Source organism: Undibacterium sp. YM2, from assembly GCF_009937975.1.
In the GTDB taxonomy this organism is placed as follows: Bacteria; Pseudomonadota; Gammaproteobacteria; order Burkholderiales; family Burkholderiaceae_D; genus Undibacterium.
On sequence record NZ_AP018441.1, the window covers coordinates 979,550 to 1,037,220 of the forward strand.

54 protein-coding genes and 1 pseudogene (1 of these 55 cut by a window edge) are annotated in these 57,671 nt (G+C 51.2%); 26 read left to right on the top strand and 29 right to left on the bottom strand.

The annotated features are described in order from the left end of the window. Positions 1-180: 180 nt before the first annotated feature. The 3 genes and pseudogenes from ugpA to UNDYM_RS04515 all read left to right on the top strand — a co-directional run bounded on the left by ugpA (position 181) and on the right by UNDYM_RS04515 (position 3,005). Positions 181-1,061: pseudogene (gene ugpA, locus UNDYM_RS04505) on the top strand (sn-glycerol-3-phosphate ABC transporter permease UgpA). A 2-nt stretch (positions 1,062-1,063) separates the two neighbouring features. Continuing rightward, positions 1,064-1,915 carry a sn-glycerol-3-phosphate ABC transporter permease UgpE gene (gene ugpE, locus UNDYM_RS04510; RefSeq protein ID WP_162039960.1) on the top strand — a complete coding sequence of 284 codons (852 nt, stop codon included), beginning with the start codon at positions 1,064-1,066 and terminating at the stop codon, positions 1,913-1,915. 13 nt (positions 1,916-1,928) lie between these two features. Then, a complete protein-coding gene (locus tag UNDYM_RS04515; protein WP_162039961.1) occupies positions 1,929-3,005 on the top strand; it encodes a sn-glycerol-3-phosphate import ATP-binding protein UgpC in 1,077 nt (358 codons plus the stop codon). A gap of 45 nt (positions 3,006-3,050) precedes the next feature. On the opposite strand, the gene UNDYM_RS04520 is transcribed toward UNDYM_RS04515, so the two are convergent. Further along, positions 3,051-3,269, bottom strand: a complete 219-nt coding sequence (locus tag UNDYM_RS04520; protein ID WP_162039962.1) for a hypothetical protein — start codon at positions 3,267-3,269, stop codon at positions 3,051-3,053. Between the two features lie 241 nt (positions 3,270-3,510). On the opposite strand from UNDYM_RS04520, the gene UNDYM_RS04525 reads away from it, so the two are divergent. Next, entirely contained in the window at positions 3,511-4,308 is a 798-nt protein-coding gene (locus UNDYM_RS04525; protein WP_162039963.1) for a helix-turn-helix transcriptional regulator, read from the top strand. Here the strand turns inward: UNDYM_RS04525 and UNDYM_RS04530 are convergent. The 8 genes from UNDYM_RS04530 to recG all read right to left on the bottom strand — a co-directional run bounded on the left by UNDYM_RS04530 (position 4,281) and on the right by recG (position 12,643). Then, entirely contained in the window at positions 4,281-5,930 is a 1,650-nt protein-coding gene (locus UNDYM_RS04530) for a patatin-like phospholipase family protein (protein ID WP_162039964.1), read from the bottom strand. The two genes, UNDYM_RS04525 and UNDYM_RS04530, sit on opposite strands and share 28 nt — an antisense overlap. Beyond that, on the bottom strand, positions 5,930-6,535 hold the full coding sequence (locus tag UNDYM_RS31015; RefSeq protein WP_162039965.1) for a patatin-like phospholipase family protein: 606 nt from the start codon (positions 6,533-6,535) through the stop codon (positions 5,930-5,932). Before UNDYM_RS31015 ends, UNDYM_RS04530 begins: the two co-directional genes overlap by 1 nt. Before the next feature lie 179 nt (positions 6,536-6,714). Beyond that, a complete protein-coding gene (gene rimJ, locus UNDYM_RS04540; RefSeq protein ID WP_162039966.1) occupies positions 6,715-7,260 on the bottom strand; it encodes a ribosomal protein S5-alanine N-acetyltransferase in 546 nt (181 codons plus the stop codon). A 16-nt stretch (positions 7,261-7,276) separates the two neighbouring features. Next, positions 7,277-8,221: a hydrogen peroxide-inducible genes activator gene (locus UNDYM_RS04545; protein ID WP_162039967.1), complete on the bottom strand. Its 945-nt coding sequence runs from the start codon at positions 8,219-8,221 to the stop codon at positions 7,277-7,279. Between the two features lie 305 nt (positions 8,222-8,526). Continuing rightward, positions 8,527-9,438 carry an SDR family NAD(P)-dependent oxidoreductase gene (locus tag UNDYM_RS04550; RefSeq protein ID WP_162039968.1) on the bottom strand — a complete coding sequence of 304 codons (912 nt, stop codon included), beginning with the start codon at positions 9,436-9,438 and terminating at the stop codon, positions 8,527-8,529. Between the two features lie 65 nt (positions 9,439-9,503). After that, positions 9,504-9,992, bottom strand: coding sequence for a GNAT family N-acetyltransferase (locus UNDYM_RS04555; RefSeq protein ID WP_162039969.1), 489 nt, complete (start codon positions 9,990-9,992; stop codon positions 9,504-9,506). Positions 9,993-9,998: 6 nt separating this feature from the next. Then, positions 9,999-10,481, bottom strand: a complete 483-nt coding sequence (locus tag UNDYM_RS04560; protein WP_162039970.1) for an N-acetyltransferase — start codon at positions 10,479-10,481, stop codon at positions 9,999-10,001. Between the two features lie 5 nt (positions 10,482-10,486). After that, entirely contained in the window at positions 10,487-12,643 is a 2,157-nt protein-coding gene (recG, locus tag UNDYM_RS04565) for an ATP-dependent DNA helicase RecG (protein WP_370529438.1), read from the bottom strand. A 195-nt stretch (positions 12,644-12,838) separates the two neighbouring features. Here recG and queA point away from each other — a divergent pair, with 195 nt between their 5' ends. From queA to UNDYM_RS04610, 9 genes are all read left to right on the top strand, one after another. Further along, positions 12,839-13,888 carry a tRNA preQ1(34) S-adenosylmethionine ribosyltransferase-isomerase QueA gene (gene queA / locus UNDYM_RS04570; protein WP_162039971.1) on the top strand — a complete coding sequence of 350 codons (1,050 nt, stop codon included), beginning with the start codon at positions 12,839-12,841 and terminating at the stop codon, positions 13,886-13,888. After that, positions 13,881-15,014, top strand: a complete 1,134-nt coding sequence (gene tgt, locus UNDYM_RS04575) for a tRNA guanosine(34) transglycosylase Tgt (protein ID WP_162039972.1) — start codon at positions 13,881-13,883, stop codon at positions 15,012-15,014. Before queA ends, tgt begins: the two co-directional genes overlap by 8 nt. A gap of 130 nt (positions 15,015-15,144) precedes the next feature. After that, positions 15,145-16,668 carry an FAD-dependent oxidoreductase gene (locus tag UNDYM_RS04580; protein WP_162039973.1) on the top strand — a complete coding sequence of 508 codons (1,524 nt, stop codon included), beginning with the start codon at positions 15,145-15,147 and terminating at the stop codon, positions 16,666-16,668. Between the two features lie 209 nt (positions 16,669-16,877). Further along, positions 16,878-18,353, top strand: coding sequence for a YdgA family protein (locus UNDYM_RS04585; protein WP_162039974.1), 1,476 nt, complete (start codon positions 16,878-16,880; stop codon positions 18,351-18,353). Between the two features lie 275 nt (positions 18,354-18,628). Beyond that, on the top strand, positions 18,629-18,955 hold the full coding sequence (gene yajC / locus UNDYM_RS04590) for a preprotein translocase subunit YajC (RefSeq protein WP_162039975.1): 327 nt from the start codon (positions 18,629-18,631) through the stop codon (positions 18,953-18,955). A gap of 79 nt (positions 18,956-19,034) precedes the next feature. Then, positions 19,035-20,912: a protein translocase subunit SecD gene (gene secD / locus UNDYM_RS04595; RefSeq protein WP_162039976.1), complete on the top strand. Its 1,878-nt coding sequence runs from the start codon at positions 19,035-19,037 to the stop codon at positions 20,910-20,912. Positions 20,913-20,945: 33 nt separating this feature from the next. Then, a complete protein-coding gene (gene secF / locus UNDYM_RS04600; protein ID WP_162039977.1) occupies positions 20,946-21,968 on the top strand; it encodes a protein translocase subunit SecF in 1,023 nt (340 codons plus the stop codon). 230 nt (positions 21,969-22,198) lie between these two features. After that, positions 22,199-23,521 (top strand): efflux RND transporter periplasmic adaptor subunit, encoded by a 1,323-nt coding sequence (locus UNDYM_RS04605; RefSeq protein ID WP_162039978.1) that lies wholly within the window; start codon positions 22,199-22,201, stop codon positions 23,519-23,521. After that, positions 23,518-26,613 carry an efflux RND transporter permease subunit gene (locus UNDYM_RS04610; RefSeq protein WP_162039979.1) on the top strand — a complete coding sequence of 1,032 codons (3,096 nt, stop codon included), beginning with the start codon at positions 23,518-23,520 and terminating at the stop codon, positions 26,611-26,613. Before UNDYM_RS04605 ends, UNDYM_RS04610 begins: the two co-directional genes overlap by 4 nt. A gap of 73 nt (positions 26,614-26,686) precedes the next feature. Here the strand turns inward: UNDYM_RS04610 and UNDYM_RS04615 are convergent, their stop codons facing one another. The 4 genes from UNDYM_RS04615 to UNDYM_RS04630 form a co-directional block, all read right to left on the bottom strand. After that, positions 26,687-27,079 carry a MarR family winged helix-turn-helix transcriptional regulator gene (locus UNDYM_RS04615; protein ID WP_232063693.1) on the bottom strand — a complete coding sequence of 131 codons (393 nt, stop codon included), beginning with the start codon at positions 27,077-27,079 and terminating at the stop codon, positions 26,687-26,689. A 115-nt stretch (positions 27,080-27,194) separates the two neighbouring features. Beyond that, positions 27,195-27,761: a YceI family protein gene (locus UNDYM_RS04620; protein ID WP_162039981.1), complete on the bottom strand. Its 567-nt coding sequence runs from the start codon at positions 27,759-27,761 to the stop codon at positions 27,195-27,197. 68 nt (positions 27,762-27,829) lie between these two features. Then, complete coding sequence (locus UNDYM_RS04625; RefSeq protein ID WP_162039982.1) at positions 27,830-28,396, bottom strand: YceI family protein; 567 nt, start codon at positions 28,394-28,396, stop codon at positions 27,830-27,832. Between the two features lie 55 nt (positions 28,397-28,451). Then, complete coding sequence (locus tag UNDYM_RS04630) at positions 28,452-28,988, bottom strand: cytochrome b (protein WP_162039983.1); 537 nt, start codon at positions 28,986-28,988, stop codon at positions 28,452-28,454. A 253-nt stretch (positions 28,989-29,241) separates the two neighbouring features. Here UNDYM_RS04630 and UNDYM_RS04635 point away from each other — a divergent pair, with 253 nt between their 5' ends. Next, positions 29,242-30,447, top strand: a complete 1,206-nt coding sequence (locus tag UNDYM_RS04635) for a sterol desaturase family protein (protein WP_162039984.1) — start codon at positions 29,242-29,244, stop codon at positions 30,445-30,447. Between the two features lie 165 nt (positions 30,448-30,612). On the opposite strand, the gene purB is transcribed toward UNDYM_RS04635, so the two are convergent. Further along, complete coding sequence (purB, locus tag UNDYM_RS04640) at positions 30,613-31,980, bottom strand: adenylosuccinate lyase (protein WP_162039985.1); 1,368 nt, start codon at positions 31,978-31,980, stop codon at positions 30,613-30,615. A 263-nt stretch (positions 31,981-32,243) separates the two neighbouring features. Between purB and UNDYM_RS04645 the strand changes: the two genes are divergently transcribed. Continuing rightward, a complete protein-coding gene (locus UNDYM_RS04645) occupies positions 32,244-32,852 on the top strand; it encodes a glutathione S-transferase (RefSeq protein WP_162039986.1) in 609 nt (202 codons plus the stop codon). Positions 32,853-32,979: 127 nt separating this feature from the next. Here the strand turns inward: UNDYM_RS04645 and bfr are convergent, their stop codons facing one another. After that, a complete protein-coding gene (gene bfr / locus UNDYM_RS04650) occupies positions 32,980-33,456 on the bottom strand; it encodes a bacterioferritin (protein ID WP_162039987.1) in 477 nt (158 codons plus the stop codon). Positions 33,457-33,730: 274 nt separating this feature from the next. On the opposite strand from bfr, the gene UNDYM_RS04655 reads away from it, so the two are divergent. The 3 genes from UNDYM_RS04655 to UNDYM_RS04665 all read left to right on the top strand — a co-directional run bounded on the left by UNDYM_RS04655 (position 33,731) and on the right by UNDYM_RS04665 (position 36,236). Then, positions 33,731-34,054 (top strand): tetratricopeptide repeat protein, encoded by a 324-nt coding sequence (locus UNDYM_RS04655; protein WP_162039988.1) that lies wholly within the window; start codon positions 33,731-33,733, stop codon positions 34,052-34,054. Positions 34,055-34,250: 196 nt separating this feature from the next. Beyond that, positions 34,251-34,976, top strand: coding sequence for a hypothetical protein (locus UNDYM_RS04660; RefSeq protein WP_162039989.1), 726 nt, complete (start codon positions 34,251-34,253; stop codon positions 34,974-34,976). A gap of 12 nt (positions 34,977-34,988) precedes the next feature. Then, complete coding sequence (locus tag UNDYM_RS04665; RefSeq protein ID WP_162039990.1) at positions 34,989-36,236, top strand: hypothetical protein; 1,248 nt, start codon at positions 34,989-34,991, stop codon at positions 36,234-36,236. Positions 36,237-36,396: 160 nt separating this feature from the next. Here the strand turns inward: UNDYM_RS04665 and UNDYM_RS04670 are convergent, their stop codons facing one another. From UNDYM_RS04670 to asd, 7 genes are all read right to left on the bottom strand, one after another. After that, on the bottom strand, positions 36,397-36,804 hold the full coding sequence (locus UNDYM_RS04670) for a DUF2000 domain-containing protein (protein ID WP_162039991.1): 408 nt from the start codon (positions 36,802-36,804) through the stop codon (positions 36,397-36,399). A gap of 47 nt (positions 36,805-36,851) precedes the next feature. After that, complete coding sequence (locus tag UNDYM_RS04675; protein WP_162039992.1) at positions 36,852-37,697, bottom strand: AraC family transcriptional regulator; 846 nt, start codon at positions 37,695-37,697, stop codon at positions 36,852-36,854. Positions 37,698-37,883: 186 nt separating this feature from the next. Continuing rightward, positions 37,884-38,561: an energy transducer TonB gene (locus UNDYM_RS04680; RefSeq protein ID WP_162039993.1), complete on the bottom strand. Its 678-nt coding sequence runs from the start codon at positions 38,559-38,561 to the stop codon at positions 37,884-37,886. Positions 38,562-38,569: 8 nt separating this feature from the next. Next, positions 38,570-38,809, bottom strand: coding sequence for a bacterioferritin-associated ferredoxin (locus UNDYM_RS04685; RefSeq protein ID WP_162039994.1), 240 nt, complete (start codon positions 38,807-38,809; stop codon positions 38,570-38,572). A gap of 12 nt (positions 38,810-38,821) precedes the next feature. Further along, complete coding sequence (locus UNDYM_RS04690; RefSeq protein WP_162039995.1) at positions 38,822-39,154, bottom strand: hypothetical protein; 333 nt, start codon at positions 39,152-39,154, stop codon at positions 38,822-38,824. Between the two features lie 45 nt (positions 39,155-39,199). Then, positions 39,200-39,415, bottom strand: a complete 216-nt coding sequence (gene hemP / locus UNDYM_RS04695) for a hemin uptake protein HemP (protein ID WP_162039996.1) — start codon at positions 39,413-39,415, stop codon at positions 39,200-39,202. Between the two features lie 322 nt (positions 39,416-39,737). After that, positions 39,738-40,589: an archaetidylserine decarboxylase gene (asd, locus tag UNDYM_RS04700; RefSeq protein ID WP_162039997.1), complete on the bottom strand. Its 852-nt coding sequence runs from the start codon at positions 40,587-40,589 to the stop codon at positions 39,738-39,740. Between the two features lie 177 nt (positions 40,590-40,766). On the opposite strand from asd, the gene UNDYM_RS04705 reads away from it, so the two are divergent. From UNDYM_RS04705 to UNDYM_RS04720, 4 genes are all read left to right on the top strand, one after another. Next, entirely contained in the window at positions 40,767-42,071 is a 1,305-nt protein-coding gene (locus tag UNDYM_RS04705) for an HD-GYP domain-containing protein (RefSeq protein WP_255456529.1), read from the top strand. 5 nt (positions 42,072-42,076) lie between these two features. Further along, positions 42,077-43,999, top strand: a complete 1,923-nt coding sequence (locus tag UNDYM_RS04710; RefSeq protein WP_162039999.1) for a PAS domain-containing sensor histidine kinase — start codon at positions 42,077-42,079, stop codon at positions 43,997-43,999. 189 nt (positions 44,000-44,188) lie between these two features. After that, positions 44,189-44,737 (top strand): peroxiredoxin, encoded by a 549-nt coding sequence (locus UNDYM_RS04715; protein ID WP_162040000.1) that lies wholly within the window; start codon positions 44,189-44,191, stop codon positions 44,735-44,737. A gap of 77 nt (positions 44,738-44,814) precedes the next feature. Beyond that, positions 44,815-45,339, top strand: coding sequence for a carboxymuconolactone decarboxylase family protein (locus UNDYM_RS04720; RefSeq protein WP_162040001.1), 525 nt, complete (start codon positions 44,815-44,817; stop codon positions 45,337-45,339). Between the two features lie 149 nt (positions 45,340-45,488). Here the strand turns inward: UNDYM_RS04720 and UNDYM_RS04725 are convergent, their stop codons facing one another. The 6 genes from UNDYM_RS04725 to UNDYM_RS04750 form a co-directional block, all read right to left on the bottom strand. Continuing rightward, positions 45,489-45,833, bottom strand: coding sequence for a hypothetical protein (locus UNDYM_RS04725; RefSeq protein WP_162040002.1), 345 nt, complete (start codon positions 45,831-45,833; stop codon positions 45,489-45,491). Positions 45,834-45,885: 52 nt separating this feature from the next. After that, positions 45,886-46,677 carry a prohibitin family protein gene (locus tag UNDYM_RS04730; protein ID WP_162040003.1) on the bottom strand — a complete coding sequence of 264 codons (792 nt, stop codon included), beginning with the start codon at positions 46,675-46,677 and terminating at the stop codon, positions 45,886-45,888. Positions 46,678-46,793: 116 nt separating this feature from the next. Continuing rightward, the gene (locus UNDYM_RS04735) at positions 46,794-47,780 is read right to left on the bottom strand and encodes an isoaspartyl peptidase/L-asparaginase family protein (RefSeq protein WP_162044446.1); all 987 of its coding nucleotides are present in this window, start codon (positions 47,778-47,780) and stop codon (positions 46,794-46,796) included. A 1-nt stretch (position 47,781) separates the two neighbouring features. Further along, positions 47,782-48,729 carry a MurR/RpiR family transcriptional regulator gene (locus tag UNDYM_RS04740; RefSeq protein WP_162040004.1) on the bottom strand — a complete coding sequence of 316 codons (948 nt, stop codon included), beginning with the start codon at positions 48,727-48,729 and terminating at the stop codon, positions 47,782-47,784. A 348-nt stretch (positions 48,730-49,077) separates the two neighbouring features. Continuing rightward, complete coding sequence (gene mnmA / locus UNDYM_RS04745) at positions 49,078-50,175, bottom strand: tRNA 2-thiouridine(34) synthase MnmA (protein ID WP_162040005.1); 1,098 nt, start codon at positions 50,173-50,175, stop codon at positions 49,078-49,080. Continuing rightward, on the bottom strand, positions 50,172-50,663 hold the full coding sequence (locus tag UNDYM_RS04750) for an NUDIX hydrolase (RefSeq protein WP_162040006.1): 492 nt from the start codon (positions 50,661-50,663) through the stop codon (positions 50,172-50,174). The genes mnmA and UNDYM_RS04750 overlap by 4 nt, the downstream gene beginning before the upstream one ends. Before the next feature lie 464 nt (positions 50,664-51,127). Here UNDYM_RS04750 and UNDYM_RS04755 point away from each other — a divergent pair, with 464 nt between their 5' ends. The 4 genes from UNDYM_RS04755 to UNDYM_RS04770 all read left to right on the top strand — a co-directional run bounded on the left by UNDYM_RS04755 (position 51,128) and on the right by UNDYM_RS04770 (position 54,506). Further along, positions 51,128-52,243, top strand: a complete 1,116-nt coding sequence (locus tag UNDYM_RS04755) for a Re/Si-specific NAD(P)(+) transhydrogenase subunit alpha (RefSeq protein WP_162040007.1) — start codon at positions 51,128-51,130, stop codon at positions 52,241-52,243. Positions 52,244-52,294: 51 nt separating this feature from the next. Further along, complete coding sequence (gene panD / locus UNDYM_RS04760) at positions 52,295-52,660, top strand: aspartate 1-decarboxylase (RefSeq protein ID WP_110255112.1); 366 nt, start codon at positions 52,295-52,297, stop codon at positions 52,658-52,660. 89 nt (positions 52,661-52,749) lie between these two features. Beyond that, a complete protein-coding gene (locus UNDYM_RS04765) occupies positions 52,750-53,073 on the top strand; it encodes an NAD(P) transhydrogenase subunit alpha (RefSeq protein WP_162040008.1) in 324 nt (107 codons plus the stop codon). After that, positions 53,073-54,506 carry an NAD(P)(+) transhydrogenase (Re/Si-specific) subunit beta gene (locus tag UNDYM_RS04770; RefSeq protein WP_162040009.1) on the top strand — a complete coding sequence of 478 codons (1,434 nt, stop codon included), beginning with the start codon at positions 53,073-53,075 and terminating at the stop codon, positions 54,504-54,506. The genes UNDYM_RS04765 and UNDYM_RS04770 overlap by 1 nt, the downstream gene beginning before the upstream one ends. A 75-nt stretch (positions 54,507-54,581) precedes the next feature. On the opposite strand, the gene UNDYM_RS04775 is transcribed toward UNDYM_RS04770, so the two are convergent. Continuing rightward, positions 54,582-57,671: the 3' portion of an efflux RND transporter permease subunit gene (locus UNDYM_RS04775; RefSeq protein ID WP_162040010.1), read on the bottom strand. Its footprint extends 39 nt past the window's final position; 3,090 of the gene's 3,129 nt are visible here — the last part of the coding sequence; its start codon lies beyond the right edge, outside the window — the gene reads right to left on this strand; it ends in the stop codon at positions 54,582-54,584.

Below are 57,671 nucleotides of genomic sequence, written 5' to 3' on the forward strand. Positions count from 1 at the left end.
GCAAGAGCGGCTCGTTACGCAGGCATGTGGCATGCCACATGAAACCCCTGCTGCACCACAGAGAAAACCAGAAGAAAAGCAAAGCGAGCAAAGAAGCGCATTGTCTTTGTTTTTCCTCTGTGCTCCCTCTGTGCCTCTGTGGTGAGCTTTTCGGTTTTAAAGTTATTCAATGAGGTTTTTTTGGAAAAGCGTGCGCGGTTTCGTTCGGCCTGGTTGCCTTATCTGTTGCTCTTGCCGCAGCTATTGGTGACAGTGCTGTTTTTTTCTGGCCTGCAGTGCAGGCCCTGTATCAATCCGTCCTGTTGCAGGACGCCTTTGGCATATCTACCCAGTTTGTCTGGTTTGATAATTTCAAGACCCTGTTTGCTGATGAAACTTATCTGGCGGCATTCAAGACCACGGCACTGTTTTCCAGCCTGGTGGCTTTGCTGGGGCTGAGCCTGTCTTTGCTGATGGCGGTATTTGCTGACAGGGTAGTCCGTGGCAGCTCCATCTACAAGACCATGCTGATCTGGCCGTATGCAGTGTCGCCTGTGGTAGTGGGCGTGTTGTGGATGTTCTTGCTCAATCCTACGCTCGGTATCGTTGCCCATGCTCTGCGCCATGTTGGCATTGAATGGAATAATCTCTTGAATGGCCGCCACGCCATGATATTGATTGTCCTGGCTGCGGTCTGGAAGCAGATCAGCTATAACTTTTTATTCTTCCTCGCGGGTTTGCAATCCATACCCAAGTCGCTGATAGAAGCGGCAGCGATAGATGGTGCCGGGCCGTGGAAACGCTTCTTTACCATTGTTTTCCCGCTGTTGACGCCGACTACTTTTTTCTTGCTGGTGGTGAATATCGTCTATGCCTTCTTTGATACCTTCGCGATAGTCGAAGCAACAACCCAGGGCGGCCCTGGCAAGGATACCGAGATCCTGGTTTTCAAAGTTTTCAATGATGGTTTCAAGGGGGGCGATCTTGGCAGTGCCGCTGCGCAGTCCGTCATATTGATGACGATCGTCATTGTCCTGACTGTGCTGCAGTTCAAATACATAGAAAAGAAAGTGCAGTATTAAGCATGATAGAGCGTCGGCCTTTTCTGGGCATGTTCAGCCACTTTATCCTGATACTTGGTGTCAGCCTGGTGGCATTTCCCATCTATGTCGCTTTTGTTGCCGCTACCCAGACGGCAGAACAATCAGCAATGGCACCTATGTCCCTGATCCCGGGTGATCAGCTCTGGGTCAACCTGCAGGCAGTGCTGGGCAGTGGTACATCGGGTAACGTCGCTACCAACCCGGTAGGGCGCATGATGTGGGTCAGCCTGGTGTCTGCACTGATGATCGCGATCGGTAAGATTTCGATTTCCATGTTGTCTGCCTTTGCGCTGGTGTATTTTCGCTTTCCTGGCCGCACACTGTTTTTCTGGATGATTTTTGTGACTCTGATGCTGCCTGTCGAAGTGCGTATCAGCCCGACTTATAAAGTGGTATCTGACTTGTCCATGCTCAACAGCTACGCCGGGTTGACGGTGCCACTGATCGCCTCGGCGACTGCGACCTTTCTATTCAGGCAGTTTTTTTTGACAGTTCCAGATGAACTGGCAGAAGCCGCCCGCATAGACGGTGCAGGCCCCTTGCGCTTCTTCAAGGACATACTGTGGCCGCTGTCGCGCACCAATGTGATTGCCCTGTTTGTCATCATGTTCATCTATGGCTGGAACCAATACTTGTGGCCTTTGCTGGTCTCAACAGAGCAGAATATGTACCCGATAGGTGTGGGCATCAAGCGCATGATTGCTGGCGGTGATGCCGCAGTCGAATGGAATATGGTGATGGCGACCCTGCTGCTGGCGATGCTGCCACCTGGGCTGGTGGTGGTCGTCATGCAGAAGTGGTTTGTTAAGGGTTTAGTGGATTCAGAAAAATAAATAAAAATAACTTATGGCACAACTACATTTTAAAAACGTCACCAAAACTTACGGCAAGGGCGATAAGGCCGTTGCTGTCATCCATGGTATTTCCATGGATATCAATCATGGTGAATTCATTGTCATGGTGGGCCCTTCTGGCTGCGGTAAATCGACGCTGTTGCGCATGGTCGCAGGGCTGGAAGAAATTACTTCTGGCGATATCGTCATTGGCGACAGGGTGGTCAATAATCTGGAACCCAAGGACAGGGATATCGCCATGGTGTTCCAGAACTATGCGCTGTACCCGCACATGAGCGTGTATCAGAACATGGCCTATGGTTTGAAGATACGCGGCTTTTCCAAAGCCGATATTGAAACCAGTGTACAAAAAGCGGCGCAGATACTGGAGCTGGGGGCATTACTGGACAGGACTCCGCGCCAACTCTCTGGCGGCCAGCGCCAGCGCGTAGCCATGGGCCGCGCCATCGTCCGTGAACCGGCAGTTTTTTTATTTGATGAACCGTTGTCAAACCTGGATGCCAAACTGCGGGTGCAGATGCGCCTGGAAATCCAGCGCCTGCACAAGGCACTGGGCACCACCAGTCTGTATGTCACGCATGACCAGGTCGAGGCCATGACCCTGGGCCAGCGCATGATAGTCATGAATGGTGGCGTGGCCGAACAGATAGGTACGCCGGCAGAAGTGTATGCGACACCGGCCACGACTTTCGTCGCCAGTTTCATCGGTTCACCACCAATGAATCTCTTGCGTGGCAAACTGACTGAGAGCGGCAGGCAGATGCAGATAGGCCAGACGCTGGTGTCACTGCCGCTGGTACAGAGCGAAGCAGAGCGCGTCGCCAACCGTGAGCTGGTACTGGGTGTGCGTCCAGAACATTTGTTCGTAGGCATGCCTGGCCTGCCACTGGAAGTACAACTGGTAGAGTCGCTGGGGGCAGATTTGCTGGTGCATGGTCTTTGCGGTGGTGAACCCGTGGTCATACGTACGCCTGCGGGCACGGTAGTAGAGGCAGGTCAGCGTACGACAGCAGGTTTTGCTGCAGATGTCGTGCACTGGTTTGATCCTGTTACCACCAAACGCATTTGAGCGTTTGAAACAGGGAGCAAACCAATTTCAGGATCAGGCAGTCGATCAGACAATCAGCGCCGCTTTGCGCTTTTGCTGTTGTTTTAAAAAATCTGAACGTACACTGGCGCGGCTGGGTGCGCTATTGAGCCCATTGGCTTTGCTGATGGCTGGCGTTTGCTGTTCGCTTTTTTGCCCGCAAATATAACCCAGCCCAAACACCGCGAACGTTAGCAGCGTGGCTATTGCATACCTGCGTATGGTTTCACGTCTGCTGCTGTTCATACTGGCATCACTTCCTGTTTGCATTCCTGACCCCTTTGGACTGAAGCTTGAATATTTGCATGGGCAGCGAATTTCAATCTTGAGACGCTTGCTATTGAACTTCATGCCGCTTTTGCAGGTCGAAGTGTCGCAATAATTAAAAAAACGTACCAGAAAATTGCAGGAAGAATAGTTAATTAATCTGTTTGGTACTGAATTGCGGTACTATTTGCGAAATTTTACATTTAGTCAGGAAGCCTTCATGAGTTCTCCCGAATTGGTCTTGAAAGTCTTGCGCTCAGAATTGCGGGCCGCAGGCGTGACTTACAAAATGCTGGCAGACCGTATAGGCATGAGTGAGTCCAGCATGAAGCGCATGTTCGGACAAAAGGACATGAGCCTGTCGCGCCTGGCAGAAATCTGCAAGGCCTCAGGCATCGCCATGGAAGATGTCTTGCGCCAGGCCGCCGATGTCACGCCGCATGCCGATACCCTGAGCCTGACGCAAGAACAATCGTTGATGGCCGACCCCAAATTATTGCTGGTAGCGATTTGTTGCCTTGGGCATTGGACGCTGGAACAAATCATAGAAACCTATCATTTGTCAGAGGCTGAATGTGTCCTGCACCTGATCGCACTCGATAAACTTGAAGTCATAGAATTGCGGCCCCTTAACCGGTATCGCCTGAAAGTGTCGCCAGCTTTCCACTGGCGTCCTGACGGGCCAGTGCAACAGTATTTCCGCGATGTTGTCGTTGGTGATTATTTTGATGGCAGCTTTGCCGGACAGGGCGAGACCTTGCTCTTTGTACCAGCCCGTGTGTCATCGCATAGCGCGATGGAGATGGTGCAAAAGATACAGCAACTCGCTGCCGAGCTGGCACGTCTGCATCAGGACGACCGCCGCCTGAGACCAGAAGAGCGCGATGGCTTTACATTGCTGGTGGGCTTCCGTTCCTGGGAATTCTCTGCCTTTACGGCACTGCGCCGTCCTGAGACTGCAGCGCCAGTCAAAGGACTGACGCATCAGATTCACCAGATAGGCCCAAGGAAAAGATAAAGCGAAGAGCCATTGCCGCGCGTTGCCCCGGCACCAAAGAACAGCGGACCAAAACGCGTTTCAACAGAGACAAAGGCGCTGGCTGCCTGCTTGAGGGAACTAAGGCGTAGTGCCTGGTCATTGCCATAAGAATTGCCCGCTTCCAGCGAGAACCCTGTCCGTATCGCACCGCCTATGGTGGTTGGCAAAGAACCGATTTTACGCGCTATGACGAAGCGGCCAAAAGCTGTAGCGTCACCAGCAAGTGAGTTGTTCGCCGTGCCTGACAGACGCAAGAAACCGCCGAGCGGGTTAGGTGCACCACCACGCTCTGAACGGCTCCATTCTCCATATAAATGCCCGGCCCAATCCCCAAGCCGGAAGGCTGACAAAGCATCGATTTGCGATTGTGCCTGTGAACGCTCACCGGGATTTTGCGCAGGTGTTTGTTCCCAGGAGGAGGTGACCAGATAACCCCGGCTGGGGTTGGCCAGCGAATCCAGGGTATCCAGACGGAAGCGCAAGAAGCGCGTGGTGCTGTAATAGCGCAGGCTGTCCTGGTTGGCAACGGCGGGCAATAAAATATCGACTTTGCCAAAACCACGGCTGACCCCCGCTTCTATGGTGCCCCAGTTATCCAGTTGTCGTCCAAAAACCAGGGTGCCCTGGGTGCCACGCACGCCTACGCGCAAGGCCTTGCGCCCCTCTTGATACAAATCCAGGCTGCTGCCATTGTATTCAAGCGAAGGGGCCACATACCAGGGTGAGCCAGAAGCCAGAGGTTGCCAGAACTGCGAGCCCAACTCGCGCTGGCTGCCTATGCGGGCAAAGGTGCGTAATTCTGCACCATAACTATTGAGTGAGGATGCGATATGCAAGACGCTCAGGCCAAAGCGGTTTTCATCTGCAAAATCACTGGTCAGCTCAAGACCTACCCGCAAGCGGTTGCGGCTGGAATTGGACTCTGACGGCTTGATCAGCACATTGCGTTTACCATCTTCATCGCTGATGACGGTTTCTATATTATCGATATCACCGCGCCCATACAGCTTGCCCGATGCTTGCCTGATCTGTTCTTGTGACAAGACCTGACCCTCTTTCAAACCCGTTTGCGCGATCAAGGCCTGGGGGTTGATATAGCGCGGCCCCTCCACCTCTATCTTTGCGAGTGGCAGTTTATCGGCAGTATTTCTGGCAGTTTGCCCCGCGTTCGAGCGCTGGTATTCAAAGACGGCATATTGCTCATCCGGCACGCGCAAGGCACTTAGTTGTGCCGCCATTTTATTGGTGGCGATTTCACCTGCCTTGATGGTCTGTTGATACAGTCCAAAATCAAGAAAGCTGGTACCTGATAATTCCGGCGCGATCAGCACATCAGATTTGCGCAAGTCCTTGATAGAGCGCTGCACGTTTTGCTCAGTCAAAATCTGCAGCATCTGCTTGGTGACGTCGATGGCACTATTGAGTTCATGCTCCTTCGCCAGTGGCGTACCGACATTCACGGCAATGATGATGTCCGCACCCATGGCACGTGCCAGTTCTACGGGCAAATTGCTGACCAGTCCACCATCGACAACCAGCTTCTGTTTGATACGCACAGGCGCAAACACACCTGGCAGGGCCAGCGAGGCACGCATGGTCATCAGCAGGGGGTGTCATTCAATTCCACCATCTCGCCAGTCAGCAAATCAGAGGCAACCGACAAGAAAGGCAGGGCCAGCTGGTTGACTGGCTGGTCACGCATGCCTTCAGGCATCAGGCGTGTCAGGGCATTTTCCAGGGCGGCATTGCCGGCAGCTGCCGGTGGCAAAAATACGCCAGACTTGGTCACCGCAAATTCTATTCGCGAAGGCAGCATCAGGTCTTCTTCCTTGCGGCGGAAATCCAGGTCATAACGGGCGGGACGGTCGGCCAGCACGCTGTCCCAGTCAGTGTCCTTGACGATTTGCTCCAGTTCATCGGCTGAGCGCCCGGCAGCATAGGCACCACCAACGACGGCACCTATGCTGGTGCCAACCACCATATCCACAGGCACACGCATTTTGCGCAAGGCGCGCAATACGCCTATATGGGCAAAGCCACGCGCACCGCCACCGGACAGCACCAGGGCGACTTTGGGACGCGTCGTTTGTATATTGGCCGCAGGGCTGGCGTTTGGAACTTCGCCATTGACTTGCGCCTGGCTGTCAAATGTAAACAAGCTGGCTGCCAGGCAGGCAATGGCCAACAGGACTCGGGACAATGACATGAGCTGAAGCTTTCTGTAGAAATGTGGTGTGCGGGTCTGTTGTTACAGACCGCAATCACCAGCATGTTTCGCAAAAGACCGCAGTATATACGTATCGCCTTGTCCGATGATGGGCAGCTTGCTAATTCAGAGTTTCTGGTTTGATTGTTTGGCTTAATTGCCTAGCTTGGTTATCTCGTTCAGTTATCCTCATTAACCAGTGCGGTCAGGATATGGTCGCGCCAGACGCCGTTGATCTTGAGATAAGACTTGGCATAGCCTTCTTTTTCAAAGCCCAGACGCTCCAGCAAAGCGCCGCTACGCTGGTTTTCTGGTACATAGTTGGCCATGACGCGATGCAGCCCCTGCTCTTGGAACATATAGGCTATGCCAGCCCGTACGGCTTCCTGCATATAACCCTGGCCTTGCTGCTGTTCTGCAATGGCATAACCCATGTGGCAGGCATGAAAAGCGCCGCGGACAATATTGCTGAAATTGCAGATGCCTATCATGGTCTGGTCCTGGCACACCGCAAAATGCATGGCCAGTCCAGCGTCCATGAGACGGGAACTGGCCAGCAGTCTTTCTTCACATTTTTCCAGTGAGAAAAAATCTTCATCACGGGCCGGTTCCCATGGTGCCAGGTGGGCACGGTTGAGCAGCAAATATTGCTGCATCATCGAGGCATGTTCGGGCATCAATACCCGTAATTGCAGACGCGCAGTCGCGATTGCTTCTTTATTCATAGTGCGAGGGATAAGATTATTGAGTGCTTGCCGCTTCATCGAGCATGGTCACGCCAGGCAGGTCGCAAGCCAGCACAGCCTTGCGTATGGCTTCAATCGCCGCCTGACGGGTAAAACTCTTGCGCCAGGCAATCACGACGCGACGGTCTGGTGCTGGTGCAGTGAAAGGCAGGTAGCGCAGCATGCCATCTTTGGCATCCATGTCAGGTACCGACGCCATCGGCAATACCGTGATGCCTATGCCGGACGCCACCATGTGGCGTATGGTTTCCAGTGACGAACCTTCAAAGGTCCTGGCAATGCCGTCACCCGTTGTCGAGAAGCGCGACATCTCAGGGCAAACCTCCAGCACCTGATCGCGGAAGCAATGACCATTACCCAGCAAGAGCATGGTTTCTGACTTCAATTCTTCGGCTGACACTTCATCGCGGCCTGCCCAGGCATGGTCTTTTGGCATGGCAACCACAAAAGGTTCGTCATACAGCGGCTGTATCATCATGCCCTGATCAGGCAGGGGCAGGGCCATGATGGCAGCATCAAGCTCACCCTGGCGCAGTAGCTCCATGAGCTTCACAGTGAAATTCTCTTGCAGCACCAAAGGCATCTGCGGCACCTGCTGTATCATGGTTTTCACCAGGGTAGGCAGCAGGTAGGGGCCTATCGTATAAATGACGCCAAGGCGGAAAGGGCCAGCCAGCGGGTCTTTGTTTTGTTTGGCGATTTCCTTGATGGCAGCGGTTTGTTCCAGCACACGTTCAGCCTGGGCAACAATCTGTGCACCTAGCGGGGTGGTGGATACCTCGGTGCCGCCACGTTCAAAAATAGTGACGCCCAGTTCATCTTCGAGTTTTTTGATGGCGACAGACAGCGTAGGCTGGGCGACAAAACAGGCTTCTGCCGCATGGCCAAAATGTTTTTGCCGGGCTACGGCAACAATATATTTTAATTCTGTAAGTGTCATGACGTTAGTTTGGCACAGACTGAGAGCAGCGTCAGCAAGTGCTTTGTACAGGTAGCAAATTTTTTCCTGAATTTAACAATGACAGGGGGAGTATTTTTTAACAATCATACCGTATATACGATATCTGGCTGTTTTGGCGCATACTCTGCCAGAAACTAAATTGTGGATGTGATACTTGCTATTTTCAAAACGCTTGATCTGGCGCAGTATGTCCAGTTTCGCTTGTGCTAAGCGACCGGGGAGTGCGGGGAGTGGCTAGATGTGCCACTCCCTTTTAAATCTGCAGATTCTTCTATGTATTCAGCTCAGCCTTTAGACTGGCTCATGGCCTTGGTTAGCTCCAGGTGACCTTGTGCCGCACCGCTTTCTGGCACAGCCTCTCCATCACGCTGGCGCACTTCCGCCAGACGCGCAGCCAGTTGCTCAGGTGCATCATCCCCACGACCCACCCAGACACCCTGGGTCAGCGTGATATTCGCGGCTTCAAAACTGCCTGCACCTGCGCACAGGATGGCGCGGGAGGGGGCTTGCTCAGACGCCAGCACCAGCATCGCAGGTACCACATCTGATGGTTGCAACGCCGCCAGGAACTCTGCCGGGAACAGGCTTTCAGTCATGCGGGTTGCCGCCGTCGGTGCCAGGCTATTCACGCGGATATCATACTTGGCCCCTTCCAATGCCAGCGTCTGCATCAGCCCGACCAGGGCCAGCTTGGCAGCACCATAGTTGGATTGGCCAAAATTGCCATACAGGCCGGACGAAGAAGTCGTCATCACGATGCGGCCATATTTTTGTTCTGTCATGATGGCCCAGACTGCCTTGCAGCAATGCACCGCACCCATCAGATGCACATCCAGCACCAGTTTAAAGTCGGCGATATCCATCTTGGCAAAGCTCTTGTCGCGCAAGATACCGGCGTTATTGACCAGGATATCAATCCGCCCCCATTGCGCCATGGTCTCTGCCACCATGGCTTGTACAGCTTCAAAATCGGTGACCGATGCGCCATTGGCTATCGCCTCGCCACCAGCCGCCCGGATTTCTTCGACCACGGCCAGTGCTGCGGCAGAAGAGCCGCCGGAACCATCACGCGCACCACCCAGATCATTGACCACCACTTTGGCACCACGCGCAGCCAGTGCCAGCGCATGTTCACGTCCCAAACCACCACCTGCACCTGTTACGATGGCAACACGGCCTTTGAAGTCTATTGTCATTTCTTCTCCTGATTTAATTTTTGGATTTGCCTGGCTAGACACAGGCTGCTGAGTGTATTCCAGCTTCAGGAATTGATCAAAATCTTTTCCATGACATGCGAATCTAAATTAAAGATTGACTTCTTCTTTTCCAGAACTTTAAAGCCATTGCGCATATAAAAAGCCAGTCCACTCTTAGTGCTGTTCAGTCTTAATTTTTCCAAATGCAGGTTCTTTGCACGCTCTTCCATCGTTGTCAACATTGCCTTGCCAATGCCTGAATACAGCGCTTCTTTCAACACATAGCATAGGGAAATATATCCTTTGTTATCCATCATGGAAAAACCAAGAATTTGAGTGCCTGATGACGCGTCTGACTCTGCCACTAATGAATAAGAGTCCTCCGCATTGATCCATGCCACCAGATTTGGCACAGTTTTATTTTTAAGCCATTTTTCCAGAATCAAAGCGTCATTTTGGTGGTCTGAAATGCAACACTCGGTGATGGACAGGCGCAACACCTCGCACACTTGGCTGGCATCATGCTCATGCGCCTCACGAATGGAACTGTTCATGCAAATCTACTTCAACTTCTTTTGCATGATGATCGCACCGCCAAATTCCGGGTTCAGCTCATACGGCGCAAAGCCTTCTGCGCGATACATATTTTGCGCACGGGTATTGCCCTCCAATACTTCCAGCGTCATCTTGCAATAACCCAGTTGTTCAGAGAGGGCGGTCAGGTGCTGCATCATTTGATTGCCTATGCCCTTGCCGCGAAAATCAGGATGCACGGCAAAGTCGTGGATATTCAATAAGGACTTGCAGGCAAAGGTAGAAAAGCCTTCTATGCAAATCGCAAAACCGGCAGTCTGATCATTCACATAAGCGAGTATGGCGCGCACGGTATTGCGTTTTTTGAGTTCAGTGATGAGATTGGCTTGCGCATAATCAGACAGGGCTTCGCCGCCGCCCATGGGATCGAGCGCATACATATTGAGCATGCTGACCAGGTCCTTGGCATGCTGCGGATTATTGACATCAACATCGACGATATTCAACATAGTTTTTATACTCGTAAAAATTCTTCTTTATATCCCAGCCAGCGCTCCAGATGAGCCGCAACGGTGACCGGGTCATTTTTCAATAAATCATCGGCCAGGTTGCGTGCCTTATCGACCAGCCATTGATCGGTTTCCAGGTTGGCAAAGCGTAACATGGCTTCACCGGATTGGCGTGCACCGAGGAATTCACCGGGGCCGCGCAATTCCAGGTCCTTGCGGGCAATTTCAAAACCATCATTACTCTCGCGCATCGTGGCCAGCCTTTGTTTGGCAGTACCACCCAGGGGGCCTTGATACAGCAGCAGGCAGACACTGGCTGCGGCACCACGGCCTACGCGGCCACGTAGTTGGTGCAATTGCGACAGGCCAAACCGTTCAGCATGTTCGATTACCATCAGGCTGGCATTCGGTACATCGACACCAACTTCTATCACCGTGGTAGCCACTAGCACCTGGCTGTCATTACGAATAAATGCCTCCATCGTGGCCTGCTTTTCTGCTGGTTTCAGGCGGCCATGGACCAGGCCCACCTTCAATCCCGGCAAGGCTTCAGCAAGCATGGTGTGCGTGTCAGTTGCGGTTTGCAGTTGCAGGGTTTCTGATTCTTCTATCAACGGGCAAACCCAGTAGACTTGTTTGCCTTCCTGCCCTGCTGCCTGCACGCGGGCGATGACTTCATCGCGGCGGTTTTGGTCAATGACACGGGTGACGATAGGTGTGCGACCTGGTGGTAGTTCATCAATGATGGATACTTCCAGGTCAGCGTAGTAAGTCATCGCCAGTGTGCGCGGGATAGGCGTGGCCGACATCATCAGTTGATGTGGTACCTTGCCAGCTTCGGTCTTGTTGGCCAGGTTAAGGCGCTGGCTGACGCCAAAGCGGTGTTGTTCATCAACGATGACCAGGCCCAGTTTCTTGAATTGCACAGTGTCTTGTATCAGAGCGTGGGTACCTATCACCAGTTGCGCTTCGCCGGAGGTGATGAGGGCATTGGCAGCGTCTTTTTCTTTTTTCTTCAGGCCGCCGGTCAGCCAGGCTGTTTTTACACCCAGCGGTTCCAGCCAGGCAGCGATTTTCCTGAAATGCTGTTCGGCCAGAATTTCTGTCGGTGCCATCAGCGCTGCCTGAAAACCATTGTCTATGGCTTGTGCCGCCGCTAGTGCCGCAACAATGGTTTTGCCGCTGCCTACGTCGCCTTGCAACAGGCGTTGCATGGGGAAGGCTTCACGCAGATCATCGCGTATCTCGGCCAGCACTTTTTTTTGCGCCCTGGTCAGGGAAAATGGCAGGTTCAGCAGGAAAGCATTGCTGAGTTCACCGACCAGTGGCAGGGCATTTGCCCCTTTGCTGCGACGGGTGATTTGTGCACGCTTCAGCGACAATTGCTGGGCCAGCAGCTCATCGAATTTCATGCGTTCCCAGGCTGGATGTTCGCGTTCTATCAGGCTATGCTGATCGACATCTGGCGGTGGATTATGCAGTATGCGTATGCTGCTTTCAAAATCCTGCAAATGCAGGGCGGCCAGGCGTGCAGGCGACAGGGTGTCGCGCCAGTTGACGCGCGTCATGGCATTGGCAATGGCTTTGCGCAATAAGGCTTGTGGCACGCCTTCGCCGGAAGGGTAAACAGGCGTCAGCGCAGTCGGTAAAGGCGCGCCTTCATTGACGATCTTGTAATGTGGATGCACCATCTCTGCACCAAAGAAGCCATGGCGTAATTCGCCACGCGCCCGTACTCGCACGCCCACCGCCATTTGCTTGGTCTGGTTGCCATAAAAATTCAGGAAGCGTAGTACAACCTGGCCACTATCGTCGGCAATCGTCACGACCAGCTGGCGGCGCGGGCGATACTGTATATCGCAATCTGTGACCACGCCCTCAACCTGCACACTGCTGCCACCACGGAAAGAAGCATCGCGCATGCTGACGATTTCTGTTTCGTCTTCATAGCGCATGGGCAGGTGCAAGACAAAATCCATGTCCTTGCGCAAGCCCAGTTTGGCAAGTTTTTCACTTGCCTTGGCAGCGGTATTGGCCGGACTTTTGGCTTTCTTGACAGGCTTCTTGGTGCCGGACTCCGGCTGTGCATGGCCGCCAGCCATGGCTGCATCAGCTTGTGTATTCTTTAACTCTACGCTAGCACTTTGGTCTTCAGCGGCCATGAGGTGTAAAATGGTGGGTTTTGCTGTCAGCTTACTTTTTCAGGAAATTCACAAAACCTTGGGTTGCAGGCTGTTTGCCTGTGATCTTAACCGGGTTTGCTACGCTAGTGTGTATTCTACTGGTATTTTATACAGTGTAAAGTAGCTTTATGTCTGTTTTTCCTGTTTTACCCCCGTTTTTTGTAGAATTTTTGCATGCTTTACTCCCTAAGTGATTTTGATTTTGAACTGCCCGAAGCCCTGATCGCGCAAACACCTTTGCCCGACCGTACTGCTTCGCGCCTCTTGCATGTTGACGGCGATACGCTGGTAGACAGGCACTTTGCCGATATCATCAACCAGCTCAATGCCGGTGATTTGCTGGTCTTTAATGATACCCGTGTCTTGAAAGCCCGTTTCTTTGGCGTCAAGGAAAGCGGCGGCAAGATACAGATGCTGGTGGAGCGTGTATTGTCGAATAATGACAAGGAGCGCAGTGTGCTGGCACAGATGCGTGCGTCCAAGTCACCACTGCCAGGTAGCAAAATCCGCCTGGCAGACAGTTTTGATGTCGTCGTCGGTGAGCGTGTTGGTGAATTTTTCACCCTGTATTTCCCGTCAGATATCTTCACTTTACTGGAAACATTCGGTCGCCTGCCCTTGCCGCCATATATAGAACATGATGCCGACGACTTTGACGAGCAGCGTTACCAGACCGTGTATAACCGCGTGCCAGGTGCGGTTGCTGCACCAACGGCTGGCTTGCATTTTGACGAGGCGCTGTTGCAGCGTTGCCAGGACAAAGGCATAAAACTTGCCTATGTGACCCTGCATGTGGGCGCGGGCACCTTCCAGCCTGTGCGTACCGAAAATCTGGCAGATCACCAGATGCACAGCGAATGGTATACCGTGCCGGATGAGACCGTGACAGCCGTGCAGGCGACCAAAGCCGCTGGCGGCAAAGTGGTGGCGGTTGGTACCACCAGCATGCGTGCACTCGAGTCTGCTTCACAAACCGGGGCCTTGCTGGCAGGCAGCGATGACACCCGCTTGTTCATCACGCCGGGTTATGTATTCAAAACCGTGGACAGGCTTATCACCAATTTCCACTTACCAAAATCCACTTTGATGATGCTGGTATCGGCATTTGCCGGGTATGATCGCGTCCGCGGTGCTTATGCTCACGCTATCGCTCAACAATATCGTTTTTTCAGCTATGGCGATGCCATGCTGCTGACCAATTCCTCCGGGGAAGACCATGCTTGAATTTACACTCATTAAAAAAGATAAAACTACTGCCGCACGTCGTGGCCGTGTCAAAGTCAACCATGGTGAAATCGAAACGCCTATCTTCATGCCGGTGGGTACTTATGGCTCGGTCAAGGCCATGTCGCCGCTGGAATTGAAAGAGATAGATGCCCACATTATCCTGGGTAACACCTTCCACCTGTGGCTGCGTCCTGGCACGGAAGTACTGAATAAATTTGGTGGCCTGCATGGTTTCATGGGCTGGGATAAACCTATCCTGACTGACTCAGGCGGTTTCCAGGTATTTTCGCTGGGCGCAATGCGCAAGATCACAGAAGAGGGCGTCAAATTTTCTTCGCCTATCAGTGGTGAGCGTCTGTTTCTGTCGCCAGAAATTTCCATGCAAATCCAGCGTTCGCTGAACTCTGATATCGTCATGCAGTTCGATGAATGCACACCTTATGAAATTGATGGCAGGCCAGCGACGACAGAAGAAGCTGGCAAATCCATGCGCATGTCCTTGCGCTGGGCCAAGCGTTCTATCGATGAATTCAACCAGGGTGAAAACCCGAATGCCTTGTTCGGCATCGTCCAGGGCGGCATGTTTGAACACCTGCGCGACGAATCCCTGGCAGGCTTGAATGAACTGAATTTCCACGGTATTGCCATCGGCGGCCTGTCAGTGGGCGAGCCCAAGGAAGACATGATGCGCGTACTCGCGCACGTTGGCCCCAAGCTCCCAGAAAACAAGCCGCATTACCTGATGGGTGTAGGTACGCCGGAAGACCTGGTAGCAGGTGTCGCCAATGGCATAGACATGTTTGACTGCGTCATGCCTACCCGCAATGCGCGCAATGGCTGGATCTTCACCCGCTTTGGCGATATCAAGATCAAGAACGCGCGCTACAAGGAAGAAAAAGAACCACTGGATGCAACTTGCGAATGTTATGCCTGCAAGAATTTCTCGCGCGCTTACCTGCATCACTTGCACCGCACTGGTGAAATCCTGGGCGCACGTTTGAACACCATCCACAATCTGCATTACTACCTGGATTTGATGAAAAACATCCGTAAAGCATTGGACGATGAGCGCTTCCCCGAGTTTGTACAGCAATTCCACGCTGACCGTGCGCGCGGCGTTTGAGTCAGTGTTCGTGTCTTATTTAATACGGTAAATAATGACGGACTGATCAGTAATACGAATTATATTCAGGCCGCTTGCAGGCAAAATGACGCTCTCGTCCGAGTGGACAAATGAATACTAGAGGTCTGATATGAATTATCATCCCGTCATTATTGCCGGCGGCGGCATTTCTGGTCTGTATTGCGCCTGGCGTCTGGCCTTGTCCGGGCAAAAAGTCGTGGTGCTGGAAGCCTCATCTGACCGCTGGGGTGGCCGCATAGAGACTGAAGATCTCGATGGCTTTATCGCTGAATGGGGCCCCATGCGTTTCGAGCCCACCCTGCAACCGCGCTTCGATAAATTGTGCCGTGACCTGGGCGTCAAGCTGACCGAGTTCAGCGGCCCGGAAGGTGAAGAAGTCAACGCTCCCACCTATGATTTGCCTGCCGAGGAAATGGGTCTCAACTCCCTGCAATTGCTCAAGCGCGGCATCATGCTGATCTTGGGACAAGACCCGCAAGACCAGGCCTGGATAGATGCCCAGACTGAGGCTGACTACCAGCGCATGCGCAAACATGCACAACTCAATGGCCAGCCCTTGTGGAGCATGGGTTTCTGGAACGCCATGTCTGCCGAAGGTGCGCTCAGCCATCTGGCACTGACCAAGCTGCGCGACACTGGCACCTTCTATCACATGATCCCCGAAAACCTGAACGCGATAGAATGGATCATCTGGTGGCTGCGCGCCCTCAAAACCGTAGGCCAGCAACTGGCCAGCGTGGATGGCGGCACCGCAAAACTGACAGAAAGCCTGATGGCAAAATTGCGTGGCCTCAGCAATGTCACCCTGGCTGGCGGTCACATGCTGACCAGTTTCAAGCAAATCGCCATGGGCCAGCCCAGGCTGGAACTGGATGTGCATACCAAGAATGGCAATATACAGTTGCAGACCGACAGGCTGATTCTTGCTTTGCCGAGGATGCCGCTGGTGAAACTGGCGTCCTGCCTGCCTGAACATGTCTCTTCCCAGCTTGATGCGGTGAATGGCTTTCCGATGCTGAAACTGTTCTTCGTGACAGATTCACCCTGGTGGGATTATTCACAACGTCCGCAACAATATGCGAGTTGTCTGCCTACCCGGGAAATCCATTATTTCCGTCGCCCACAAGGCCAGGACAAGGATGGTCATGGCATGGTCTTGCTGTACATGGACCGCCCATCGACAGAATTCTGGAAACACTATGTCATGGAAACCGACAAACATGACCGCGCCGAGATAGACCAGAACGTCAAGATCGTCGATGCCTTCTCCCTGTTCGTTGCGCGTGATGTCAAACGCCTCGTCGATATCAAGCGCTCAGGCCTGAAACTGACTGACCAGGCCCAGCATATGTTTGAAGAAAAATCACTGGAAGATACCCGCGACTTTATCAAGAATTCCATCGTCACCTATGGCATACGCGACTGGGCGAGAGCTCCTTATGGCGCGGCCAATCATGGCTGGCAACCAGGTGTGCGTTCATGGAAGGTCATGGATGTGTTCAAGGCCTTTGACTTTGGCAGCGGTGCCAAGAATATCCACATTGTTGGTGAGGCATATTCCGATTACCAGGGCTTTGTTGAGGGAGCTTTGAATACCTCGGAACTGGCTTTGGCGACTATACGTTCCAACTAACGCAGAAAAAACCAGCAGGCAAGGCAGCAAGCGCAAGTTTGCTGCCTTTTTCTTTTTATCATGCATTTTGAATGAGAGAAATATTGCTACATACCAAAGTATTGAAGTCAAATGCAAGAATGACAATCCAGGGGAAGCTTGTTACACTTTGCGCAGGTCATAATGACCCTGGCCATCTGGCAAGCAAGTTGTTCACACGGAGGAAGTTTGTGAGTAAAAGTACGAAACTGATTGCAGTAGTCGCGGTTCTGGCAGTGGCATATCCTGCTGCCGCCTGGTACACCGGAAAAAGTGTAGAAGCCAAGCTGACAGAATCCAGCCTGAATCAGGCTAAATCTTCTCCCTATGTCAAAATCATCAAGCAAGATTATCAGCGCGGTATCTTTTCTTCTACCCAGGATACGACGCTGGAACTGACTTTTCCCGGCATGAAAAAACCGGATTTTCCCATGTCGGGTGCTGACACCGGTGCTGACACAAATGCTGCTGAGCAGCCAGCTACCGATAATCCTGCAACGGCAGCTAGCCCTGCAGCAGAACCTGCTGTGGCAGAGAAGGCGTCGAAACCGCTGCAGATACATTTCATTAACCACATCCAGCATGGCCCGCTGCCTGCATTCCGTGGTTATGGTGCGGCCCTGATCAAGACAGAGCTGGTGCTGGATGCAGAAAGCAAGGCGCAGCTTGCCAAGCTGTTTGGTACTGCCAACGCACTTGAGATCACTTCCCGCCTCAATTATGGCGGCAGTGGCCGCGTCAGCATTTCCAGCCCGGCATTCAATACTGTCATGGAAAAAGACAAGGAAAAAGTCAACTGGCAGGGTTTGAGCCTGGAAGTTGGCTTTGAAAAAGATTACAAGGCATTTAATGTCGTCATGAGTGCCCCTGGTTTGACCGTCGATGGGCTGGAAGGTCAGTCATTCAAACTGGGAGCGGTCAGCCTCAAAGGTGAAGTAACGCAGGCTTATCCAGGTACCCGACTTTATTTGGGCAAGACTGAAACCACTGTTGCCAATATCAGCTATACCGATAAAGTCGAAGCCAAGAAAAGTTTTACCCTGGATCAGTTCAAGCTGGGTACCGAAGCCACTATGAAAGATGAGCTCATGGACTTTGTCGCCAGGATAGGTGCTGCCAAGCTAAGCTTTGATAATCAAGAGTTTACGGACTTCCATTACGACTATGGGGTAAAGCGCATTCATGGTCCATCCCTGGCAAAAATTTCTGTTGCCTATACCGATGTGATGAGCGCGCCTGGTGATCCTGACAAAAGAGCTGCCCTGAAAGCCGTGTGGGATGAAGTTGCGGCTATTGTTTTGCAAAAAGAACCAGAGCTGGTGCTGGAGCGCCTGAGTGTCATGACGGTCGATGGCGAGGCAAAACTCGCAGGTTCTGCCAAGCTTGCAGGTGCAACAGCGGCAGATACAGCCAACCCTATGTTGCTGCTGCCAAAATTACAAAGCAACCTGGATGTGACTTTGACAGAAGCGTTGGTCGCCAAACTTGGCGGGGCCAGCCAAAAAGATCCAGAAGCCCAAAAAGCTGCCCAGGCTGCCATGGTCCAACAAATTCAGGCTTTCGAAGGCCAGGGTTTTATCACCCGCAGCGGCAAACTGCTGAGTTCCAAAATCGAATGGAAGCAGGGCGCTTTGACCATCAACGGCAAACCATTTAGCCGACAATAAGTATTGTTATTGCAAAATTTGCATTTATCCAGTCAAATGCAGGCAATCATCCGGGAGCACCGGTGATTGCCTGCTTTTTTTGCATGGCTTTCTTTACAGATATCCTGACAATTTCCAGCATTTCGCATGGGCGGTGCTAAAATACGGCGCTTTGCCGATTGAAAAATAGGCATTTGGTGCTATATACCAGGAATTGAGCAATAATTGCGGCAATTTATGTCCGGGTTTTAGCCAGGAAATTAGAATTTCATTATTAAAATGACAGGAGTCTGAACGTGTTTATTTCCAATGCTTACGCACAAGCAGCCGCTGGTGGCGATCTCCAGAGCAACCTGCTGACTATGTGGCCTTTGCTCCTGATGGTAGCAGTAATGTATTTCCTGATGATACGTCCTCAGATGAAGCGTCAGAAAGAGCAAAGGGCAATGATGGACGCCCTGGCAAAAAATGATGAAGTAGTCACCGCAGGCGGTATCCTGGGTAAAGTAGTCAAGGTCAGTGATGCCTATGTGACCATAGAAATCGCCAACGGTACAGAAGTTGTCGTACAAAAGATGTCCATCACCATGATGCTGCCCAAGGGCACGATTAAAGCGATTTAATCAGAAAAACACGGCAACGCAGTCCAAAAATAAACTGGGCTGCGTTGTGCTTTTTTAGCTTCCAATTATTTTCCCCATTATGAATCGCTATCCACTCTGGAAGTACATACTGATTCTGATCGCCCTGCTGTTTGGTGCTTTGTATACTGCGCCAAATTTCTTTGGCGAATCACCTGCAGTGCAAGTCAGTAGCGGTAAAGCCACCGTCAAAGTCGAATCTGACATGGCTGGCCGTGTAGAAAAAGCGCTGGAACAGGCTGGCCTGAAAAGCAAGGATATCTCCTATGAATATAACGGTGTGCAAGGCACAGTCCGCGCCCGTTTTGAAGATACGGATACTCAGTTCAAGGCCAAGGCGGCGCTCGAAAAAACCCTGAATGCTGATCCTGCTGATCCTACTTATACACTGGCCTTCAACCTTTTGTCGAATACGCCAAAGTGGTTGCAAAACCTGCATGCACTGCCTATGTTCCTGGGGCTGGATTTGCGTGGTGGCGTGCATTTCCTCATGCAGGTTGATACCAAGGCGGTCATGAACAAGCGCATGCAAAGCCTGGTTTCCAGTGTGCGTAGCAATTTGCGTGAAAAAGAAGTGCGTCATGCGGGCTTGAACCGTGAAGGTGACGTGATCAAGGTCAAGTTCCGTGATGCAGAGGAACGTACCAAGGCCAAGAATGTCTTGCTGTCACAGATGACAGATGTCGATTTGCTCGATACCGCCGGTAGTGATGGCGCCGACTTTGGCTTGCAAGTGAGTTTGAAGCCCAAGGCATTGAAAGATGTGGTCTCGGAAGGTATCAAACAAAATATTACCGCCTTGTCCAAGCGTGTCAATGAGCTGGGTGTTGCTGAACCTATCATCCAGCAACAGGGGGCTGACCGTATTGTTGTCCAATTACCGGGCGTACAGGACGTCGCGCGCGCCAAGGGTATTATCAACCGTCTCGCAACATTGGAAGTCCGTTTGCTGGATGAAAGTGTCATCGGCGCAGTTGATGCCAATACCGCTGTTCCTTATGGCTCAGAAAAATTTGTCTCCAACCGTGGCGAGTACCTGATACTCACCAAAGACCCTGTCATTACTGGTGACGATATCACCAATGCTACGTCCAGTTTTGACCAACACCAGCAGCCTTCAGTCAGTGTTGATTTGAATGGTGACGGTGGCAAACGTATGGGTAATGCGACCAGTACGCGCATAGGCAAGCGCATGGCGATCGTCCTGTTTGAAAAAGGCAAGGGCGAAGTGTTGATCGCACCAACCATCAATGATGAATTGCGCAATCGCTTCATCATCACAGGCATGGGCACATCGTCCGCCGCTGGTGACCTGGCCCTGTTGTTGCGTGCGGGTTCTCTGGCCGCACCGATGGAAATCATAGAAGAGCGCACGATAGGCCCACAACTGGGTGTGGAAAATATCAAGCAGGGTCGCAATTCGACACTGTATGGTTTTATCGCGATCTCTGTTTTCATGATTGCCTACTACCTGATGTTTGGTTTCTTCAGCGTGCTGGCACTGTCTTTCAACGTCTTGTTGCTGGTGGCGATTCTGTCACTGATGCAGGCGACGCTGACCTTGCCGGGTATTGCGGCGATTGCATTGGCACTGGGTATGGCGATTGACGCCAACGTACTCATTAATGAACGCATACGTGAAGAACTGCGCGCAGGCAAGACACCGCAAAAAGCCATAGAAGAAGGTTTCGATCACGCCTGGGCCACCATCCTTGACTCTAACGTGACTACCCTCATCGTTGGTCTGGCCCTGCTGGTATTTGGTTCTGGTGCTATTCGCGGTTTTGCTGTGGTTCACTGCCTGGGTATTCTGACTTCGATATTCTCGTCCGTATTCGTCTCACGCGGCGTTGTGAACTTCTGGTACGGAAGAAAGAAAAAACTGGCGTCCATTTCTATTGGAACGATCTGGAAACCAACAGAAAGCGCTGGCAAGTAAGCAGCCAGACTATCAAGAACACAGGAATTCATCATGGAATTATTCCGTATTAAAAAAGACATTCCTTTCATGCGCCATGCGCTGATATTCAATGTCATCTCTGCACTGACCTTTGTCGCAGCCGTGTTTTTCCTGCTGCACAAAGGCTTGCATTTCTCGGTTGAGTTTACCGGTGGTACGGTCATGGAAGTGACCTACCCCAAGGCTGCCAATGTCGATGCCATACGCCACAAGGTAGAGGAGCTGGGCTTCAAGGATTCACCAGTACAAACCTTTGGTAAGGCGCAAGACGTGGTGATACGTTTGCCGGAAACAAAAAAGGATGCCAAGGTCAGTGTTGCCGATACCGTGTTTGAGGCACTTTGCAAAATTGAAAATGGTAATCTCAGTAAAGTTCCAGCCAGTGCAGCGAATGGTACGACCACAGACAAACTCGCTTGTCAGGATGCTGCCAAAACAGAATTGGTCAAGCTGCAAAGGGTAGAGCTCGTTGGTGCCCAGGTTGGTGATGAGCTGGCACATGATGGTTTGATGGCATTGTTGTTCGTGATACTGGGCGTCATGCTGTATCTGGCAATACGCTTTGAATGGAAGTTTGCGGTGGCTGCGATCGTCGCCAACTTGCATGACGTCATTATCATCCTCGGCTTCTTTGCCTTCTTTGAATGGGAATTCAACTTGTCGGTACTGGCAGCAGTGCTGGCGGTGCTGGGTTACTCGGTGAATGAGTCCGTGGTTATTTTTGACCGTATCCGTGAAAATTTCCGCAAGCAGCGCAAGATGTCTGTGACCGAGGTGATCGACAATGCGATTACCAGCACAATCTCACGCACCATCATCACCCACGGTTGTACCCAGATGATGGTGTTGTCGATGTTGCTGATCGGTGGTCCGACTTTACATTATTTTGCAGTTGCTCTGACGATAGGTATTTGCTTTGGTATTTATTCTTCCGTATTCGTGGCAGCAGCGATTGCGATGTGGCTGGGTGTCAAGCGTGAAGACCTGATCAAGCCAGTCAAAGAGAAAGACGATACGGATGGTGCCGTGGTTTAAACAGTGTGTTTAAAATCAAGCAACTCTGTCTCTTCCATGTAACGGAAGGTATCTAAAATGAAAGCCAGCCTGTGTGCTGGCTTTTTCTTTGTTAGCATTTCGGTTCTGAACTTTTTAAGGTCGATTTGTGTCTGAGGAGAAATTGCAAATTGACGTAAGAAGTCAACACTTCGTAAAGAAACGCGTGGAAAAGCTTATTGCTTGCGATTCCTGCACTGGATAAAAATAATATGAGCAAATTCAAAACCCTGATCATCGTCGCAGCTCTGGCAGCCGCCTCGGGCGCGGCTTACACTTATTACAAGTCGTCTGACAAAGCTGCGGGAGAGGGGGCTACGGCAAAGGCGGGTGGTAGTGGTCCTGCCGGAGCCGGTGCCGCGCAAAATCGTCCAGTCACTGTCTCCACCATCATTGCACAAAAGCGTGACTATGATGTCAGGATTACTGCCAATGGCGTGGTCACCGCATTAAACACTGTCGATATCCGCCCGCAAGTCAGCAGCACTATCGCCAAGGTGCATATCAAGGAAGGGCAGTTCGTCAAAGCTGGCGATGTCTTGTTCACTTTGGATAGCCGTGTCGATGAAGTCAACCTGGCAAAAGCCCAGGCACAACTCGATAAAGACCTGGCATCGCTGGCCGACTATCAGCGCCAGCTCGTGCGCAACAAGGATCTGGTCAGCAAGAAATTTGTTGCCCAAAGTGTTGCCGACACCAGCCAGACCCAGGTCGATGCTCAGCAAGCCGTAATTGCTTTCGACAAGGCAGCGGTGAATGCCGCCCGCGTTGCGCTCAGCTATAACCGTATCGTCGCACCATCAGCTGGCCGGACTGGCATCATCAGCGTTTTCCCCGGTTCCCTGGTACAACCTGCGACTGCAACACCGCTGGTCAGCATTACTCAGATGGACCCGGTGGCGATTGCTTTCCCGCTGCCACAACGCAATTTGCCAGATGCGCTGGAAAGCATGAAACGCAGCGATAGTTATGTCATGGCCAATTTGCCGGACACGACGGTCAAATTCAAGGGTAAATTACAGTTCGTCGATAATGCCGTGGATGCCGCATCCGGCACGATCAAGGTCAAGGCAGTATTTGACAACAAGGAACTGAAACTCTGGCCTGGTGCCTATGCCAATCTCGAGCTCAGCGTACAGACTCTCAAAGATGTCGTCGTAGTGCCGCAGGATGCTGTCATCGTCGGTCCCCGTGGCAGCTCTGTATATATCGTTGATGCCGAAGGTAAGGCCATCATGAAGCCCGTGGTCGTGACCAACAGTTTTGGTAATGATGCTGTTGTTACTGGCATAGAGGCAGGTTCCAAAGTCGTGTTGGATGGAAAACAAAACCTGCGTCCTGGCGCCAGCGTCAAGGAACGTAATGGCGATGGCAAAGAAGGCAAGGGTAACAAAGCAGACAAGGGTGCCAAGGGTGCAGGCAAGGCTGAGTCTTCTGCCAGTGCTTCCGTTAGTGCTTCTTCCAGCGCTTCATCTGCAACGGCTGCGCCTGCTGCATCCACAGCACCAGCAGCCTCAGCCGCGAGCGCATCATGAATTTGTCTGAATTATTCATACGCCGTCCGGTCATGACGGTATTGCTGAACCTGTCCATCGTCGTGGCAGGTGTCCTGGCTTACCGTTACATCCCTATCGCGGCTTTACCGAGTTATAACACGCCGGTCATCAGCGTGAATGCCAATCTGCCTGGTGCCAGTCCTGAGACCATGGCAACCTCAGTGGCTTTGCCGCTGGAAAAGCAGTTTGCTACCATACCCGGCCTGTCCATCATCAGTTCCAGTAATACTCTCGGCTCTACCTCGCTGACACTGGAATTTGACCAGAACCGCAATGTTGATGCAGCCGCTGTGGATGTGCAGGCTGCACTGCTGCGTGCGCAGCGCTCTTTGCCAGTCGATATGACGTCACCACCGTCGTATCGTAAGGTCAATCCTGCTGATGCGCCTGTGTTGTTCATTGCACTGACATCGCCATCGCTGAGTCTTGCTGAACTGACCAGCTATGCCGAGCATTTGATCTCGCCCAGTTTGTCGACGCTCGAAGGTGTGGCCCAGGTAAATATTTTTGGTATCAAGCGTTATGCCGTGCGCATACGCGTGATGCCAGATGCCTTGCAGGCACGCAACCTGACACTCGATGAATTGTCAGCGTCCATCCGTACCTCGAATGCAAACACGCCAGTCGGTACGCTGGATGGCGACAAGCAGACTCTGACGCTGCTGGCCAACAAGCAAATGCAAAGCGCCGCAGAATTTGCCAATCTCGTGGTCAGCAACAAAGGTGGACAAGTCGTGCGCCTGCGTGAAGTTGCCACGGTTGAAGACAGCTACGAGCAAGTCAAAACCAACGCCAATTTTAATGGCGAAAGTTCGATTACCCTGGCAATACAAAGGCAGACTGATGCCAACACCGTCAAGGTGGTCGATTCCATCAAGGCGGCCTTGCCTGGCTTCAAAGCGCAATTGCCAGCTTCCGTCAAAATGAATCTGGTGAATGACAGGTCCGTCTCCATTCGTGATGCTTTGCATGACGTGAACCTGACCTTATTGCTGACGATATTCCTGGTGGTGATAGTCATTTTCCTGTTCTTGCGCCGCATGGTCGCAACCATCATTCCGACGCTGTCTTTGCCTGTGTCGCTGGTTGGTTCAATTGCTCTTTTATGGGGCTTTGGCTATACGCTGGATAATGTTTCGTTGCTGGGGCTGACACTGGCTGTGGGCCTGGTGGTCGATGACGCCATCGTCATGCTGGAAAACATCATGCGCCACGTCGAAAATGGCGAGCCGCCTTTCAAGGCCGCATTGCAGGGTTCGCGTGAAGTGGGCTTCACCATCATTTCGATTTCGACTTCGCTGGTGGCGGTATTCATTCCCATCTTCTTCATGCCTGGCGTCATTGGTCAGCTATTCCATGAGTTTGCCGTCATCGTCAGTCTGGCCATCGTCGCCTCAGCATTCGTTTCTTTGACGCTGGTGCCCATGCTGGCCAGCCGTTTTCTGAAAAGTGAGCATGAACTGAAAGAACCGCCAAAGGCAATGGCTGCGATGTTGCATGTATTTGAAAGCAGTTTCGATGCGTCCTTGCGTGCTTATACCCGTGGTTTGGACCTGGCATTGCGCCACCGCAAACTGGTGCTGCTGATCGCTCTGGCAACCTTTGCTGCCACGGCCTATCTGTTCAATATCATCCCCAAGGGTTTCTTCCCCCAAGAAGATATAGGTCAGATCAATGTCTCGACCGAGGCGGCAGAAGAAACTTCTTTCCCAGCCATGGTCAGCTTGCAGGACAGGGTCGCCAAGATCATACGTGATGATCCTAATGTGGCTACTGCAACTTCTTTCAATGGTGGCAGTGGTTCGCAAAATACAGGTCGCATGTTCGTCAACCTGAAGCCACGTGGTGAACGCAAGCCGATGAAGGACGTTGTTGAAGGTTTGCGCAAGAAACTTAATGAGGTTCCTGGTATTGCCGTTTTCCTGCGTCCTACCCAAAACTTGCAATTGGGTGGCCGCCCCAGCAAGAGCCAGTACCAATACATTTTGCAAAGTGTGGAAGCTGGTTCACTCAGCGACTGGGCCATCAAGCTGCAAGAAAAATTGCGTACTGACCCCGGTTTCAAGGATGTCACCACAGACTCGCAATTGAAGGGTTTGCAGGCCAGTATCAATATTGACCGTGACCGCGCGAATGCACTGGGCGTGTCCATGGACAGCATACGTTCGGCACTGTACAGCGCTTTTGGCGAACGTCAGATATCGACGATGTATACCAATGTTGATAGCTACCAGGTCATCATGGAAGTGGCGCCAGATGCGAAGAAAGATGAAAGCGCCATCAATGGTATCTATGTACGCGGTAATACTGGTACTCTGGTACCGCTCTCCAGTATTGCTACCGTCAAACGCACGGTAGGGCCGACCGCGATCAATCACGTAGGGCAATTGCAGGCGGTGACGGTATCTTTCAACCTGGCACCCGGCACAGCCCTGGGCGAGGCGACTAACCGCATAGAAAAATACCGCGATGAAATCAAAGTGCCGTCGTCCATTATCACTACCTATGGTGGCGATGCAGCGGTGTTCAAGGATTCGCAATCAGGTCAGGTCATTTTGATCGTTGCCGCCTTGCTGGTGATCTATGTATTGCTTGGTGTATTGTATGAAAGTTATATACACCCTATCACTATCCTCGCTGGCTTGCCTTCCGCCGCAGTAGGGGCCTTGCTGACCTTGCAGATGTTTGGCGAAGACCTGACTCTGATCGCCACGATAGGTATCTTGCTGCTGATCGGTATCGTCAAGAAGAATGCGATCATGATGATCGATTTTGCGCTTGATGCGCAAAGGCATCACAATATGACGCCACCAGAGGCAATACGTGAAGCCTGCATACAACGCTTCCGCCCCATCATGATGACCACACTGGCTGCGCTGGTTGGAGCTTTGCCGATTGCACTGGGTTTGGGTGCCGGTGCTGAATTGCGCCAGCCTCTCGGGCTTGCGGTGGTGGGTGGTTTGATTTTTTCACAGGCAATTACCCTGTTCATTACACCCGTGATTTATCTGGCACTGGACCGTTTCAGCGGTAGCGGGCCTATCGTTGGTGATGCCTTGCCGGTGAAATAAATGCTGAATTCTGTCCGCAGGCAATCAGCTTGCGGACAGGCAGGGATACTCGAACTGATTTTCTGGCGATTGCTTAGTTGCAATCGTCTTCCTGCAAATGCTGCCTGAGTTTGAGCAAACTGTTTTCCAGATTCAGGTAATCATCTTCAGTATAAGTCTTGAAGCGCTGTTTGCCGGATTGCACGACCTGGGGGAAGATATCATCAAAGGTGGCTTCACCCACAGGTGTCAGTTTGATGAATAACTGGCGGCGATCATCATTACCGCGCTCACGTTGCACCAGGCCCTTTTGTTCGAGCCTATCGAGCACGCCTGTCAGGGTGCCCTTGGTGATCAGGGTTTTTTCGCCTAGCTCTTTGCAGGTCATACCTGGCGTATTGCCCAGGGTCGCGATGATATCGAATTGCGAATGCGTAAAACCAAGCTTGCGCACATTCCTGGCAGAAGCCTGTTCAAATAATTGCATGCACTCCGACAGTAATCGTATGCTGCGCAGGTAACGTTCGCCCATAAATAGTTTGTGAGGATTATGGTGTGATGCGCCGAACGCATCACACCAGGGACTGCAACTAATTCAATAATTAATCAGCCTTGATTGCTTCTACCTGGATAGCCAGTTTTACTTCTGGTGCAAAACGTGGTGTACCGTAGCTCAGGCCAAAATCAGTACGTTTGAATTCTGCTGTAGCATCTGCACCGCAAGCTTCTTTCTTGAAGAAAGGATGGTCGATACACTTGAATTTATTGATCGTCAAAGTGACAGGTTTGGTTACACCCAGCAAAGTCAATTCACCGATAACAGCAACTGGTGTGTCGCCATTAAATTTAATGGATGTGCCTTTGTAAGTCGCAGTAGGGAATTGCGCAACATTGAACATGTCTTTACCTTTTGCATGTTCATTCATTTTCTCATGACCAAAGTCAATGGAATTAGCATCGATAGTGATATCTACAGTACCGGTTTTTGCAGCGCGGTCCAACACGATCTTGCCGCTGGTTTTTGTAAACTTGCCGCGCCATACAGAAATGCCCATGTGGTCAGCTTCGAAGCTAGGGTAAGTATGATTAGGTTCGATGTTGTAAGTCTGGGCAAATGCAGGTGCAGTGCTGATCAACATTGCGGCGGCGATAAGTTTAGCGATTTTCATAGATGACTCCTGAGTGGCGAAAATTTGTTTGATTAAAAGTGTTGGGGGTACTTGCTTGATACTAGGTATTACGGGTTTGTTACTACATGAAACTTGATCTGTACTTCATCGGCAACCATGCCGGTGTCTTTCCATTCACCTTCACCAATGTTGAAAGTGAGGCGCTTGATAGGCAGACTGCCGTCAAAGACCTGGCTATTGCCTTCTTTCTTTACGCTTAAAGGGAAGCTGACATCCACGGTTTTACCCTTGATGCTGAGCTTGCCGGTGACATCCAGCTTGCCTGCTGCACCAGTTTTCATGGAAGTGGAGACAAAGCTGGCTTTAGGAAAAGCAGCAGCGTTGAACCATTCCTTCTTCAGGACTTCTTTATTGTATTCAGCGTCACCAAGGTCAAAGCTGGCAACATCAATATCTACTGTTGCTTTGGATGCTTCAGGTTTTGCGTTGTCGTAATCAATGTTGGCCGCAATTTTTTTGAATTTGGCATCAACGGGTACATTCATTTGCTTGAACACAATGTTCACTGTGCTTTTTGCGCTATCGACTTTGAGGATGGCGGCGATGGCCGGGCTGGCGATCAGCAAGGCGGCAGCAGCAGAAATAGCGATTTTTTTCGTGGAATAGGTGGACATACTTGTACCTGCTTAAAAATAAGAAGAATTAACTAAATGGATTAGCCTGGAAAAATTAAAAACGGGGACGCATGCGATTCAAGAGCCCGTCTTTATCGTAGAAATGGTGCTTGAGCGCCGCCGCGACATGCAGTAAGACCAGAACGAACATGACATTGTTTAAAATTTCATGCAATTCTTTTAAAGTCCCCTTGATTTCCGGGTTGGGAGCTATTAATACTGGTAATTCGAATAATCCCAGATAGACTACCGGATAGCCCGCTGCCAGGGTGTAGAAATAACCAGACAAGGGCACAGCGAACATCAGTACATACAGCAGGATATGAGTCGCATTCGCCAGCTGTGTCTGGACTTTGCCCATATTCTCAGGGTAAGGCGGTGCCTTGCTCATGAGGCGGGAGATGAGACGTATGGCAACAAAAGCAAGTACCGTTACACCCAGCCACTTATGGTAGGAGAAATATTGCAACTTGGTCGGGCTGATACGCATATCAACCATGATATTGCCGAGGATAAAGGCAATGATGATCAGAATGGCAATCAACCAGTGCAGAGCGATGCTGAAATTGGAATATCTTTGAGTGGCTGCCATGCTTGCTCCTCTGATGAAAGAGATAATTAGTTCGAAGTAGAACTAATATAGCGCAAAAAAAGAAAGTCTGCTGAGAGCCGCCCAATTTTTAAGCGAATAATATGTAAGCAGCTGCTACATTTTGTTCTTGAAACTGAGTCTTGCGGCTATACTTTGCCCGGAATCTCCGCGCAATTTGCCATAAAAAGGTTTTTCCCCTGCCATTAAGGCATTCATTTATCATTGGCTTACTTGCCAATTCATCATATCAATAATGAAACCAGAAATTCCAGAAAAATCCCTAGGTAAACTATTAGTCGATCCTGCCAAAACCGTACTTGGCAACGTAGCAGGTGCCGTCACTGAAACCACAGGCTTGCTGGACCAGAGCGGGCCATTGAAACCGGGCACAGGCCTGGCCAGTGGCGTGCTGGCATTGACGCTGGCTTTCCTGTGTTTGCTGGGCGTGATAGCTTTCCACTTCCCGCAGTATCTGACCACGCCTGAATTGCGTAAAAACTATTCCCCGGACGTCATACGCCATATTCTATTTGCTGCGCTGGTGCTCTCTGGCGTGATCAGTTTATTGAATATACTGTTTAATCGCCGCCGTGGTTTGAATGCGGTGGCAGCAGTTCTGGTCATTGGTGCCGTGGCTTTTGGCGGATCACATGTGCCTGTGGCGGATTTTCCTGATCACACGCCATATATAGGCCTGGACTGGTTCATTCTCGATTTGCTGGGTTCGACCATCATTTTCGTCGTTATCGAAAAAATCTTTCCGCTGTACAGGGGACAATTGATCTTCCGTCGTGAATGGCAAACCGACATGGTGCATTTTGCCGTCAATCACTTCATCGTCGGGCTGGCCTTGTTGACCGTCAACTTTGCCATTCACCGTTTGTTTGGCTGGATGGCACATGACAGCGTGCGTGATTTTGTGCAGTCTATCTGGTTCTTCCCGCAATTACTGCTGTGTATTCTGACTGCCGACATGGTGCAGTACTGGACCCACCGCGCCTATCATGAGATTCCTTTCCTGTGGCGGTTCCATGCCGTCCATCATTCAGCCAAAACCATGGACTGGCTGGCCGGTTCGCGTCAGCATATCCTGGAGTTGATCTGCACCCGCGTTGGCGTGCTCGGTGCTTTGTACGTGCTGGGTTTTGACAAGACTGTCATGGATGTCTATATCATAGTGGTTGGCTTCCAGGCCGTATTCAACCATGCGAATGTGCATCTGCCATGGGGCCCAATCAAGTATGTGATCGTCACACCTGACTTTCATCACTGGCACCACTCATCAGATGATGTGGCGATAGACAGGAATTATGCAGCTCATTATGCCTTCCTTGATCATCTGTTTGGTACGGCGATCAAGGGCCAAAAGGGCTTCCCTGAGAAGTATGGCGTGCAGGGTGACTATATGCCGGACGGCTTCGTGAAACAGCTGATGTTCCCGTTCCGTTCGCAGAAATAAGTTGTGTGAATCAAGACCACATTAACCACAGAGGCACCGAGACACAGAGAAAGGCAAGAGAAAAACATGCAAGTTAGCTTTGATATTTTTGGGGCTTTCTTCGATTTTCTCTGTGCTACCTCTGTGTCTCGGTGCCTCTGTGGTGAGCCTTTTGGTCTTTAAACCTTAAATCGCTTTTGCCAGTTTCGCTGCAATACCGGTGTAGTTCGCCGGTGTCATTGCCAGCAGCAAATCCTTGGCATCGCGCGGGATAGCCAGGCCTTCAACAAACTCTTGCAAGGCGGCTTTGGTGATGCCTTTGCCGCGTGTCAGTTCTTTCAATTGCTCGTAAGCGTTTTCTACTGCATAACGGCGCATCACGGTTTGTACCGGCTCTGCCAATACTTCCCAGGTCGCATCGAGGTCTGCAGCGAGACGTTCAGGATTGGTTTCCAGTTTGTTCAGGCCGCGCAGGCAACTGTCGTAGGCCAGCAGAGTGTAGCCGAATGCCACACCGATATTGCGCAAGACGGTAGAGTCAGTCAGGTCGCGCTGCCAGCGGGACACCGGCAATTTTTCTGACAGATGACGCAGCAGCGAATTCGCCAGACCCAGGTTGCCTTCGGAATTTTCAAAGTCGATAGGATTGACTTTATGCGGCATGGTGGATGAACCAATTTCACCCGCTTTGGTTTTTTGCTTGAAATAACCGACAGAGATATATCCCCAGATGTCGCGGTTCAAGTCCAGCAGGATAGTGTTGGCGCGTGCGAAGGCATCAAACATCTCGGCCATATAATCATGCGGCTCGATCTGTATCGTGTAAGGGTTATAGGTCAGGCCCAGGCGCTGCTCCACGACGTTTTTGGAGAAGCTTTCCCAGTCATGCTGCGGGTAGGCAGACAGGTGGGCATTGTAGTTGCCTACTGCGCCATTCATCTTGCCCAGGATTTCTACCTGTTCTATACGCTTGATGGCGCGCTGCAGACGTGCAACGACGTTGGCCATTTCCTTGCCCAGGGTAGTTGGGCTGGCTGTCTGGCCATGGGTGCGGGACAGCATAGGCACATCAGCATTTGCATGCGCGATTTCTGTCAGCTTGCTGATCAGTCTTTGCAGTGCTGGCAGCATCACCTCATTGCGCGCTGTTTTCAACATCATGCCGTGAGAAGTGTTGTTGATGTCTTCAGAAGTACAGGCAAAGTGGATGAATTCGCTGGCAGCAACCAGCTCAGGCACATCCTTGACTTGTTCCTTGAGCCAGTATTCCACAGCCTTGACGTCATGATTGGTGACGGCTTCAATTTCCTTGATGCGTTGTGCATCGGTCTCAGAAAAACCGGCAACGAGTTTGTCGAGCAAGGCATTTGCCGCAGGAGAAAAAGCCTTGATCTCATCGAAACCGGCTTGTGACAAAGCTTGCAGCCAGGACACTTCAACTTTAACACGGTGATGCATGAAGCCAGCTTCAGATAAAGTGGCGCGCAAGGCATCGACCTTGCTTGCATAACGACCGTCGAGTGGAGAGAGAGCAGAGAGTGAGGATAGGGACATGATGGACTATAGAGATGGAATGACAGAAAGCCTTGCGCAAAAAACAACAAAAGTGTAGATTTTGCAAATCACCATGATTTGGCAAAAATTTACAATTGTTGTGCAAATACAGTTTTTTTTGCACCGAATACACGATTTTACCATTTGAATGCGTTCAAATTATAGAATCGTAGTGATGTTGCTGCTCCGCACGTCAGCCCCGCAGGCATGGGTTTACAGGCTGGCGATGCTATAATCCGCGCTAAACCTACTACCAGATTCCTATGAAACTTATTGGCTCCACCACTAGTCCTTTTGTCAGAAAAGTCCGCGTTGTCATGGCGGAGAAAAAACTTGATTACGTTTTTGTGCAAGAAAACGTGTGGGCAGCAGACACCACGATACAGCAATCCAACCCGCTGGGAAAAGTACCCTGCCTTTTGATGGAAGACGGCGGTGCCATGTTTGACTCGCGCGTCATCGTTGAATACATCGACACACTGACCCCCGTCGGCAAACTCATTCCCGCCCAGGGTCGTGAACGTGTGGAAGTCAAATGCTGGGAAGCGCTGGCAGACGGCATCATGGATGCCGCCATTCTGGTGCGCCTGGAAAAAACCTTGCGTCCGGCGGAACAGCAAAGCCAGGAATGGATAGACCGCCAAATGAGCAAGGTCCATGCTGGCCTGAAATCCATGTCCAGCGGCCTTGGCGATACCGCATTCTGCACCGGTACCCACCTGACCCTCGCTGATATCAGCGTAGCTTGCGCACTGGGCTGGCTGAGCTTCCGCTTCCCGGAGATAGACTGGCGCGACGATTACCCTAATCTGGCTAAATTATTTGATAAGTTGTCCGAACGCGCTTCTTTCAAAGACACTTTGCCACAATAAGCGCATCGCTCTGCAAGCAAGCGAGATTTAAAGCAGGCAAATTCAAAATCAAAAGGGATGTAGCGCTAGCTAAATCCCTTTTGATTTGTCTGGCCTCATTGAGCGCCAGACGCAAGCAGGTAGAGGTTTACTCTTCGCTGGACATTTGCGACTGCAAGTAATTCTGGATACCGATTTTTTCTACCAGCTCCAGCTGCGTTTCCAGCCAGTCTATATGTTCTTCCGTATCCTCAAGGATCATCTGGAACAGGTCGCGTGAGACATAATCACCAACGGCCTCGCAAGTGGCGATGCCTTCCTTGACGGTCTTTTGCGCGGCAACTTCCAGCTTCAGGTCGCAACGCAGCATCTCCAGTGTGTCTTCACCTATCATCAGCTTGTGCAATGCCTGCAGATTTGGCAAACCACCGAGCATGAGGATACGGTCTATGAGCTTGTCAGCATGCTTCATCTCGCCGATAGACTCTTCATACTCCTTCTTGGCTATTTTTTCAAAGCCCCAGTGCTTGTACATGCGTGCATGCAAAAAATACTGGTTAATCGCACTCAATTCATTGGTGAGTTGTGCGTTAAGCAGTTTGATGACTTTCGCGTCGCCTTTCATGGCTTTCCTTCCTGTGGCTATGGATATTGTCGGTGAGGTGTTTGCTGACGAGCTTTATGCTTGCAGACTTTTATCACATGATAGATCATTCAGTGGCAGTTGCAAAATGAAGATCATCTGCATCACTGAGTTTGCTGGATAAAGTGCTGGAGTGAGACGATATTTTTGATACTGATTGAAGAGGTGAAGCGCAATTATTCTCATTTAGTTTTCTATGATTCTGAATGTAGTAGAAAAAATTTGACTGCAGCCTCTGTGTTCTTTGAAAGCAGGTATGGATGAGTTTCGGAATAAATATAATCTATTGATTGGTGCGTATGCGGATGCTCGCAGACTGTTATGTACTTCGATACGGGATGAATATTCGGTTGATGAATTATTTGCTTATGGAGAAGACCTTATGACATCTGAGCCCGGGATTGCTGTGCGATTTTTCGGAAGAGTGCTGGAACTAGACCCTAAAAACATTACCGCACTAGTTTATTCAGCTCTTTGTTACTGGTCATCTGGCGATGATGCCGGATTTCAGAAATTACGTGTGCGGGCATTGAAGCTTGCACCTGACGATCCAAGAGTGCAGGATCTGGCCGATCGCTGACCATGGTTTTCTGCATCATGAAAGTGCCCTGTGTTGTAGGAATGGGCATCCGTTGACGAGAGTGCCAGCAGCGTTATACTCCACTTGCCAATTTGGCAATTTTTCGAATCTTTTTGGCCTTGCTTGAAAATATTGCCCGCTCTTGATTTGAACGCCCGGAACTCTTCGCTTGTTAATAATCCGAAAGGATCTGATAGTGCAATACAGTGCCATTGCTTCATCATCTCCCTCATCTTCAAATGCAGAGCCGGCAAAGATTCGCCGTATGAACACCCCACGCCTGGTCTTTGCTTCGGCGCTACTTGCCATGTTGACGACCTCTTGTGCGCAAAGCCGTGATGCACCGGCACAGGTAAATAATTCTTCGGGTACTGTCTCTTCCTCAACTTCTATCGCCAACAAGAAATCTATGGAAACCAATTATCAAAACGCATCTCCAGAAGTGCCGCAAATGACTGCCGAGGAAATCAGCAAGCGTATGCTGGACCTGATAGGCAAAATCAAGACAGCAGAAGATTTTTCTGCCAAAAATCTGGAGATGGCGACTGGCCTCAAGGTTTACTTTGATCCGATAAATTCCAGGGAATATGGGACTGGAGCAAAAATCACCGATACCTGGTTTTTTAATATTACCGTGATCTTAGGCAGCAAAGACAGTGAGCGTAGTCGTTTGCTATTTACCTTCGATGATCAGACTCATAGCCACGCCGATATGACCCCGATCTGCAAAATCGATTTTGAAGCCTATGCAAAACGACTTAACGAGTTCGGCTTTCAACAGAAGCCTGTTTATGGCGAACATGGTCGTCTCGGTACATGGCGTTTCTCACGTGATGAGATTGTGATTCATATGGACATTCGTGGAGAAAGCAAAGAAAGGCCAAATCACGATTGCGTCTCCATGATTACCATTAGCGCTTAAGGTGGATGGCATATGACCGGACCAAATGACAAACCCAATGCGGCACCGCCGACTGCTGAGCAAAAGCTTGATCAGATCATCAAGGACTTCGGTAATGCCAACAAGACTGCGAATAATAATCCGGGCGATGACCTGGCCAAGGTCCTCGACGCCTCTCCCGATTTGAAGAAACGTATCCTCGATTCTGTCGATAAAGGCTACTTAAGTAAATTTCAGGCCCTGCCGCCCAACTCTGGTACTGGCGGCTCGTATGACCCGAGCGCAAAAGCCATCAATGTACCGATGGATGTGCTCAAAGGTGCCGACACCAATCCACGCGACAAGGCCGAGTTGATTTTTGTGATGGGGCATGAAATTCAGCATTCTTTCAATGCCGCAGCGACCAAAAAGATAACGCAGGATTTCATTGATGGCACCACGACACTGGCAAAGAGCAAGGCATCGCCACACGACTATACCAAGCTGACCGAAGATTTCATCCAGTCATCCCGTAAAGATGAAGCTTCCGCGCATATCGGAGGATTCAATGCGACTGTTTCGCAAGCCAGAAAAGACAATCCCGACGCGACCCTCAAGGATATCTACAACACCTCCCCAGGGCGTATGAAGGATTTTATTGACGTGACTGGCGTCCGGCCAAATCTTGGTTATGCGATGAAGCCCGGCTTGACTGCCGATGCAGATATGACCATGTCCTTCTCGAAGGAAAATGTCGCTGCCATGGGCAAGTATTACTTTGATAAACCAGGAAACGTTTCTCGCCTTGGGTCAAATCACAATCTCGATTACGCCAACTTCTACGGTAGTTGGGCAGTCAATGTTGCTGGTAACAATGAGAAAGCGTATCAGGATTATTATCACAAAACTGACAAGAAATACGCCACCCCGGAAGTGCAGTTCGACATGAAGCGACTGGGCTTGCAACAAGACCTGATCAATCAGAATGTAAAATTTTCAGACAACAAAGCCTTCTCTTATGTCGATACCAGCGATGGCAAGAAACAGCCTGCAGCTTTCGATCCAAACGCGCATCCCAACCCTGCTCCGCCTGTAAGTCCTGTCACCAGCCATGCATTGACGAAGGATATCAAACTTGATCTGCCTGACGGACCATCAGTCCCACTGAACTCGTCGAAGGCTGTGCCCATGTCGCCTGCCAAAAACAGTGCAGACCTGCTCATGGGCGACGACACGCCATCCAGCCGTTTGCTCAGAAGCGTGCCTGAATCACTTAAAGCTGCTCAAGCCAAACCGGGGTGAGCTCAAAAATAATGCAGGGAAATGCGACAAGCGTGAGAGCTACAGCAAAGTGCTTGCCTTATCGCATAGTAGAATGTGGATTGATGTCTCCGGCGACTGGAACCGCCTCCAGTTTCTTTCACCGAAATCCTTGCATGTTTTAAGCTGGTACTGGCGTTGATTACTTGTGCAATGACATTCCTTTTACTGTTTTGTCTATCGCTTTCTTTGGCCCACGTAAAGCCAGTCCTACCAGGTTCATGTTTGCCGGATCTTCTTCAGCAAATACCTTGCGGTTGACCTCGTCATGACCGGTGGAGAACATGGCGAACACGTAGGGCAATACCGTAATGTCACGGGCAAGGCCCACCTGATGTGCAGCTTGTAAACCTGCAAGCTCAGCCTCGAAAATCAGTATGGGCTGACCGAACATTTTTCCGTAGGAATGGCCGTTGGCATCGACATAAGCTTCTCCCATGGCCTCTGGGGCTGCAGATGCTATACCGGTCGCCAGAAAGGCGACCACGTTCATACGTTGCCAGGCAGGCAGATCGTTGCGAATAATGATGGCTACTTTGGTATCGAACATCAGGCGCTCCTTTGAGTAAAACAATATGATAGGAGTGCCCTACTAGGTCAGTCTGTAAGATTTGTGCACTGTCGTTGATAATCAGCGGGAGTGAGCCGGTAGGCACGCCGGAACCATAGCGTCAGGTGGCTCTGATCGGCGAAACCAACTTCTGACGCGACTTCTGCCGCTGTTTTTCCTGAGGCTAACAAAGCCCTTGCGACACGCAAGCGCAGTCTTATCAGGTAGGCGTGAGGTGATTGGCCAAAGGCACGCTTGAATTGCCGGGTCAGGCGGAAGCGGTCTATGCCGGAATGCGCCGCCAGCTCGTCCAGCCCGATATTGTCCGGCATCATCGCATGAAGATAGTCGCGGACACGTGCCATTTCGTTATTGGAATCTTGTTTGATTGATAGTGGACGTTTGTACAGATGGCTGGAAAGCAGTGAAATTAGATGGTCCAGGCTTTCGTCACGCGCCAGGCGGCCTTCAGCAAAATGGATGGACTGCCATGCTCGCATGGTCATATTGCTCAACATGGCGTCATCCGCCAAAGTATGCCGGAATGCGCCCTGTAGCGACGAGGCGTCTCCCAGGCCCAGTCGCTGGGTCATACCATTTACCCAGGTTTGAGGAAGATACAACATTGCGTAGGTGAAGCCATTCCGCTCAGGTGCATGACCGTCGTGTACAGCACCGGGTTCAATCAGTATGGATCGCCCGCGAACGCTGGTGTGTACTGAACCATGGCAATTGAAGCGCTGTATTCCCTGTTGTGTAACGCCAACCAGCATTTCGTCGTGATCATGTGCGTCGTAAGCATGCCCATGGAAATGCGCGTGGACGCTTTCTATCCCTGTGTCCGGGTCTCTGCGGATACGTATCCAGTCAGCACTGTCGTCATCTGGCTGCATTCCTGATCTCCAGTTAATTCAATCTACAGATCAAGATACCATAGTCCGGTAGTTGGAAAGAGATGCAAAGTTTTCCGATTTGACAGGAGGAACTTTATCTACCGCCAGTGCATAGATTCCGGCAGAAATAAAAAAAGCCAGATCGCGCAATTGCCGCAATCTGGCTTGTCCCGGGGAGGGGATTTTTTAGCTGCTCAGTGAGAAGCTGATCGTTGCCGTGGCAATCACGGTCAGGGCTTTGCCATCTTCGAGATAAGGTTTGAAAATGGCGCGCAGGATTGCTACTTTGGCGGCTTCGTCGAGGCGGTTCGAGCCGGATGATTTTTGCACGTCGACTTTTTCTGCCTGGCCTTTTTCATTGACGAGTACACGCAAGGTTACTTTGCCTTCTTCGCCCATGCGTCTGGACATCGCTGGATAGTCTGCCTGCGGCGCGCGCACATATTCAACGGCGCTGATTTGTTTTGGCTGTGCCGGAGCGGCTGGTGCCGGGGCAGTTTCCACTTTTGCTGCTACTGGTGCCGGTTGTGGTGCAGGAGGAGCTGCCTGGGTCGTAATCTGGTGTACATCGGCCGGTATTTCTACCGCTGGAACAATGTGCGGGACCACAGGTACGGGTACTTGTACTGTCGTCAGTTTTTTCAGAGGGACGGGCTTGGGTGGTGGTTCTGATTTTACTGCAGGTGGCTCGACAAAAGTCATGACGACTTCTTTGGGCAGCATTTGCACCGCATGCGTCAGCAGACCATGTTGCAGGGCATAAAACAGGGCCAGGTGCGCCGCGACAATGGCAGCAAGCGACAGGATACGGGATTTGGGGGCGGCAAAGTCTTGTGGGGCTTGTTGTAGGGTGAGTGTGGACATGGTAAACCTCACGCAGTGACGGCGTTGGGCTGGAAGTGTAGTTGTTGAATGAAATTCTGGAAGCCGGATGCATTATTGCTTTGCTCATCCAGGCACTGGCGCATGACTTTGCGTGCGCAACCTGCGCATTTGCCGCAGCAAGTGCCTACATCGAGTTGCTCGCGCAGTTCGGCCATCGTGCTGGCACCCATGGCGACAGCCTGATGAATTTTCTTTTCCGATACATTATTGCAAACACATACAATCATGAAGCTACTCCATTAATGCAAATTTTTACCAGAGAAAGCCAGTAACCAGCCTAATTTGCGCAATCTGGTTTTTTGCGCTGCCTTCTTTTCTACCAGGCTGGCCCATTGTTCGGATAATTGCTGGCAAGTGGCTTTGAGCACAGGGGCCAGATCCGGCAAATTCGCCAGCGCATTCAAATGTCTTTCTATGACTGATGCCAGCCTGGTGCTGGCTTGCTCAGCCTCTTCCTGCGTCGCACTATTCGTGCTGTTGACTGTGTAATGCGACATCAGGTGCAATACCGCAGAAACCAGCAGTTCAGGCTGCTTGGATGTGGCAGTCAAACCCGATAATTCTTCGTTCATCAGCGTTCCACCTGGCATGTCCAGTCTCCAAGTATGATCAGCGTTTCAGGCTGTCAATATCAGCTTGTTCAGTTGCGTAATGCGCAGTCGGTAAATGCGACCCGCATGATCAATTTCCAACTCACGCTTTTGCTGCATCAAGTCACCGCTCTTGATACGCGGCACTTCTTTTGAAGCATGATTCGTTGCAACAGTTTTTCTTGTCGCTACTGCTGCATCGGATAGATCAGCATCCTGGTGAATAGCATCATTTGTAGTCATATTTTACCTTGCAAATCTAAACGATAACAATTCTTATTTAGATTATTGAATATTCGAACATGTTTGGCAAGTGTTTTTTATTGATATTCATCAGTTCAAGGTTTACTTTGGCTCTGCTCATTAAAGTGGCAAACTAAATACGCAGGAGAATTGGCTTGAAAGCAATGCTTTAGGCAAGTGATGACTACTTCTGTATATGAGGGAGCTTGAGTTGCTTACCCAGACATGGTCCGGTATGGAAATGCCTGGGCAAGTGTCTGAGGTGCAGTGCTGAGGGAGGGCCGTTCTGGATGTTTGGGTGCTCGGGTGTCTATGGTCTATATTATCTGGCAGGATGTTCAGCCATGGCTTCACCCATGCTGATCGCCTTGGCAGGAGACCAGGCCGGGTTGAACTCCGCCGTCCCTTTGGGGAAGAGCATGACTACGGTTGAACCAAGCAGGAACTTGCCCATTTCTTCGCCCTTTTTTAGCTTGATTTGCTGGTCATCGTAGCGCCACTCGCGCACCTCGGCACTGCGGGGTGGGTTGACGATGCCATGCCAGGTAGTGGCCATGCTGCCGACGATGGTGGCACCTACGAGCGTCAGTACAAAAGGACCAAAGGCGGATTCAAATACACATACCACGCGTTCATTGCGGGCAAACAAGCCGGGCACACCGCGTGCCGTGGTTGGATTAACCGAGAACAATGCTCCTGGCACATAGATCATGCGCGTCAGACGGCCATCGCAAGGCATATGTATACGGTGGTAGTCGCGCGGGCTCAGGTACAGAGTGGCAAAGCTGCCATCTTCAAACAGTGAGGCCAGCTTGCTGTCGCCACCGACCAGGGCGGTAGTGCTATAGCTATGCCCTTTGGCCTGGAATATCTGGTCTTTTTGTATAGGTCCGAACTGGCTGATAGCGCCATCGACAGGACATAACAGGGCGCTGCTGGCGAGAGGGCGGGCACCTTCCCGCAGCGGGCGGGTGAAAAATTCATTGAAGCTGGCATAGCTGGCGATGTCAGGATTGGCCGCTTCCTGCATATTCACATTGTATTTGCCGACAAACCAGCGTATCAGGCTGGTGGTGAGCTTGCCTGCCTTGGCACTGGCAACTTTACCGGCAAACACGGTCAGTGCCTGTTTGGGCATTAAATATTGGGGCAGGACGGCAAGGCGATCGGACACGGCGACTCACTTTTCAAAATGTACAGGACAGGGATTATAACGTTGAGCGGGCAAAAGCCTGCTGTTTCTGCGCTAATCGCAGCAGCATCGTCAGAAATTGTTTCTCCTGAGCTAAGGTTTTTGCAAATGAGGGGGGCGTATGCTATCGTCAATAGAAATACTTATTATTGCGTCCCCATGTCTGATGATAGCCAGCTAATTGTGATTGATCAGATCCGGATTGGAATGTTCATCAAACTCGACCTGAGTTGGTTCCAGCATTCTTTTCCGATGAATTCGTTCAAGATCACCAGTCAACATCAGATTGACGACCTGATCGCGCTCAAGCTCAAGCACGTACGCTATATCCCGTCCAAGTCTGATCCTGTCGCTGCCAAGCCGCTTAATACTCCCCACGCTGCACCTGCCAGCTTGCCCGATACCGCACCCAAAAAGGTGTACGCCAGCATCATGGATGCCAAGCGTGCCCGATTTGAAAAACTGCAAAAGCAGCGCGATGAAATCGCCCGCTGTGAAGAAAAATTCGTGCAGGCTGCCAGCGTGGTCAAAAATATCAACCGCCTGATTTTTTCCAGACCCAAAGAAACCATCATCGAAGCAGGCAAGCTGGTCGATAGCATGTCAGAAGTGCTACTCAGCGGCAACGACACCGTCATGCACCTGATACAACAGACAGCGGGCAATGAGGAATTGTATTTTCATACATTGAATGTTTCTGTGCTGGCGATGATGCTGGCCAATGAAATGAAATGCAGCGATGAAATGATCAGGGAAATAGGTATTGCCTCTCTGTTCCATGATCTGGGCAAGGTCAACGTGCCTGAGCATATCGTTAACAAGACAGAGCCACTGACCAGGCCCGAGCAAAATTTCTTTGAGCTACATCCTGAATATGGGGTTGAGGTTGGCAAGAAGGCAGGCTTGCCACCAGTGGTGCTGGACGTGATTGCCCAGCATCATGAATTCATGGATGGTAGCGGCTACCCTCGTCAGTTGAAGGGAGACGCAATCAGCATGCATACGCGTATTGTGACGATCGCCAATGTGTACGATAATTTGTGCAATCACAATGACCCCAAGCAGTCATTGACCCCGCATGAAGCCTTATCGACCATGTATGCACACAGGCGTTCACAGTTTGATGCTGCCATCATGGCTACCCTGGTGAAGAGCCTGGGGGTATATCCACCTGGTACTCTGGTCAGATTATCAAATGAGGCCGTTGGTCTGGTCATGAACGTGAATGTAGGCAAGCCCTTGCGGCCACGCGTGCTGGTGTATGACGCCGAGATTCCCAAGGAAGATGCAATCATTCTGGATCTCGCAGAAGAGAGTAAGGAATTATCCATCAATGCCAGCATCAGGCCAGGTCTATTGCCCAGGGCAATCTTCAATTACCTGAATCCGCGCAAAAGGGTTAATTATTATTTTGACTCACAATCGAAGAAAACACAGGGTGGCCCTATACCAGGCCAGAAATAGCAGAAATGACCGACGCCGGCATCTCACAGTCAGTATCCGTATTGAGTCATGGATTACTGCGTCATATCATCAACCATAGTCGCGAAGCGATTCTGGTCGTGGATATGCAGCGTATGGTCTTGGTTGATGCCAACCAGCTGGCCTGCATGATGCTAGCCTATACGCGGGATGAATTGCTGGGTTTGCCACTGGCAAATATCGAGTGCTCCTTGCAGGATGTGTTTTTTTGGGAGGCCTTGCGGGCAGATGCGCAGGCTGAGGGCAGAGCTGTTGCCGAGAGCGAATGGATCAACCACCACGGCATTTCTTTTCCCGTCGAAAAGCGCGTTTCAACTTTCATTGATGGCGGCAATGAGTTTTTCATCATCCATGCCGAAGACATTACTCACAGGCGCGAGCTGGTCGATGGTCACGTGCACCTGGTGGCGCAATTGCAAAGCTCGCTTGATGCAACCGCCGAAGGCATCCTGTCGATAGACTTGAATGGCAATGTCGTGAACATCAACCAGCGCTTTTCTTCGATGTGGCAATTGAAGGATGAATTACTGGCTTCCAGAGACGAGGCGCAGATGTTTGCCCATCTCAAGAATGCGCTTCAGGATGCCGATGATTTTTTTGCCAGTCTGGAAAAAATCAGGGAAGACCCGAATCTGGAAACCGAAGATTTGATGACGCTGAAAGACGGGCGTTATTTTATCTGTGTGTCCAAGCCAGAATTCATGCGCGACAGGCGGGTAGGGCGGGTTTTCAGTGTGCGCGATATTACACAGATGAAAGAAGCAGAGTGCAGTCTGGTGGCAGCCAGGGATGCAGCTGAGCGCGCCAGCAAGGAAAAATCACGCATGCTGGAAGCGCTGCTGATCAGTGAGTCACGCCTGCGCCGCCTCGTCAATTCCAGCCTCATCGGCATCATGCAAGGTAATCTCAGTGGCAGACTGACCGAAGCCAATGATGTCTTGTTGCAACTGGTTGGTGTCCAAAGACGCGAATTTGTCGAGTCTGGCATGAGCTGGCTGGATACGACGACAGAAGAAAGTCACACCCTGCACAAGAATGCTATGGCAGAAATTCGTCTGCATGGGCAGGCCAGACCTTATGAAGGTGAATTGATACGCAAGGATGGCGAGCGCATTCCCGTCATGGTGGGCCTGGCGCAACTCGAGGGCTCGCTGGAAGAATGGGTGGGTTTCGTGCTCGACCTGACTGAGCAGCGCAAGGCTGACCGCATCAAGTCTGAATTTATTTCTGTCGTCAGCCATGAGTTGCGCACGCCGCTGACTTCAATACGCGGTGCTCTGGGTTTGCTCGAAAGTGGGATTGCCGGTGAGTTGACTGCCAAGACCATGCAACTCATCAAGGTCGCCCACAGGAATTGCCAGCGCCTCGGTGTGCTGGTCAACGATATCCTGGACATGGAAAAACTGGCCTCTGGCAAAATGGTCATCAATATAGAGCGCTTCGACCTCGTAGCCGTAACCAGGCAGGCAATAGAAGCCAATGCCGGTTATGCCCAGGCCCTGAATGTACGCTACTGCTTCACTGGTCACCCGGAAAACGCCTGGGCCATGGGCGACAATGTGCGCGTCATGCAGGTATTTGCCAATTTGCTGTCGAACGCCGCCAAGTTTTCCCCGAATGGGGCTGAAGTGCAAATCCGTATCACCGACAACTCCGGTATCTATAAAGTCGAAGTGGAAGACCACGGACAAGGCATACCTGAGGCCTTTAGGGAACAGATATTCAAGAAATTTGCCCAGGCAGACGGCACCAACACCCGGCAGCAAGGCGGTACCGGCCTCGGTTTGAATATCACCAAGACCTTCGTCGAGAAAATGGGCGGTGAAATCGGCTTTGAAACGGAAGAGGGCAAGGGCAGCATATTCTGGTTTACCTTACTGGCCTCAGCGCACCGTCGCCACGACAGATAGTCTTGAGTTTTTGACTTCACACCTTATCTCCTCATTGCATACACTCAGCCTGCTCATTGGTATATCCAAGGCAAGGTTTTAGCTAATTGCATGGTAGTTAAAATCTATTGGATATTTAAAATTCATAGTGATATGCTTCTTGCCGTTGTGGACATATTGTTCACCTTGTTACGTCATCAGGAGAATTTAATGAAAACTGTAGGTCAAAAACTCGACGCATTCAAAGTTCCAGCAGCCAAGCCAGGCTTCAATCATCATGAAGAAAACGGCGTCTCCGCATTTGAAGACATCACCGAAGCTTCCTTCCCTGGCAAATGGAAAATCATTTATTTCTACCCAAAAGATTTCACTTTCGTATGCCCAACTGAAATCGTTGAATTTGCCAAGCTCGCTAACGACTTTGCAGACCGCGATGCAGTCTTGATGGGTGGTTCTACCGATAACGAATTCTGCAAACTGGCATGGCGCCGTGAACACAAAGACCTGGACAAACTGAACCACTATGCGTTCGGCGATGCAACCGGTTCTCTGGTAGACATGCTGGGTGTACGCGATGTCAACGCCGGTGTTGCCCTGCGCGCGACTTTCATTGTTGATCCTGACAATGTCATCCAGCACGTTTCTGTCAATAACCTGAACGTTGGCCGTAACCCAACAGAAATCCTGCGTATTCTGGATGGTCTGCAAACAGACGAACTGTGCCCATGCAACCGTACAGTAGGCGGCGCAACTCTGTAATTCAGGGAGCGTAGCTCAAGATGTAAAATAAACCCGCTACGGCGGGTTTTAAAACCACTTTTTGATAGGTAAATACTATGGAATTCTTGAATTTAATTAAAAGTCGTATCCCTGATTACGCCAAGGATATCCGTCTGAACATCGATGGCACTATCGCCCGCTCCAGCCTGGAAGGCAATGACGCAGTAGGCGTGGCACTGGCAGCAGCCTTCGCAGCAAAAAGCACAGTGATCATTGAGGCCATCAAATCCAGTGGCGCAATCACGCCGGAAGAAATCAATGCAGCGCTGACAGCAGCGGCTTTGATGGGCATGAATAATGTCTGGTACCCGTATGTAGAAATGGCGGACGACGCTGACCTGAAAACCCAGGCTGCCCAATTGCGCATGAATGCCTATGCGACCAATGGCGGTGTGGATAAGCGCCGTTTCGAGATGTATGCGCTGGCGGCTTCCATCATCGGCAAATGCCATTTCTGTGTGAAATCGCATTATGAGTTGTTGAAGAAGGAAGGCATGTCAGCCACGCAGTTGCGCGATGTCGGGCGCATTGCGGCTGTTGTGAATGCGGCAGCGCAGGTTATTTCTGCTGAGACTTTGTAATCTCAGGATAGTATTGCTCCCTCCCTTTGAAAGGGAGGGAATTCCTTTGTCATTTCTTTATCAAGTACATTATTCCAATCAGCAGTGAGCTTTGGATGGATACTGGTGCGTTCATTGCATGCGCCATCCATCAAAGAACGTAATTCTCGCTATCGCGACTTCCTCTTAAAAATCCCCAACACCACAATCAGCAGCAACAAAGGCAATAAAAACGGCGAAAAAATCATCAAAAACAAGCCGCCTATCAGCACAGCAAAACCCACCAGCAAGAACGACACCCCCGCAATCACCAGCCCCGCCATTACCATGGCAAAGACGATGGCGACCAGTGCCACGGCGACGCCACCGATTGAAAAGCCATTTTCAGAAAAAATATCAAAATCATCCGGACTCCAGTCCAGGTTTAAATCGATGGGGCTGTCCATGACATACCAGATGACCAGCAAGAGTATGCAAAACGCGGTGAAGCGGGCGGATGATTTTTGATCTGACATGGCTGGCTTGTTCCTCGCTTGTTACTGCTTATTTACCAACTTATTTTTCAACTTACTTTCCAACATTGATGAAGGGGATTGCTCCACCAGTCGTTGTTGGCAAACGTCCATCCCATTTTTCTATCGCCTTGGCCTGGTTCTCGGTTTCACGCAGACGTAGCAGTTCTGGTGTGACTTGCTGTCTTTGCAAGGCCAGGGCTTCTGCTTCAGCGCGGGCGCGGGATACTTTTTGTTTGGCTTCGACTTCTATCCTTTGCAGGTCGCGCTCGGCCTTCATTTTCAATTGATCTGCCGTGGTCTTGGCTTCGATCGCTTCATTGAAGGTACGGCTGAAGTTGAAATTGACGATGGAAAATTCATCAACCACCAGACCATGTCTTGCCATGCGTTCTTTCAGGGCCAGGATGATTTCATCGCGTACTTGTGAGCGGCGTGAGATCAGTTCTTCTGCTGTGAAACGGGCGGTTACCGCCTTGACCGCTTCCTGCACACTGGGGATGATGATGCGTTCACCAGGTTCATTACCAAGATCGCGGAAAACCGAAACCACTGCATCTGGCCTGACGTGATAGTTGATGGCAATCTTGGTGTGCACGGTTTGCAAGTCCTTGGAAGCTGCATCGCCATCACCTTCACCTTTTTGGATGGCAACGGAAACCTTTTGCATTTTCTGGGCAATAGGCCAGACCCAGTGTATGCCTTCACTGTAAACCTCATCCGAGGGTTTGCCAAATGTTGTCAGCACACCGCGATGACCAGCGGGGATAGTAGCGAAAGGGTTGAGTATGATCAGCACCAGCAAGACGATCAGGCCGACCGCAAATTTGGGGAAGAGACTACGCATGATTTTTTAATCCCAGGGAATGAAAACACCCGCAGTATAGGTGTTTTTTACATAAGTATTCCCGGTAATCGGAGGGCAAAACTACCGCTTATTTTGCGCCCTGTTTTTACGTCCTGTTAGTTTGCATAAATTGCCGCAAACGCTGCTTCGCCCACGCGTTGATAAGCGCGGTACATGCCTTCGGTATTGAAGGGCAGGACAATATTGCCAAGCCGGTCTATGCCTATGATGCCACCCTGGCCTTCATACAGGGGCAGTTTATCCATGACGACACTATTAGCAGCCTGCTCCAGGCTCAGTCCCAGGTATTGCATTTGCGCAGTAATATCATGCAGCGCCAGGCTGCGCATGAAGGCTTCACCCGTGCCTGTTGCAGACAGGGCAGTAGTCTGGTTATCGGCATAACAGCCAGCGCCCAGCATGGGTGTGTCGCCGACGCGGCCAGGCAGTTTGTTTGTCATGCCACCAGTCGAAGTGGCTGCAGCCAGGTTGCCGTGCACATCCAGCGCGACGGCACCTACCGTGCCAAATTTTTTATCGGGATCAAGTGGCGCGGGTTCTGAAGCTGGTTTGGATGACGTGTTCAGCAAATTCGCTGCATCATGATCCAGCAACACACCAGACTCTTGCCGGGCGCGTTGCAATTGCGCGTAGCGCTCTTCGGTATAAAAGTAAGCATGGTCTTCGAATTGCAGGCCATGCTGGCGCAAGAATTCTTCTGCACCTTTGCCTACCATCAAGACGTGCGGGCTGTGCTCCATGACGGCTCTGGCTGCGCGAACGGGATTGCGCACATGCTGTATACAAGCCACAGCACCTGCACGGCGGGTTTTGCCATCCATGATGGCGGCGTCCATTTCTATCGTGCCCGCATTGGTGAATACGGCACCTTTGCCTGCGTTGAATAAGGGACAGTCTTCCAGCAGGCTGACAGCCAGGCTCACAGCATCCAGTGCGCTGCCACCCTGTGCCAATACTTCATTACCCGCAGTGGCGATGGACCGTAAAGCATCCAGATAGCGCGCTTCCTGTTCCGTTGTCAGGCTGCTGCGCAGGATAATGCCAGCGCCACCGTGGATGGCGATAGCGGCAGGTGCGGCCATTTTATGCTGGCCTGTCCATGTCGATGATCTTGCTGGCTGCCGCTGCCTGCGATTTGCGGGTCGTGGCATTCGGTTCCTGGTACAGCCATGGCAGCATGAACTTCGTCATTTCAGATGCCGCATGCACGGGTGCCTTGGCCTGGTGGGCGACGGCACTGCAAATCGCTTCTATCAGGCACAGCGCTGCGCCTTCAGAGTTCGGTGAAAAATTGCGGCGGGTTTGCGCATACAGGGTGATGTTCGCCAGCGAAGCCAATGGTGAGCTTGGTGCATCCGTCAGCGCCAGGATGGGTACACCTTTTTCACGCAACTGCTGCAGGATGGTGACCACATCTTCTGCATAACGCGGGAAAGAAATGCCGATGACCAGATCGCGCTCTGTGTATTTGAACAATTGCCGTGCGACATTCGATGGCCCGCCCGAGCCCAGTGTTGATTGCACGGTATTGCAGAACGGGTCCAGGCTATGCGCCATCAGGCCAGCCAGAAAGGCGCTGGCTCCATAGCCGACGATGTAAATTCTTTCTGCATTCAGGATCTGGCGCACGGCATGGTTGCACAGATCAGGAGCCAGGCCGCGGCGGGTAGCCTCCAGATTGGCCATGTCTTCATTGAGAGAACTGGAAATAATTTCTGTGCTGGTGGCAGGGCGCTGGATTTCGCTGCGCAGATTATCGATAGGTGCCAGCATGGCTTCAAAGCCATATACCAGTTCAGCACGGAATTGCGGATAACCTTCAAAGCCCAGCGCCCTGGCAAAGCGATTTGCCGTGGCTACCGAGATGCCGACGGCATTTGCCAGCTCATCGATAGACATGGTGGCTGATCGAAATACATTCGACAGCACATAATCGGCTGCTTTTCTGTGCGCTTTTGACAAGTTCATATAGACCTTGCCTATGCGCGCATTAACAGTACCACCCAGGGATTGCGTATCAGGACGATTCATATCGGCTGGCTTTTCCGGTGAAATAGAAATGTAAATATAATTTCATCGATTTAAATTGTAAAGAAATGAATCGTGTCAAATCGATGAATGTCTCTCTCCGTACATATTTTGGATAATTTGGTCTATTTAGGAGATTTGTCAGGATAAACAAAATACATCAAATTTTGTTCTGAATTTACCTGAATTTACGCAAACTAATGATTGTGTGAATGAAAAGATTGTCGGCAATGATAAACGCAAATTGACGCAGATCTAATTATTTACCAAACGGTAAAAAACTCAATGCCCACAGATCACAGACATGTGGGCATTGAGTGTCATGACTTGGCTGACTGTCAGCAAAATGGCTTAGCGGCTGGCGACATCGATAATCCCGCCACCCAGGCACACATCGCCATCATACAAAACTGCAGACTGGCCGGGCGTGACTGCCCATTGTGCCTGCGGGAAGTTCAGTTGAAAGCGCTCAGTGTCACCACTGAAATGGCAAGCCACATCAGGCTGGCGGTAGCGGGTCTTGGCTGACAGCTCACCTGCTTGCGGTGCTTCGCCCGCCACCCAGCTGACTTGTCCGGCTTCCAGACCAGCAGACAATAGCCATGGATGATCATGGCCCTGCACTGCGTACAGGGTATTGGCTTCCACATCTTTTTTCGCGACATACCAGGCATCGCTGCTGCCATCAGCATTCTGGTGCGACTTGATACCGCCTATGCCTATGCCTTTGCGCTGACCCAGGGTGTAAAAACTCAGGCCTACATGCTGGCCTATGATTTCGCCTTCTGGTGTCTGGATATTGCCCGGCTTGTACGACAGATAGCGGTTCAAAAATTCGCGGAAAGGGCGCTCACCAATAAAACAAATACCAGTCGAATCTTTTTTCTTCGCATTTGGCAATTGCAATTGCTCGGCGATTTTGCGTACTTCAGTTTTGTGAATTTCACCAAGCGGGAACAAGGTATTTGCCAGTTGCTTCTGGTTCAGCCTGTGCAGGAAATAGCTCTGGTCCTTGCTGGCATCGATCGCCTTCATTAACTGGAATTGGCCATTCATTTCACGCACACGCGCATAGTGGCCGGTGGCGATGTAATCGGCACCCAGCTTCATCGCGTGATCAAGAAAGGCCTTGAACTTGATTTCGGCATTGCACAGCACATCCGGGTTCGGTGTGCGGCCAGCCTGGTATTCACGCAGGAATTCTGCAAAGACGCGGTCCTTGTATTCGCTGGCAAAATTGACGGCTTCGATATCAACGCCAACGACGTCGGCAACGCTGACGGCATCTATCCAGTCTTCGCGGGTAGAGCAGTATTCTGAATCGTCATCATCTTCCCAGTTTTTCATGAACAGGCCGATGACTTCATAGCCCTGTTCTTTCAGCAGCCATGCCGAGACGGACGAATCAACGCCGCCGGACATGCCTATTACTACTTTTTTCTTGCTCATTTTTGCGGTTCCAAGTTTCCAAGTGCGCTTGGATGGGTAAACAACAGGGACAGCGGCGCGCGCTTGCCCTGCAAATAATCGTCTATGCATTGCATCACGAGAGGGCTGCGATGCTTGTCCTGCGCTGCCACGATTTCGTCGTAACTCATCCACACGGTGCGCAAGATGCCCGTATCAAGGGCGCGGTCATGTGCCTGGCCCAGTTCGCCGGTAAAGGCAAAGCGCAGATAAGTGACTTCTTCACCGGTTTTCGGTGAAATGAAGCGCGACAGATAGGTGCCTGTCAATGACGTTGGTGTGAAGTCGTGGGCAGTTTCTTCCAGCGTTTCGCGGATGACGGCCTGTATCAGGCTTTCATCCGGGTCCAGATGACCGGCGGGCTGGTTGATGCGCACACCATCAGGTGTTTCTTCTTCAATCATGAAAAACTGTTGGTCGCGCTCAATAATTGCGGCTACAGTGACGGATGGTTTCCAAATGGCAGACATGGCTTCTCTCAGTAAGTCCGACATTTTACTTTGCCGTCAAATTTTGTGTGGCAAACCAGCAAATTTGAAAGCGAATTAGCTAATGCGTAATTTATCTATGCCTGCTTATTTTTACGCTTTGAGCGTATTTTGATTTTGCACCAAACTTGTACAGTTTTTGATTTTAGTTTCAAGTGACTGTTTTTAAAGGAAATAATTTAGTTTTATAGATGTTTGTAGGGTGCCGTTGGCATGATTCTTTAAAGAAATTTGTAGAAAACACAAAAAAGTGAACGGTTGTGCTAAAAAACATTTTGCGTGTAATATCGTTGTCGAATATCAAATGTAAGATTCAGGTAAGGAAGTGAGCTGCCTTAATCTACAAGAAAATCAGCAAAGAATAATGCAGCGGCCAGAGCTTACCCTTGACCGCTGCAGCACGGAATTGAAACACCAATATTCACACTAAAAAAGGGAGCAAATCTATGAAAATCGGCATACCCGCCGAGTCACGGCCGGGGGAGACGCGTGTAGCGGCAACCCCAGAAACCATCAAGAAATATGTGGCAGCCAAACACCAGGTGATCGTGCAGTCTGGTGCGGGCGTGGCCTCCAGTATTACCGACGAGGCCTACCAGGCTGCCGGTGCACAAATTGGCACCGCCGCCGATGCACTGGGCGCTGAACTGGTCTTGAAAGTGCGTGCCCCCAACGCAGAAGAACGTGCGCTGATGAAATCAGGCACGGTGCTGGTTGGCATGCTCAATCCTTTTGACGCAGACAATATCGCGGCTATGGCCACACACGGCCTGTCCGCATTTGCACTCGAAGCTGCACCGCGCATTACCCGTGCGCAGTCGCTCGACGTCTTGTCTTCGCAAGCCAATATCGCCGGTTACAAGGCTGTCATGCTGGCCGCCAATACCTATCAACGCTTCATGCCCATGCTGATGACAGCGGCAGGCACGGTCAAGGCCGCACGCGTGTTGATCATGGGCGTGGGTGTAGCCGGTCTGCAAGCCATTGCTACGGCCAAACGTCTTGGTGCGGTGATTGAAGCGTCGGACGTACGTCCACCCGTCAAGGAACAGGTTGAATCTCTGGGCGCAAAATTCATCGACGTGCCTTATGAAACCGATGAAGAACGCGAAATCGCCAAAGGTGTAGGTGGTTACGCCCGCCCCATGCCAGCAGCATGGATGGAAAGACAGGCTGCTCTCGTGCATGAACGTGCCAAGCAGGCTGATATCATCATTACGACAGCTTTGATCCCTGGCCGCAAGGCCCCGATACTGATCTCGGAAGAGACAGTAAAAGCCATGAAGCCAGGCTCAGTCATCGTCGATATGGCGGTAGAGCAGGGCGGCAATTGCCCCTTGTCTGAACTCAACAAGACAGTCACCAAATATGGTGTGCACATCATAGGCGAGCCTAACCTGGCAACCCTGGTGGCGGCTGATGCATCGGCCCTGTATGCACGTAATGTGCTGGACTTTTTGAAGCTCATCATTGACAAGGATGCTGCGCTGGCGATTAACCGTGAAGATGAAATCGTCGCTGCCACCCTGGTTTGCTCGGGTGGTGAAGTTTTAAAGAAATAGAATAAAAAGTTTTAAAGTTTTTAGCAATCAGTATCAGAAAGTAGAAAGACCATGCAAAGAAATATGCTCCGCGCCAAAATTCATCGCGCAACTGTAACCCAGTGTGACCTGCACTACGAAGGATCGTGCGGTATCGATGAAGATCTGCTCGACGCTGCCAACATCATCGAAAACGAACAGATAGAGCTGTATAACGTCAACAACGGTGAACGCTTCTCCACCTATGCCATCAAGGGCAAACGTGGCAGCGGTGAAATTTCACTCAATGGCGCTGCAGCCCGCCGCGTACAACTGGGCGATTTGATGATTATCTGTACCTATGCGCCGATGACAGAAGAAGAAGCAAAAGCGTATAAACCGAATGTCGTTTTCGTGAATGGCAAGAATCAGATCACCAGTATCAAAGAGTATAAATAACCTAGTGGGGCAGGCAGTATGCGCAGTCTTGCTTACCCCTTAGCCATCTAGCGATTTGCATGTCTCAATCCAATTAAAGAGAGGACATCATGGAAGTTAGTCATACCCTTACCAATCTCATCATTTTCGTGCTGGCAATTTATGTCGGTTACCATGTGGTGTGGACAGTAACACCGGCCCTGCACACGCCTTTGATGGCGGTGACGAATGCCATTTCTGCCATCATCATCGTCGGTGCCATGCTGGCCGCCGGTCTGACCGAAGGCCTGCTGGCCCAGGTCATGGGCACGGCAGCCGTGGCACTGGCGGCAGTGAATGTATTCGGCGGTTTTCTGGTGACCCAGAGGATGCTGGAAATGTTCAAGAAAAAAGAGCCTAAAGCCATTGCCCATGCTGACAAGGAGGGCAAATAATGAGCATGAATCTGGTAACGATGCTGTACCTGATCGCATCGGTCTGCTTTATCCAGGCGTTAAAAGGTTTGTCACATCCGTCCACCGCACGTCGTGGTAATGCCTTTGGCATGATAGGCATGGCGGTTGCAGTTGCCACCACTATTGCCCTGATCGTCAAGCTGAAAAACGAAAGTGCCGGCGCAGGTCTGGGCTATGGCCTGGTTGCCATCGGCGTCATCGTTGGTGGCGGCATAGGTGCAACTTTGGCCAAACGCGTAGAAATGACCAAGATGCCGGAACTGGTCGCAGCGATGCACTCATTGATCGGTCTGGCAGCGGTGTGTATAGCCGTAGCCGTCGTGTCCGAACCCTGGGTATTCAATATCGTCGCAAGAGACCAGCCTATTCCTTTTGGCAACCGTCTGGAATTGTTCATTGGTACTTTTGTCGGTGCGATTACCTTCTCTGGTTCTGTCATCGCCTTTGGTAAATTGTCGGGCAAGTACAAGTTCCGCCTGTTCCAGGGCGCACCGGTCAGCTTCAGTGGCCAGCATCAGTTGAACCTGGTATTGGCAATTGCAATGCTGGGTTGCGGTATTGCCTTCTGCGTCACGCAAAGCTGGACGCCGTTCATCATCATGACTGCCCTGGCCTTTGTGCTGGGTGTACTCATCATCATCCCTATCGGTGGTGCTGATATGCCGGTGGTGGTGTCGATGCTGAACAGCTATTCTGGCTGGGCGGCTGCGGGTATCGGCTTTTCGCTGAATAACTCCATGCTGATCATTGCCGGTTCGCTGGTGGGTTCGTCCGGTGCCATCCTGTCTTACATCATGTGCAAGGCGATGAACCGTTCTTTCTTCAATGTGATCTTGGGTGGTTTTGGTGGTGAAGCTGCAACTGCTGCCAGCGGCGACCAGGCCCAGCGTACGGTCAAGTCCGGTTCTGCTGATGATGTGGCTTTCCTGCTCGGCAATGCCGAGACTGTCATCATCGTTCCTGGTTATGGCCTGGCGGTGGCACGCGCCCAGCATGCCCTGAAAGAGCTGACAGAAAAGCTGACGCACAAAGGTATTACAGTCAAATATGCAATTCACCCTGTGGCAGGGCGCATGCCTGGTCACATGAATGTCTTGCTGGCAGAAGCTGAAGTACCTTATGACCAGGTATTCGAGATGGAAGACATCAATAGCGAATTTGGTCAGGCTGACGTGGTGCTGGTATTGGGTGCGAATGACGTGGTTAATCCTGCGGCAAAAGACCCCAAATCACCGATTGCCGGTATGCCTATCCTGGAAGCCTACAAAGCCAAGACCGTTATCGTCAACAAGCGCTCCATGGCTTCTGGCTATGCAGGTCTGGACAACGAATTGTTCTACATGGATAAAACCATGATGGTGTTTGGCGATGCCAAGAAAGTCATTGAAGATATGGTGAAGGCTGTTGAGTAATTAGCTGAACCAGGCTGAGTTGTAAAAAATGCCCGGGGGCGATATTCGCTCCCGGGCATTTTGTTTTGGCCTGGATTACGGTTTATCTGTCTTGCGATGACTCAGTTGATACAGCAAAGGCAGCACCAGCAAGGTCAGCAAGGTGGATGACAGTATGCCACCGATAACCACCGTTGCCAGTGGCCGCTGCACTTCAGCACCTGTACCTGTCGCCAGTGCCATGGGGATAAAGCCCAGCGATGCTACCAGTGCCGTCATCAACACCGGGCGCAGGCGTGTCAATGCACCTTGCTGGATTGCGCTGTCCAGCGGCATACCTTCTTCACGCAGGCTGCGTATATAGGCAATCATGACCAGACCGTTCAATACAGCAACGCCAGACAGGGCGATGAAACCTACACCGGCAGAAATCGACAGAGGTATATTACGCAACCACAGTGCGACGATGCCGCCTGTCAGGGCAAACGGCACGCCCGTAAATACCAGCAAGCCGTCCCTGATATTGCCAAACATGGCAAACAGCAGCATGAAGACCAGTAACAAGGCAGCAGGTACAACGATTTGCAGGCGTTGTGATGCGGACTGCAATTGCTCGAACGTGCCACCCCAGGTGGTCCAGTAAGCGGTTGGGACTTTGACTTTCTGTGCCAGTTGCTCCTGTGCGTCTTTTACAAAAGAACCGATATCGCGGCCACGCACATTGGCAGTGACAACGACACGGCGTTTGCCATCTTCACGGCTGATCTGGTTGGGGCCGGGTGCCATGTCTATGCTTGCCAGGTCAGCCAGTGTAATGAAACTGGTCGCTCCATTCTGTACATTCGGCAGACGAATCGGCAGGCGCTTGATGGCATCAATATCGCTGCGTACATTTTCTGGCAAGCGCACGACGATATCAAAACGGCGGTCGCCCTGGAACAGGGTGCCAGATTCCTTACCGCCTATCGCTGCGGAAATCACATCCTGTACATCGCTGATATTCAAACCCAGCCTGGCTGCCTTTTCGCGGTTGATGTTGATGCTCAGCATAGGCAGGCCGGTGGTTTGCTCCAGCTTGACATCGGCAGCGCCGGGGATTTTTTCCAGCACTCTGGCAATCTGCTCGCCAGTGCGGTTCATGATATTCATGTCGTCACCAAACACCTTGATCGCAATGTCGCTGCGCACACCGGAGATCAGTTCATTGAAGCGCATCTGTATCGGCTGGGTAAATTCATAATTATTGCCCGGCACTTTTTCGACGGCTTCCTGTATCGCTGCTACCAGGTCATCCTTGCTGCGTTTTGGGTCTGGCCATTGCTCTTGCGGCTTGAGCATGATAAAGGTGTCGGCCACATTCGGTGGCATGGGGTCGGTCGCAATTTCTGCCGTGCCGAGTTTGCCAAAGACTTTATCGACTTCGGGGAAAGTGCGTATGACATGTTCCAGTTCTATCTGCATTTGTAAAGCCTGACTCAGGCTGGTGCCGGGTATACGCATGGCGTGCAGGGCGATGTCGCCTTCATTCAGGCTGGGGACAAATTCACTACCCATGCGGCTGGCCAGCAAGCCGCTCAAGGCCAGCACCACCACAACAATGCTCAAGACCAGTGCCTTGCTTTGCAGTACAAAGTCCAGCATGGGTTGATAGAGTTGTTTGGCCCATAGCATTAAACCGTTTTCTTTTTCGCTGACGTGTTCACCGATGAACAGGGCGACTGCGGCAGGTATAAAAGTCATCGACAAAACCATCGCGGCAATCAGGGCAGTAACCACGGTAAATGCCATGGGGTGGAACATCTTGCCTTCTACCCCGGTCAGTGCAAAGATGGGCAGGTAAACCACCATAATGATCAACTGGCCAAACAGCAAGGGGCGGCGGGCTTCTCTGGCGGCGGCAAAAACTTCCTGCAGGCGTTCACTGCGGTTTAATGTACGCCCAGCAGCCGCTTGCGCATGAGCCAGCCTGCGCACGCAATTCTCGACAATGACCACAGCACCATCGATAATGATGCCAAAATCCAGCGCACCCAGGCTCATGAGATTGGCACTGACTTTATTGCCCACCATGCCAGTAAAAGTGAATAGCATCGCCAGCGGTATCACCATGGCGGTGATGATGGCTGCACGTATATTCCCCAAAAATAAAAAGAGGATGGCAATCACCAGCACTGCACCTTCCAGCAGGTTTTTCTTTACCGTATTGATGGCCTTGTCGACCAGCACAGTACGGTCATATACGGTGCTGGCGACGATGCCGGGAGGCAGGCTGCGGTTGATCTCAGCCAGTTTTTTTGCCACATCCTGTGATACCTTGCGGCTGTTTTCACCTATCAGCATGAACACCGTTCCGAGCACGACTTCACGGCCATTTTCTGTCGCTGCACCAGTGCGCAATTCACGGCCTATGCTGACTTCGGCGATATCGCTGATGCGCACAGGAATATTTTTCTGGGTGTTGACGACGACATTGCGTATGTCATCCATGGAAGCCAGTTGCCCCGGTGCCCTGACCAGATATTGTTCGCCACGTCTTTCTATGTAGCCCGCGCCGACATTGCCATTATTTTTTTCCAGTGCGGTATCGACATCTTGCCAGCTCAAACCATGTGCTACCAGTTTTTCTGGTGATGGTGCCACCAGAAATTCCTTGGCGTAGCCGCCTATGGTATTGATCTCGGTCACGCCTGTAACATTGCGCAGTTGCGGCTTGACTATCCAGTCCTGTATTTCACGCAAGTCGGTGGCAGAGTAGGGCTGGCCATCAGCCTTGAGCGCACCTTCCTTGCTCTCGACTGTCCACATGACGATTTCACCCAGGCCAGTGGAGATAGGCCCCATACCGGGTTCTATGCCTGCTGGCAGCTTGCCCTTGGCTTCCTGTATGCGTTCATTGACGAGCTGGCGTGCAAAGTAAATATCGGTACCGTCCTTGAAGATGATGGTTACTTGTGACAGGCCATAGCGTGACAACGAGCGCGTCTGTTGCAGGTTAGGCAGGCCTGCCATCACGGTTTCTATGGGAAAGCTGATGCGCTGCTCCGCCTCCAGTGGTGAGTAGCCGGGGGCGGCAGTATTGACCTGTACCTGGACATTGGTGATGTCCGGCACGGCGTCAATCGGCAGGCGCTGGTAACTGAAAATGCCCAGCGCTGCCAGCGCCAGTGTCAGCATGATGACCAGCCA

Excerpts from the sequence above, each read along its gene's own strand:
- UNDYM_RS04520 (WP_162039962.1), bottom strand. The coding sequence starts at position 3,269 with ATGAACAGCAGCAGACGTGAAACCATACGCAGGTATGCAATAGCCACG.
- rimJ (WP_162039966.1), bottom strand. The coding sequence starts at position 7,260 with ATGAATAAAGAAGCAATCGCGACTGCGCGTCTGCAATTACGGGTATTG.
- UNDYM_RS04755 (WP_162040007.1), top strand. The coding sequence starts at position 51,128 with ATGAAAATCGGCATACCCGCCGAGTCACGGCCGGGGGAGACGCGTGTA.
- UNDYM_RS04685 (WP_162039994.1), bottom strand. The coding sequence starts at position 38,809 with ATGATTGTATGTGTTTGCAATAATGTATCGGAAAAGAAAATTCATCAG.
- UNDYM_RS04580 (WP_162039973.1), top strand. The coding sequence starts at position 15,145 with ATGAATTATCATCCCGTCATTATTGCCGGCGGCGGCATTTCTGGTCTG.
- UNDYM_RS04720 (WP_162040001.1), top strand. The coding sequence starts at position 44,815 with ATGGAATTCTTGAATTTAATTAAAAGTCGTATCCCTGATTACGCCAAG.
- UNDYM_RS04680 (WP_162039993.1), bottom strand. The coding sequence starts at position 38,561 with ATGTCCACACTCACCCTACAACAAGCCCCACAAGACTTTGCCGCCCCC.
- UNDYM_RS04730 (WP_162040003.1), bottom strand. The coding sequence starts at position 46,677 with ATGCGTAGTCTCTTCCCCAAATTTGCGGTCGGCCTGATCGTCTTGCTG.
- UNDYM_RS04605 (WP_162039978.1), top strand. The coding sequence starts at position 22,199 with ATGAGCAAATTCAAAACCCTGATCATCGTCGCAGCTCTGGCAGCCGCC.
- UNDYM_RS04765 (WP_162040008.1), top strand. The coding sequence starts at position 52,750 with ATGGAAGTTAGTCATACCCTTACCAATCTCATCATTTTCGTGCTGGCA.
- UNDYM_RS04770 (WP_162040009.1), top strand. The coding sequence starts at position 53,073 with ATGAGCATGAATCTGGTAACGATGCTGTACCTGATCGCATCGGTCTGC.
- recG (WP_370529438.1), bottom strand. The coding sequence starts at position 12,643 with ATGGCCGCTGAAGACCAAAGTGCTAGCGTAGAGTTAAAGAATACACAA.
- UNDYM_RS04555 (WP_162039969.1), bottom strand. The coding sequence starts at position 9,992 with ATGAACAGTTCCATTCGTGAGGCGCATGAGCATGATGCCAGCCAAGTG.
- UNDYM_RS04630 (WP_162039983.1), bottom strand. The coding sequence starts at position 28,988 with ATGGCAGCCACTCAAAGATATTCCAATTTCAGCATCGCTCTGCACTGG.
- secD (WP_162039976.1), top strand. The coding sequence starts at position 19,035 with ATGAATCGCTATCCACTCTGGAAGTACATACTGATTCTGATCGCCCTG.
- queA (WP_162039971.1), top strand. The coding sequence starts at position 12,839 with ATGCTTTACTCCCTAAGTGATTTTGATTTTGAACTGCCCGAAGCCCTG.
- UNDYM_RS04550 (WP_162039968.1), bottom strand. The coding sequence starts at position 9,438 with ATGACAATAGACTTCAAAGGCCGTGTTGCCATCGTAACAGGTGCAGGT.
- UNDYM_RS04645 (WP_162039986.1), top strand. The coding sequence starts at position 32,244 with ATGAAACTTATTGGCTCCACCACTAGTCCTTTTGTCAGAAAAGTCCGC.
- hemP (WP_162039996.1), bottom strand. The coding sequence starts at position 39,415 with ATGACTACAAATGATGCTATTCACCAGGATGCTGATCTATCCGATGCA.
- UNDYM_RS04740 (WP_162040004.1), bottom strand. The coding sequence starts at position 48,729 with ATGAATCGTCCTGATACGCAATCCCTGGGTGGTACTGTTAATGCGCGC.
- mnmA (WP_162040005.1), bottom strand. The coding sequence starts at position 50,175 with ATGAGCAAGAAAAAAGTAGTAATAGGCATGTCCGGCGGCGTTGATTCG.
- UNDYM_RS04525 (WP_162039963.1), top strand. The coding sequence starts at position 3,511 with ATGAGTTCTCCCGAATTGGTCTTGAAAGTCTTGCGCTCAGAATTGCGG.
- tgt (WP_162039972.1), top strand. The coding sequence starts at position 13,881 with ATGCTTGAATTTACACTCATTAAAAAAGATAAAACTACTGCCGCACGT.
- UNDYM_RS04515 (WP_162039961.1), top strand. The coding sequence starts at position 1,929 with ATGGCACAACTACATTTTAAAAACGTCACCAAAACTTACGGCAAGGGC.
- UNDYM_RS04615 (WP_232063693.1), bottom strand. The coding sequence starts at position 27,079 with ATGCAATTATTTGAACAGGCTTCTGCCAGGAATGTGCGCAAGCTTGGT.
- UNDYM_RS04655 (WP_162039988.1), top strand. The coding sequence starts at position 33,731 with ATGGATGAGTTTCGGAATAAATATAATCTATTGATTGGTGCGTATGCG.
- UNDYM_RS04560 (WP_162039970.1), bottom strand. The coding sequence starts at position 10,481 with ATGTTGAATATCGTCGATGTTGATGTCAATAATCCGCAGCATGCCAAG.
- UNDYM_RS04715 (WP_162040000.1), top strand. The coding sequence starts at position 44,189 with ATGAAAACTGTAGGTCAAAAACTCGACGCATTCAAAGTTCCAGCAGCC.
- UNDYM_RS04625 (WP_162039982.1), bottom strand. The coding sequence starts at position 28,396 with ATGTCCACCTATTCCACGAAAAAAATCGCTATTTCTGCTGCTGCCGCC.
- UNDYM_RS04750 (WP_162040006.1), bottom strand. The coding sequence starts at position 50,663 with ATGTCTGCCATTTGGAAACCATCCGTCACTGTAGCCGCAATTATTGAG.
- bfr (WP_162039987.1), bottom strand. The coding sequence starts at position 33,456 with ATGAAAGGCGACGCGAAAGTCATCAAACTGCTTAACGCACAACTCACC.
- panD (WP_110255112.1), top strand. The coding sequence starts at position 52,295 with ATGCAAAGAAATATGCTCCGCGCCAAAATTCATCGCGCAACTGTAACC.
- UNDYM_RS31015 (WP_162039965.1), bottom strand. The coding sequence starts at position 6,535 with ATGTCATTGTCCCGAGTCCTGTTGGCCATTGCCTGCCTGGCAGCCAGC.
- UNDYM_RS04635 (WP_162039984.1), top strand. The coding sequence starts at position 29,242 with ATGAAACCAGAAATTCCAGAAAAATCCCTAGGTAAACTATTAGTCGAT.
- purB (WP_162039985.1), bottom strand. The coding sequence starts at position 31,980 with ATGTCCCTATCCTCACTCTCTGCTCTCTCTCCACTCGACGGTCGTTAT.
- UNDYM_RS04610 (WP_162039979.1), top strand. The coding sequence starts at position 23,518 with ATGAATTTGTCTGAATTATTCATACGCCGTCCGGTCATGACGGTATTG.
- UNDYM_RS04530 (WP_162039964.1), bottom strand. The coding sequence starts at position 5,930 with ATGACCATGCGTGCCTCGCTGGCCCTGCCAGGTGTGTTTGCGCCTGTG.
- UNDYM_RS04735 (WP_162044446.1), bottom strand. The coding sequence starts at position 47,780 with ATGGCCGCACCTGCCGCTATCGCCATCCACGGTGGCGCTGGCATTATC.
- UNDYM_RS04675 (WP_162039992.1), bottom strand. The coding sequence starts at position 37,697 with ATGCAGCCAGATGACGACAGTGCTGACTGGATACGTATCCGCAGAGAC.
- UNDYM_RS04710 (WP_162039999.1), top strand. The coding sequence starts at position 42,077 with ATGACCGACGCCGGCATCTCACAGTCAGTATCCGTATTGAGTCATGGA.
- UNDYM_RS04665 (WP_162039990.1), top strand. The coding sequence starts at position 34,989 with ATGACCGGACCAAATGACAAACCCAATGCGGCACCGCCGACTGCTGAG.
- UNDYM_RS04545 (WP_162039967.1), bottom strand. The coding sequence starts at position 8,221 with ATGACACTTACAGAATTAAAATATATTGTTGCCGTAGCCCGGCAAAAA.
- UNDYM_RS04670 (WP_162039991.1), bottom strand. The coding sequence starts at position 36,804 with ATGTTCGATACCAAAGTAGCCATCATTATTCGCAACGATCTGCCTGCC.
- UNDYM_RS04620 (WP_162039981.1), bottom strand. The coding sequence starts at position 27,761 with ATGAAAATCGCTAAACTTATCGCCGCCGCAATGTTGATCAGCACTGCA.
- UNDYM_RS04725 (WP_162040002.1), bottom strand. The coding sequence starts at position 45,833 with ATGTCAGATCAAAAATCATCCGCCCGCTTCACCGCGTTTTGCATACTC.
- secF (WP_162039977.1), top strand. The coding sequence starts at position 20,946 with ATGGAATTATTCCGTATTAAAAAAGACATTCCTTTCATGCGCCATGCG.
- UNDYM_RS04690 (WP_162039995.1), bottom strand. The coding sequence starts at position 39,154 with ATGAACGAAGAATTATCGGGTTTGACTGCCACATCCAAGCAGCCTGAA.
- UNDYM_RS04705 (WP_255456529.1), top strand. The coding sequence starts at position 40,767 with ATGTCTGATGATAGCCAGCTAATTGTGATTGATCAGATCCGGATTGGA.
- ugpE (WP_162039960.1), top strand. The coding sequence starts at position 1,064 with ATGATAGAGCGTCGGCCTTTTCTGGGCATGTTCAGCCACTTTATCCTG.